Origin of the sequence: Polaribacter sp. 11A2H, from assembly GCF_011379025.1 — a bacterium.
GTDB lineage: Bacteria > Bacteroidota > Bacteroidia > Flavobacteriales > Flavobacteriaceae > Polaribacter.
Genome location: NZ_WTLD01000003.1, coordinates 294,371 through 352,041, shown reverse-complemented (window position 1 = coordinate 352,041; position 57,671 = coordinate 294,371). Strand labels below are relative to the sequence as shown.

The window sequence follows — 57,671 nt, the reverse complement described above, 5'->3', positions numbered from 1 at the left end:
TATAAAAATTGATTCTAAAACTATTGTTACGGAAAGTACAGAAAACGAAGTTGAAAAAAATGATCAACCTAAAACAGATACACTTATTCAAAATATAAAAATTAAAGAAGAGATACTCGTTGCTGATAAGAAACTAATAGAAAATGATAAAAAGAGAATAGAAAAACCTGGTTTTCAAAAGAAGTTAGTACGTAAAGAAATAGCTACTAAAAAGATTTTATTAGCTAATAATACAAACAACGAAATATTAGATTCTGTTAACGATAAAACGATAACTATAAATAAGGAAGTTTTTTCTGAAGAAAAAAACAAAATAGTAGAGATTGTAACTCAGGAAAAAGAATTGCCTAAAAATAAAGTTGATTTAGATAAATTTATAAAAGAAAAAGATAGTGTTTTTTCTATTAAAAATTTAAAAAATAAATGGTTTATTGCACCTGTTTTTGCAATTTTAAATTCAAATTCATTTTCAAATTCATCTCCTGTAAATAAAAACTTATCAAATTCTACAAAAGGAAAAAGCTCTTTTTCTTATGGTTTTCAAATAGGATACCAGATTAATAAAAAATGGAGCATTCAATCTGGTGTACATTTGCAAGAAATGAGTTTTGTGAACAATCAGGTAACAGCTGTTTCTTCAATTTCAAAAAGTTCATCTGCTATAGCATTTAATAGTGGTGCTTCTTTTTCTTTTAACAAAGCACCTACTCAAAGTTTAGATTATAGTAACAATACGGTTTTAGATAGAAGTAGTTTAACTGGAAATTTGGATCAAATATACGGTTATATAGAAATTCCTCTAGAAGTGAAATATAATTTTTTAAGTGTTAAAAACTTTAATACACAGGTGGTTGCAGGGTTTAGTTCTTTATTTTTAAATAAAAATGAAGTTAATTTTAGTTCTCAATTTATTTCAAATTCTGGTACTGCTAATAATTTAAATAAGCTTAACTTTAGTGGTAACCTAGGTTTCGATTTTAATTATTTTTTAAATAATAATTGGTCTTTAAATTTAAACCCTATGTTTAAGGCTCAGTTAGATACCTTTAGTGAAGATTCTAATGGTTTTTCCCCTTTTAATTTTGGTATCTATTCTGGTATCAAATATACATTTTAACGACATTTATTGTTGTTCCGTCGAAATGTAAGAAGTATTACTTCTTCATTATATTAAATTTGACTTTTTAAATGAAAGCAATATGACATTTTTAGCAAACACATATAGAACATTAAGTGGTACCAGAGAAATTATAGTATCATTAGAAGAAAAATCTACACAATGGGTTGTCTATAAGGATGAAAAACCTGCTTATTTTGTAGATTTTTATGATTTAGACAAAGAATCTAATGCTATGATGAATAGCTTAGTATTGTGCACTAAAAGAACAATTTACGAAGTTTTAGAGATTATTAATAATAAGAACAATATTAACTTATCCGTACCTATAAAATCTAGATTAGGTTTTAAAAAAATTATAAAATCTAGAAAAGTAGAATTAGACTTAGGGCCAATACCAGAAGAATGGTTGGCATACTCTTTGTAGTATAATTTTATATTAAAGTATTCTATTTTTATTTTTTGGGGATTAAATAAAAATAATTTATTTCTACAACGCTAATTGTTTAATAATAAACAATTAGCGTTGTTTTTGTTTAATATATGTAAGTCTAAAAATTATTCGTAAATTCGTTTTTAAGATATTAACAACAAAAACAGAACAGCAAAATGACAGACTTTGGAATTCAAGAAGCTTTACAAAAGCTAGGATTAAAAGCTATAAATAATGGAACTTCTACAGGATCTACTAATTTTTCTAATGGCGAATTGATAGAGAGTTATTCTCCTGTTGATGGAAAATTGATTGGAAAAGTAAAAGCAACTACAAAAGAAGATTACGAAAAAGTGATGGAAACAGCCGCTAAAGCTTTTTTATCTTTCAGAAATATGCCAGCTCCACAAAGAGGAGAAATTGTACGTCAGTTTGGTAACAAATTAAGAGATTTAAAAGAACCTTTAGGCAAGTTGGTTTCTTATGAAATGGGAAAATCTTTGCAAGAAGGTTATGGAGAAGTACAAGAAATGATAGATATCTGTGATTTTGCTGTAGGTTTATCTCGCCAATTAAACGGACAAACAATTCCGTCTGAAAGACCAGGACATGTAATGAGAGAGCAATGGCACCCAATTGGTGTTGTTGGTATTATCTCTGCCTTTAACTTTCCGGTTGCTGTTTGGGCTTGGAACACTGCTTTAGCATGGATTTGTGGTGATGTTTGTGTTTGGAAAGGATCTGAAAAAGCACCTTTATGTACCGTTGCTTGTCAGAATATTATAGCCGATGTTTTAAAGAAAAATAATTTACCAGAAGGAATCTCTTCTATTATTAATGGCGATTATAAAGTGGGAGAAATGATGACTACCGATACTCGTATTCCATTAATTTCTGCAACAGGTTCTACCAAAATGGGACGAATTGTTGGTGCAACTGTTGCACAACGTTTTGGTAAATCATTATTGGAATTAGGAGGTAATAATGCCATTATTATTACGCCTACTGCAGATTTAAAAGTAGTGGTGCCTGGTGCTGTTTTTGGTGCTGTTGGTACTTGCGGACAACGTTGTACATCTACAAGAAGATTAATTATTCACGAATCTGTGTATGATAAAGTAAGAGATGCTATTGTTGGCGCTTATGGTCAAATTAAAATAGGAAACCCTTTAGATGAAAACAATCATGTTGGTCCATTAATAGATCATGATGCTGTAAATACGTATTTAGCTGCAATAGAAAAAGCAAAAGCAGAAGGCGGAAAAGTTTTAGTAGAAGGTGGTGTTTTAGAAGGTAAAGGATACGAATCTGGATGCTATGTTAAACCAGCAATTATAGAAGCAGAAAATCATTTTGAAATTGTTCAGCATGAAACTTTTGCACCTATTTTATATTTGATAAAATATTCTGGAGAAGTAGAAAACGCAATTGACAAACAAAATGGAGTTGCCCAAGGTTTATCATCAGCAATTATGACCAATGAACTAAAAGAGGCAGAGAAATTCTTGTCTTATGCAGGTTCAGATTGTGGAATTGCAAACGTAAACATAGGAACTTCTGGTGCAGAAATTGGTGGTGCTTTTGGTGGTGAAAAAGAAACTGGTGGAGGTAGAGAGTCGGGTTCTGATGCTTGGAAAGTATATATGCGTAGACAAACAAATACCATTAATTATTCTGATGAATTACCTTTGGCACAAGGAATAAAGTTTGATCTTTAATTGTTTTTTAGAGTCTTAAATATATTTGAAGAGGCTGTATAAAAAGTGAGTTTTTTGTCAATTTGAATTTATTTCAGATTCTTTTGAAGGTTGATTTTTAGTAAGTAGAGATACTGAAACAAGTTCAGCATGACAAGATTTAATCCTTTTTAGACAGCCTCTTTAGTTCTTTTACAGAAGCTTTTAAAAACTTGACTTTCTAAAATAAAACAGCTAACTTCGTTTAACTTCTGATAAAATGAATTAAAACTCACCTTATCATTATAGTTAGCAGCAAGAAAAAAAAGAATGAAAGAGGAAAATATAGATAGACGATACTTACAATTAGGTGAACAGATAGAAAGCGGTTTATATGGATCTAAGGTGAAAAAAGAAGCATCTATTTATAAAAGCATATCTAATAGTCATATAGAACCGTTTCTGAAAAATATTAATGATTTCTATTCAAAGGAAATTAATCCTGTTTTCAGACCTTATCCAGTAGCTTTAATCGAAGTTATTTTATCTTTGTTCTTTAAAAACAACAGTAAAGATGTGAAATTATCAGACTGTTTTTGTTTAATTTTCCAAGAAAATATAGAAGGAACAAAAAAAACTTTCATAAAAGATAAATATATTAACATGTTAGATGCTGGTCATGCATCTAAGCAATCTTTAAATACTAACAATCCTTTAATTATTTGGGAATTATCTAAAAATAGTTTTCTCGCATATAATGAGTTTTTAAATGTTTTGGTTGGTGCTATTCTTATAAATTATCGTTACTCTATTGGAAAAGATTACAAATTTAATTCTCTTGACAATGCGTATGCCAATAAGGTCAACCAATTAATAGAATTAAAACCTGAAGGAAAATGTTATGAATATTTATTTGAATTGCTACGACCTGACATCAGAAATGCTATTGGGCATCAGAATATTTGGTTTGACAAATCTAATAGATTAGTCACATATTTAAATGACAAAACTGGTACAAATGAAACTATGTCCATCGAGGAATTTATTCTTTTGGATGCAAAGGCTTCATATTTAGCAGAAGCATATTTAGTTTCTATCAGTACCATTGCAGTTTTTTCAATTGGAACAACAAGCGACAAAATAGGATTACCAAAAGAACTAACGTCATTAATAATGAATATTATTTCAACGGAATAAAAATCCAGCTGCTAACACTGTGTATAATTAATTGCTTGGTTTTAGCCAATTTACGAAAGTCCTTGCGGACTTTCTATTCGTGTTTTATTTACTAATTTCAGTGCTTAAAACACGCAACTAATCTTACACAAAAACGTTAAACGTTTGTTTTTCTTCTAAAGAACTATATTCTGCTTCTGTAGGTAATTTTTCAATAATACTATTTAAGTCTATAATATTTTGGCCATTATTTCCCCGCGAACCTTGTCCTGATTGTCTTGGCTCAGTACTATATGGATACTTTACATAAACATTCTTTTTTTTCTTTCCCTTGATGTCGTAATAAACGGTAAGGCCTGTTCTAATTATTGACATAGAGGTCTTTGTGTCTGTAGTACTTATATTTAAGTAAACATAATTGTCATCTTGTGAAACTTTATATAAAATGTTCTCATTGGATACTTGTGTTGTATCCGTGGGAAAATTTGTTGTATTTGAAGCAAAAGAATAAAGGCTTGAAAGTAGTGTAAGTAAAATGGCTAAATGTTTCATTTTTTGTAATTATTAGAGTTTAGAATTCTGATTTAAATTATTCATACGGTATAAAGACTATTCTATTTTAAAAAAAATCAAATTCAATAATCTGATAAATGAAGAAAAGACTTCATCACATCTTCCAGTTCATAAAATCATAAAAAATACCGTCGATAAAAAAAGCCGTTCTGTATAGACAATTGCCTTAAAGATCTATTTCAGTTTTATAAGGAAGTATATAGTTTCATATTTGAAGTGTTAATTAAAAACACACAAAAATGAAATTATATCTCATCATAACAAGTTTTTTAATCGTGCAATTTTCATTTGCACAAGAAGTGTCTAACACTTCAGTAGCAAAAATATGGTCATTAGAAGAAAGTATTACCTACGCTTTAGAAAACAACATTACCGTTAAGGATGCTTCTTTAAATACCAATATTGCAGAAGTAAATTATGATAAAGCAAAATCTTCCAGACTGCCTAACTTATTTGGTAGTGCTTCTCAAAATTTTTCTAACGGAAATTCTATTGACCCAATAACAAGTGATTTTGTGTCAGACCAAATCTATAGCACCAATGTGGGCATCAATAGTTCAATGACCTTGTTTCAAGGCAATCAAATTAACAATGATATAAAACAACGTGAATTACTTTTAGAACAGAGTTCATTTATTGAAGAAGTAGCAAAGAATAACATTGTTGTTAGCATTTTAGAAACCTATTTGCAAAGTTTATATAGTAAAGAAAGTATTAGTATAGCAGAAAATAATCTTTCGGCTTCAGAAAAGGAAGTGTTACGTGCCAAAGCACGATTAGACGCAGGAGAAATTGCACTTAATGATTATACAGAAGCACAAAGTCAAACGGCAACAAATAAGTACCAAGTAATTGCTGCAAAAAACAATTACCAACAAAATATAATTGTTTTAAAGCAATTATTAGAATTGCCACCTACACAAGAGATGGAGGTTGAAACCATTGATAAAAATATAGATTTAATTAATTTGGAACTTAATAAAATGACGATTTATAACAATGCGTTAGGCCATCTACCAGAAATTAAAGCAAGTAGCTTAAATATCGCTGTTAACGAAAAGGAGTTGGACATTGCAAAAGGTGGCTATTTACCAACATTATCTTTAACAGGAAGTATGGGAACTGGTTACACAAGTATTAGAGACAATACATTTTTAGATCAATTTAATCTTAATTTTAATCAAAGAATAGGGCTTTCACTAAATATTCCAATCTTTAATAAAAACCAGACTAAAGCGGCTATAAGCACAGCAACTATAAACATTAAAAAAGCTCAAATACAAAAACAAAATTCTGAAAAAGAAATCTATAGAAAAGTTGAGACTGCCTACCAAAATGCACTCTCAACACAAGAGCAAGTTATTGCTGCAGAAGCTTCTAAAGCTGCAGCCGAACAATCGTTTAATCTGGCACAAAAGAAATATGAATTAGGAGCTTTGAGTACTACAGATTTAGTGATTAGTCAAAACACATATACAAATGCTCAACAAAATTATTTACAAGCCAAATACTTAAATATTTTATATCATCAATTATTACAATTTTACCAAGGAAACGATATTAAACTTTAATCAACAATACTATGAAAAATAAGAAATTAATAATAGGTAGCATTCTAGTAGTTATACTTGCTATCGTAGTTTACAGCTTTGTTAACAATGATGATGCTGTAATAATAGAAGCTAAAACGGTCATCGCAAAAAAAGCGAAAGTTACTACAATGGTTACGGCAACTGGCACCATCGAGCCTATAACCAAAGTAGAGGTTGGAACGCAAGTTTCTGGTGTAGTCGAAAAAATATTTGTTGATTATAACAGTGAAGTTAAAGAAGGACAATTAATTGCCGAATTAGACAAAACTAATCTGTTAACTACATTATCGCAGGCGCAAGCTGTTTATGATAATGCTGTAAATCAAAAGAACTACACCAAAACCATTTACGACCGTCAAAAATCCTTGTATGACAGTCAGGTTATAAGTAGATCTGATTTTGATGATGCGAACTTCAATTACGAAACAGCAAAAAGCACAGTTACTCAACGTTTGTCTGATTTACAAAAAGCGAGAACCAATTTAAGTTATGCCGATATTCATTCACCAATTGATGGTGTAGTATTGTCGAGAGCCATAGACGAAGGACAAACTGTTGCGGCAAGTTTAAGCACACCAACACTATTTACTATTGCAAAAGATTTAAAACAAATGCAAGTAGAGGCTAATGTTGATGAAGCAGATATAGGACAAGTGAAAGAAGGACAACGTGTTAGTTTTACTGTTGATGCTTATTTAGAAGATGAGTTTGATGGTGTTGTTACACAAGTACGTTTAAACCCAACGGTAACTTCCAACGTGGTTACTTATACGGTAGTAATTAAAGCAGATAACCCTGATTTAAAATTAAAACCAGGCTTAACAGCAACCATTTCAATTTACACCTTGGAATTAAATGATGTATTAACTGCCGAAGCCAAAGCCATTAACTTTAAACCAACACGTCCAGAGTTAACAGCTTATAATGAACAACAAAATCTTACAGTACAACAAACAAATGAAAGACCTACAGAAAGAAGTAATGGTAGCGTTGTTTGGGTTTACAGTAGCAATGGCGAAATAAAACCTCAAAAAGTCACTTTGGGAGCAAGCGATGGCGTAAACGTGCAAATTTTAAGTGGTATTACTGAAGGTGATAAATTAGTGTACAGTTTAGAAGGCGTTAGTAAAACAGCAGCAAGTGCAGCAGATAAAAGTAAAAGTCCATTTATGCCACAAACAACAAGAGGTGGAGGAAAAAGATAATACGATGAAAAAAGAAATCATAAAAATAGAAAACTTAAAGCGTGAGTTTACAATGGGCAATGAAACGGTTCACGCGTTAAAAGGTATTTCGTTTGATATAAAAGAAGGCGAGTTTGTAACCATTATGGGTTCATCTGGTTCTGGAAAAAGTACGATGTTAAATATTTTAGGTTGTTTAGACCAACCTACATCTGGGAACTATGAAATTGATGGTGTTAAGGTTAAAGACCTTACTAAAAATCAGTTAGCAACCATACGAAATGAAAAAATCGGATTTATTTTTCAATCCTATAATTTATTAGCCAGAACATCTGCTATTGAAAATGTAGAATTACCGCTTTTATATAACAGTAAAGTTTCCACAGAAGAACGTAGAAAACGTGCAATAGAAGCGTTGCAAAAAGTAGGTTTGGGCGATAGGTTAGACCATACGCCTTCGCAACTTTCAGGTGGTCAACAACAACGTGTTGCCATTGCAAGATCGTTAGTAAACAACCCTGTAATGATTCTTGCCGATGAAGCAACAGGAAACTTAGATACGCGAACTTCTTACGAAATTATGTCTTTGTTTCAAGACTTGAACAAACAAGGAATAACCATCACTTTTGTAACGCACGAAGAAGATATTGCAACATTTAGTAGTAGAACCATTGTTTTAAAAGATGGAAATATCATTCAAGATTACAAAAATGAAAATGTACAATCGGCAGCAGAAGAGTTAGCAAAATTGCCTAAAGAAAATCATTAATTATGAGACTATTAAATTTATTTAAAATCGCTTTTAAAGCCATTGTTCTTAATAAAATGAGGACCCTACTTACAATGTTGGGCATTATTATAGGTGTAGCATCGGTAATTGCAATGCTCGCTATAGGTGAAGGCTCTAAAGAAAGCATTCGCGAAAACATTTCAAGTATGGGCTCTAATATTATTACTATTAGACCTGCATCTGCTTCAAGTGGTGGTGTTCGTGCAAGTGCAGATGAGATGCAAACACTTACCCTTAAAGATTATGAAGCCGTTAAAGATCAAGCCACCTTTTTAAGTTATGCAACACCATTGGTTACTGGTAAAGGACAAGTTATAAATGGTGCTAACAACTGGCCATCGGGTATCTATGGTGTCAATCCAGATTATCTAAAAATTAAAGTAGTTGATTTGCAAAGCGGCAGTATGTTTACAGATGCCGAAGTAAAAATGGCTTCTAAAGTGGCACTTATTGGGCAAACGGTCGTGGACAATGTGTTTCCTGATGGGCAAGATCCTATTGGACAGATGATTCGTTTTAATAATATTCCGTTTAAAGTGATTGGTGTATTAGAAGTAAAAGGAGAAAACACCTTTGGTCAAGACCAAGATGATGTGGTTATTGCTCCATATACAACCGTACAAAAACGTATTTTGGCTATTGATTATATCAATCAAATTATGGCTTCGGCAATAAGTGAAGACGATGCGCCAAATGCTGTTACTGAAGTCTCAGAAATTATGAGAATTCAACATCAAATATCTAATCCAAATAAAGACGATTTTACTGTACAATCTATGGAAGAGCTTATTTCTACTTTTAGTTCTACAAGTGAGATGTTAACTTTATTATTAGTGGCAGTTGCTAGTATTTCGTTATTAATTGGAGGTATTGGAATTATGAATATCATGTATGTTTCTGTAAAAGAACGTACCAAAGAAATTGGTTTAAGAATGGCTGTTGGAGCAAAAGGAGCTGATATTTTAATGCAATTCTTAATTGAAGCCGTGTTAATCAGTATAACTGGCGGAATTTTAGGTGTACTTTTAGGACTCGCATCAACCATATTTATTGAAAAATTCTTAAATTGGCCAACAAGTGTAGCAATGTATTCTGTTGTAATTTCCTTTGCTGTTTGTGCTGTGACTGGTATCTTTTTTGGATGGTATCCTGCAAGAAAAGCATCAGCTTTAGACCCTATTACAGCATTGCGTTATGAATAAATTAATGATGAAAAAAAATAAAAAAGTAACCCTTTTTTCGCACCTTATTGTTTGGTTTACCTTATTTAGTATTCCTTATGTGCTATCTTATGGTCTAGAAGAAGAAATTAATAGAGTTATCTCTCGTTTTTGGATTCCCTTATTTTTTTATGCCATTCTTTTTTACACCAATTATTTTGTATTAATAGACAGGTTTCTTTTTAAGAATCAAACCATTAAATACATCCTAATAAATGGTGCTATTATTATGGTGTTTTTAACAATAAAATCGCAAATTGATGCACTTTTTTTTACTGATATAATTAGAAAATCATCAAGCAATACTAGTGTTGGACCACCATTTAAAATGATTATTTATGTGCAAATGCTATCTTATTTAGCTCCTGTACTTTTTTCAGCTGCCATTAAAACCACTAAGCGATTAATAAAAACAGAAGCACAACGTAAGGAAGCGACGAATTCTAAACTAGAATCAGAATTACAACATTTGCATTACCAGCTGCAACCGCATTTCTTTTTTAATTCGCTTAACAATATATATTCTATGGTGGATATTTCGCCAGAACAGGCAAAAAAATCCATTCATAGTTTAAGTAAATTAATGCGTTATATGCTGTATGAAACCAATATGGATGTATTACCACTTTCTAAAGAAATCGATTTTATGAAAAAGTATATCGATTTAATGAAGTTAAGAGTTTCGGATAAAACAGAAGTTAGTTATAATTTTCCTGAAGAAGAAACTGGTATTAAAATAGCACCATTGTTATTTATTTCATTAATTGAAAACGCATTTAAACATGGTGTGTCTGCAACTAAAGAAAGTTATATTAATATTTCTATGACATCAAATGAAAAAACAGTTCAATTTGCCATTGAAAACGATAATTTCCCTAAAAAAACAAACGATAAAAGTGGTTCTGGAATAGGGCTTCAAAATGTTGAGAAGCGGTTACAATTACTTTACCCTAATAAACATAGTTTTAATACGCGTATAGTGAATAATCGTTTTTTAATAGATTTAAAAATAGAAACAGCTTAAAATATGAGTAACTTAAAAATTACATGTGTTATTGTAGATGATGAGCCAATGGCGTTAAATCTAGTGGAAAGTTATGTCGAAAAAACGCCTTTTTTAGAGCTTAAACAAAAATGTAGTAGTGCTATTGAAGCTATGGAGTTTATTAAAACGGAACCTGTAGATTTATTGTTTTTAGACATACAAATGCCCGATTTAACTGGTATTGAGTTTTCTAAAATGCTACCAAAAGAAACACGTGTAATCTTTACTACGGCTTTCGATCAATATGCTTTAGAAGGTTTTAAGGTTGAAGCTTTAGATTATTTACTAAAACCTTTTGATTATGCTGAATTTCTTGCCGCAGCCAACAAAGCAAATACCTGGTTCGATTTGGTAAAAGGAAAAGGGGAGAAGCAACAAGTTTTATCGCCCGAAAAAGAGTTTCTTTTTGTAAAATCTGAATACAAGCAATTACGGATAAAATTGGCTGATGTCTTGTATTTTGAAGGCTTAAAAGATTATATAAAAATATGGTTGAAAGATAATCCGAAAGCCATTTTAACATTAATGAGCTTAAAATCTTTAGAAGCCGAACTGCCTGAAACACAATTTATGCGTGTACATCGATCTTTTATAGTTTCCTTAAAGAATATAGAAGTTATAGAACGTAGTCAGATTATTATAAACAAACAACGTATTACAGTTTCAGAACAATACAAGCCTAAATTCTTAGCATTTGTAAATGGTAATTCATTACAAAACTAGGGTTGTTTCATTTCATCTATCAAACAACCTAATTGGGCGATAAATAGATATAGTTTGTCTATTTACTTTTACCAAACAATCATATAAAAGTACTTTTGTGCCCACATAAAATCTTAACCTATAATTATGAAAAAAATCTTATTATCATTAGCATTAACTGCTACTATGTTTAGCTGTAGTAGTCTTAACAACGCAAATACATCAAGTATTACACAAGCAGCAACATTATTAGGTTCTTTAAGCTCTAATTCTACTGTACAACAAATTACTACTCTTTTTAGTTTATTAGACACTAATAATGATGAAGCTATTAGCTCTACAGAAGCAATTGGTACTGTGTCAGAAAACTTTAATGTTTTAGATACAGATAATAATTCAAGCTTAAACTTAACAGAATTAACGGGTTTATTAGGTTTGTTAAAATAAGTTTCTAGATAAATTTATAACTAAAAAGGGTGTGCTTTTAAATAGTATATCCTTTTTTTTTATGGTTTTTTATGTGGTTTAGTATTAACCTTCAGATATCTATGTCGATATAAGTTTCTTATTCGTAGATACAATTACAGCAAACCTCTATTGTCTTTTTATTTCAGAAACAATTCAAATACCTTTAAACTATCAATAGTAAATAACGTTTAGTATTGAGAAAAAAAGTTTAATCATTAAAATCTTGTTATTATGAAAACAGTTATAAAAACAATCATTTTGCCAGCAATGTTTATTGTGGCAATGACAACACAGGTTTCTGCACAAACAAAACGTAGTAATGCGAAAGCTAAAACCGTTACAACAACGACAACCAAAAGAACAAATGCAGTTGCAAAAAAAACATCAAATAAAAGGATTTCAAGTACTAAGGTTACTTATAAAAAACCCACTAAAAAAGTAACTTCGGTAAGGTCACTTCCTAAGAAAACGGTTGTAAAATACAAAGATCAGAATTACTATTATACAAATAACAGATATTACACGCAATCTCGAGGACGTTACATTGTTATTGCACCAAAAGTTGGGTTTAGAATAAACGTATTACCTACTAACTATAGAAGTGTACGTTTTAATAATCGAAGCTATTACAATGCAAATGGCATCTTTTATATTCAAATCAACAACCAATACGAGGTTGTTGACCCAGAAGTTGGCACCATAGTTTACAAACTACCAGATGATTACGAAAAAGTGACCATAGACGGGCAAACCTATTACGAATACGCAAACATCTTATATGAAAAAGTACAAATAGATGGTATTCGCGCTTATGAAGTGGTTGGCATTATAGATATGGAATAAAAAATTGATTTGATTGATAGTGATTGAAAAGTGGGTGGTTATTTTATAATTACTCACTTTTCTATTTAATAAATTTGAATCTGGTTTTATTATCGCTACTATAATTATTAATGGAAAATTAAATTCGCACATAGAAATATTACAAACTATTAATGAAATTTCAAATGGATTTAAACACTCATTTATAAACTCACAAATTCATTCATATAAAGGTTCAGAATACCCTGTAGTTTTTGCATACACGCTGAATTATAACGATTTAAAAAATCAACCAAAATTTCACACTCTGGATTTAAAAATTGTTTTAAAAGATTATGATTTGTTTTTAAGAGACATAAAAGATTTTATACAACAAAATTCATAGTATTATGGAATTAAGCACTACTGGCAACAAAGTATATAATTTATTGCTAGTTTTAGCTCACTTACGAAATTCCTTCGGAATTTAGCCGTTCGTGATTTATTTAATAACTTGGTTGCTTAACCACGCAACAAACCATATTCCTAAGTCACCTCCATTTTATATTTTTCTTTTAAGCTATCTTTAAATGATAAGATTTAAACCATTTTTAATTTATAGAGTCTAAGGTTTATGAAATTAGCACACATACAACATTTATATAACAGAGTTGGTTTTGGTATTACACCAAAAGAATTGGCTCGTTTATCTAAGAAAAGTAAAAAAAACGTTGTGAACGAGTTATTTGCTTCTTCTAAGAAAATAACTATTTTATCTGTAGATACTTCTTTTTTAAAAGGTATTTCTTTTAAAGATGCCAAGGATAAAAACAAACGTAAAGAACTTCAAAAAATTAGTAGGAAAAAAGTACAAGAACTTTCTACAGCTTGGTTTGAACGTTTAAATAATCCATCAGAAATTTTACGTGAAAAAATGACCTTGTTTTGGGCGAATCATTTTGTGTGTGAAAATAGAAACATATTATTTGTACAGAGTTACAATAATATGTTGCGTGAAAATGCTTTGGGAGATTTTAGAAATTTCACAAAATCGGTTTCTAAAGAAGCCGCTATGCTTTCTTATTTAAACAACAAACAGAACAAGAAAAAAAGTCCGAATGAGAATTTTGCACGCGAATTAATGGAACTTTTTACGTTGGGACAAGACAATTATACAGAACAAGATATAAAAGAGTCTGCAAGATCATTTACAGGATATAACCATAATTTTAAAGGACAATTCAATTTTAAACAAGGACAACATGATGCCGAAGAAAAAACATTCTTTAGTAAATCGGGCTATTTTAAGGGTGATGATATTATAGATATCATTCTAGAAGAGAAACAATGTGCACGTTTTATATCAGAAAAAATTTACAGCTATTTTGTTAACGAAAACATTAGTATTAACCATGTAGATGAAATGGTAGAGGTGTTTTATAAAGATTATAATATAGAAAATCTAATGCGTTTTGTATTGCTTTCTAATTGGTTTTATAACGATGAAAATATTGGAACGAAAATAAAATCGCCTATTGAATTTTTAGTGGGTATAAACACTATTGTACCTTATAAAATAGAAAAACCAAAACAAGTTTTATTATTGCAACGTTTATTAGGGCAAATTTTATTGAGTCCGCCAAATGTTGCTGGCTGGCAAACGGGTAGAAATTGGATTGACAGCAATACCATTGTTACCCGTTTGCGTCTACCTTCTGTTTTGTTAAACAATGCAGAAATTGCGTATTCAGAAATTGGTGATGAAGAAACCATGATTACCAATTTTAAGAAAAGAAAATTGCGTAAAAAAGCTTTCATAAAAGTTTCTGCAGATTGGAGTTCTTTTGAAGAAAATTATAAAAAGGAATCTAATAAGGAATTGGTACATCAAATTATAACATCAAAAATTAATAGTGGAACCGAAGAAATGTTAGAAAGAAATCAGCAACTTTCTAAGCACGATTTTGTTGTGCAATTAATGAGTTTACCAGAATATCAACTTTGCTAACCTCTCGACTGCGCTCGAGATGACAATATCAAAATTATGAACCATTCATAATTAAATTTTTGGCTATTTAATTAAATGTTTATATGATGCAACATGTGATCATTGAAAAAAAATAAATACATGAAACGTAGAAACTTTTTAAAACAGACAGCTTTTGCTTCAGGAATGTTTTTTGTTCCTCAATTTTTAAAAGCTTTTGAACAGCTTCCAAATAAAACATTTAGCAATAAAAAAGTAGTAATTATTCAGTTAAAAGGAGGTAATGATGGCTTAAATACGGTGGTTCCTTTTAACAACGATATTTATTATCAACAAAGAAATAACATCGCTATAAAACAAAACGATGTATTTAAAATTTCTGATGAGCTTGGTTTACACAAAAGCCTGCAACCATTGCAAGATTTATACAACAAAGGCTTTGTAAGTATTATAAATAATGTGGGGTATCCAAACCCTAATTTATCGCATTTTAGAGCTACAGATATTTGGCAAACGGCTAGTGATAGTAATGAGTACTTACAAAATGGTTGGGTAGGGCGTTATTTAGATTATACCAAAGGAAATCCATATGCTGCTATTGAGGTAGATGAAAGTTTGTCTTTAATGATGAAAGGAAATACACAAAACGGATTGGCAATTACAGATCCAAAAATGTTTTATAATTCTATGCGTCAACCTTTTTTTAACAACGTAGTTAACAACTATAATGATACACATTTAAGTGAACATAACTTAGGTTATTTGTACAACACAATGATTGATGCAAAATCATCTGCAAAACACATTTACGAAAAAAGCAACACAAAAAGTACGTCTGCAGAATACCCGAAAAATATCTTTGGTAAACAATTAAAAACCATTTCTCAGTTTATAAATTCTGGATTAGAAACACAGGTGTATTATGCAGGTTTAAGTGGGTTTGATACACACGCAAACCAACCAGGAACACAAGAAAGATTGTTGAAGGTGTATGCAGAAAGTATGGAAGTTTTTATCAACGATCTACAAAAAAATAACACGTTTGATGATGTTTTAATTCTTACTTTTTCAGAATTTGGAAGACGTGTAAAACAAAACGAATCTAAAGGAACAGACCACGGAACAGCCAACAATGTTTTTGTGATGGGAAAAAACTTAAAGAAACAAGGTTTGTATAATAACTTACCTAATTTAGGCGATTTAGATAAAAATGGAAACCTTAAATATGAAATAGATTTTAGAGAAATTTACGCAACAATTTTAGACAAATGGCTGCAAGTAGATGATGTTGCTATTTTGAATAAATCATTTTCTAAATTGAATTTTGTTTAACATTTCTCATATCCAGAATACGTTTTAATTAAACGATGCATGTAAATTTGGAAAGTCGAAATCTTAAAGTTATCTTTGGTAATTAATCAATATTTTATTTTAATACTGCAATGAAATCAATAAAAAGAAAATATCTACAAGGCTTTTATGAGACGCTCGTCCATGGCTTTGTTTGTGCTTCTTTTTCTTTTGCAATGTATAGAAAACGTAAAATTATCTTTGTGTATTAATTAGGCATTTCGAGTGTGCCTACACAACTCTATTTCATTATTTCTTATAGAAGATATTCAAAATAACAAATTGAATAGCTTTACTCGCATATGTAATAATGTTTCCATTTAGAGTTTACGATACTGTTTTTTATATACATAAATTTAAAATAATAATATCATGGCTGTATTGAGAAAAAAGCTCACAAAAGCAGAATTAAACGAGAAAAAACAAGAGAAAATTTTAAAGAAATTAGAAGATAAAAAAATGAAGAAACGGAAATCTAGAAAGTAGCCTATAAATTTTAATACCCCTTTGCAAGAAGAGGTTGTCTTAAAAGTCTTAAACGTTGTTTTACTGACAAAAAAATACTTTTTTAGACGACCTCTTTTTATTTAATGATACTGCACTTTTCTAATTACACGCATAGCTTCCTTATACTTTATATACGTTGTTTTATCTTTTAAATCTTTTAGGTAGGTTTTTACCTTCTTTAACTGTTTAGAGACGTCTACATAACCGTGTAAATAACAGATTAAATAATTGGTAGGTAAACGTAACACATCCACATCTTCAATTACAGAAAGAGGGATGTTGTTTTCAATTTTTTTTACAATAGCATTGCAATCATTGTAAATGTGATGTATAATATTTACATCAAATTTTGGAGGAACAAACAAGAATTCTTTTACAATATCATGCTGTCCGTTTTCTTTAAAATGGATAATTGTTTTCTCTAAAGGATACAATTCTTCCTGCTTTTCTAATCCTAAATAGATGTATTCGGTGATAATAAAAGAGTGCTGATTATAACTAATTTGTACATCATCTAAAGCAGAAAAAAACAACTTTACTTGCTCGTTAATTAATTCGATATCTACTCTAGAAAAGTAAATTTCATCGTTTATAAGCTTTTTTTCTCCTGCCCAACATAGCACAAATTGCTCATTAAAAACTTTGTACTGTGGGTTGTAGGCAGGTTTATGATTGTTGATGAAATCGAAAACACCATCTAAGGTTAATTCTATATTATTGCGCGCATTTTTTTCGATAGCTTCCACAATATCTTTATTAGTGTTTCGCAATTCAAAATTTCCGGAAGAAGGTATAGAGTTACTTCCTCTTCTGTAAAAAGTAGTTCCTTTGCTATATTTCCAAGTATTCTTTAAAAGTGATGTAATTTTATTATTCGGATGAATGGTAACCAAACCAATAACTTTATGACGCTGTAAGCTAGGAAAAGGAACATTTTCGTATTCAATTTTTGGTGGATTTTTTAAATACGCATTCACCAAATTCTGAATCTTGCTATCATCATAAAAATCGACACCAATAATTTTGTTTTCTTCATCTTCTACACCAATAACGATGTAAGAATTATTTTCTGGATTTGAGTTTGAAAGCGCACAAATATGTTTTAAAAACTTTGCTTTTCCATCTTTTGCACTTAATGATAATTTTTGCTTTTTATCATAAAAACTATTCTCATCGTTGTGAGAAAGTAGGTTTTTGATTAAAAGTCTTTTGTTTATCATTTTATGGCATTTCTTCTCCTTGGCTAGCTTCTAAAAGTAGAAACCAATCTTGTAGCTCTAAATTAATTTCTAAAGCTTTATTTGCGTTTAAAATTCGTTCTTTATTTGTGGTTCCAATCACAGGAGATATTTTTGAAGGATGTTTTAAAATCCAAGCTAATAATAACACATCTTCAGAAACCATGTATTTTGCTACTAATGTTTTTAAAACTGCTTTTACTCTTTCTGTTTGTGCTGTTTTTTCTCTAAAAACACTTCCTAAAGGACTCCAACACATTGGTTGCATACTTTTTTGTAGCATTTGATCTAAACTGCCATTTTGCATTGCATTATGATGTGTTAAAGAAAATTCTATCTGATTTACAGAAACAGGAATTTTATCAGCAATTAAATCAACTTGAGAAGGCGTAAAGTTTGAAACTCCAAAATTGATTATTTTTCCACTTTCTTGCAATTCTGTAATAGCTTCTGCAATTTCGTCAGGTTGCATAAGCGGACTTGGTCTGTGCAGTAAAAAAGTATCAAGATAAGCTGTTTTTAAGTTTTTTAAAGTAGATTCTACACTCCAAATAATATATTCTTTCGAATAATTATAATGTTTTAATTTATTATCTCTTGCTTGTCCAACAAGTTGGATACCACATTTAGAGATTAACTGAATTTCTTTACGCAGAATGCCACTTTTTGCAAATGCTTTACCAAATTCTGCCTCTGTAGAATAATCCCCATAAATATCTGCATGATCAAAAGTTGCATTACCGTTTTCTACACAGAATTGAATCATATCAATTTGTTCTTTAGTAGAAAATTGTTTTCCCCATTTTCCCCAAGACATGCACCCAATTATGAGTTCTGATTTTGGCATTTTTATAACTTGTTTAAAATTGTTGGTGATGCTTGCGCTGTTGGATACACTACTAAATCTTCTATATTAACATGATAAGGTCTCGAAATTACAAAATAAATAATATCTGCAATATCTTCTGCTTGTAAAGCTTTATAACCTGCATACACAGATTTTGCTTTTTCTGTATCGCCTTTAAAACGAACATCTGAAAACTCAGTTTGTACTGCTCCAGGATGAATTGCAGAAACACGAATGTTATGTTTGTTTAAATCTATTCTCATAGCCTTATTTAAAGCATCTACAGCGTGTTTAGAAGCACAATACACATTTCCGTTAGGATATACTTCTTTTGCCGCTATAGAGCCAATATTTACAATAAAACCATTGTTTCTTTCTGTCATTTGTGGTATGATAGCTTTAGAAACGTACAATAAGCCTTTTACGTTAATATCTAACATAGCGTCCCAATCATCTATATCGCCGTCTTGTATGCTAGACAATCCATGTGCATTCCCTGCATTATTGATTAAAATATCAACTTGTTTAAAGTTTTCGGGTAATGAATTTATAGCTGTTGCTACTTCTTCTCTTTTAGAAACATCAAACCGTAAAGTAGTTACTTCTGTAAGTTTACTTAAAGTTTCTTTAAGTTCAGATAATCTTTCTGCTCTTCTTCCACAAAGAATTAAACGGATGTTATTTTTTGCAAAAATTTCTGCGGTTGCTTTTCCAATTCCAGAAGTAGCTCCGGTTATAAATGCTGTTTGTTTCATTTGTCTTATTTCTAGTATTCCTGCGATAGCAGTAATTTAATTTTAGTCTGCTAAATTGTCCTATAAAATTAAGAAAACATATGTTGTTAGTTTAAAATTTAAGTGTAAAATTTTATTAAATTATGAACAAAGAAAAAACCGTCCTCCACAGGACGGTTTATCTTTCAATTGGTAACTACTCCAATCAAAAATCAACTAACCAAACTTTATTTTAAATTTCTTCTTTCTTTTGTTTCTCTTATTACCTTAGTACGTTTTCTTCCATTATTCCTTACAATATCTTTTGCGCTTGTTTTAGAATTTTTGCTTTTCTTTAATTCTATAAAACCTATTCCAGAAAATTCGTAGGTGGTGTTAGAATTAGAATTATAAAGTGCTATCGTTCCATCATCAATAACGCTCAATTCAAACACCTCTGTATCGCCATTATCATAAAATAATGTTAAATCCTTTATGTCTTCAAATCCATTGATATCAAAGATTTCATATGCACCAACGTAATCCCAAATACTATAATCAACTTTTGTGCCAACTTCTTCTTGAGAACTATAAAATGTTGTTATATTTTCTGGTGAAAAGGCTAAATAATTTTCAGCATCAAAGGCATTTGGTACGCCACCATTTGTACTTATTTTTTCCCATCCAATATATTCTTGTAAAAAGTATTCTATGTTTTCGTAAAATAATTTGTCATAGTCAAATGTATCTACCTGATATCCTATTAAATAATAACTTACGTTTTGTCTGTAGTTGTATAATTTAATTTCATTGTTAGAAAGTACGGTAACTTCAAAGTCGTTTGCACCGTCTATTTCATGATCTGTTTCCAATTCCCCATTATACGTATTGTATGTTCCAACATCAATTCCAAAACCATTTCCGGTTCTTCCAATATCTACAATATTATTGTTTGCGTATAAAATTCCATTTACAAATGATAAAGTAAATGCTCTTGAAACATAAGGGATATCTCCATTTCCTGTCGTTCTGTTATAATCTACATACCATAAGTCATAATCTGTGATTACTTGTTCTAAAGGTATTTGATAATTATCATCAAATGTAGAACAAGAAGTCAATAGCGTTCCGGTAATGATTATTGTTATAAGTAGTTTTATTGATTTCATAAGCTTGAATTTTACTGTTATGCTTATGTAATTTCAAAATACGTGCCAAAAATAAAAGCCACTCAATTATTAGTGGTTTTTTGATGCTTATTGTATTTGTTGATAAGATTTGTCATCCATTTCTTTAATCTCTTTTATTTTATAATATTTTGTTTCTCCATTTACTTGATAGGTGAGAATTGCTTCATTATCTTCTAATTTAAAAGGAATCTTTTCTTGTACGGGAATTTTATTTTTAAATTCCTTTTTAGGCTCTAAGTGAAGTATAATGTCTGAATTTGTATTTTTTGAACTACTATAATTTGCTATAATAAGAGAGGCTTCTTTAAATTCTACTTTTGTGGCCTTGTTCCTAAAGTATAATGAATCAAATGTAATGTTGGGTTTTTCTTTTAATTGTATTTGAACAGTAACACCATGAATTCCCGGTTGTCCACCAGTCCAAGTTATATAGTTTGCCGAATCAATTATAAAAGGTGTATTGTTTTCAAATTTTGTGTTTCCACATTGTGAAAAACTTAATATAATTAGCAAAATGGATAAAGTTTTCATAGTTCTTATTTTTATAATTGAAATCAAACGATATGCCAAGTTATAAAAAAAGCGAACCTAAATGGTTCGCTTTTATATTATTGTAAAAAAAAATACTTTTAAATATTCTTCTAATTATTTATTGATTTTGCATCTTTAAGTAATTTGACTTCGCAAAAGCTTCGTCTAATTTTTTAATGCTTCTGCACCACCAACAATTTCTAAAATTTCGTTAGTAATTGCAGCCTGACGTGCTTTGTTATAAGTTAACAATAAATCGTCTCTTAAATCTGTTGCGTTGTCTGTTGCTTTATGCATTGCAGTCATACGAGCACCGTGTTCTGATGCAAAACTATCTCTAATAGCTTTGTATAATTGCGTTTTTAATGACTTAGGTATTAATGCCTCAACAATTTCTAATTTAGATGGTTCATAAATATATTCAGAACTAACTGCATCTACATCTACACCTTCTATTGGTTTAATTGGTAAAAATTGCTCTACTTGAGGAATTTGTGTTGCAGCATTTTTAAATTGATTATAAATAAGCTCAATTTTATCGTATGTACCCTCTGCATATAACTCCATTAACCTTTCTGCAACTAAAGCTACATTGTCAAAAGTTAAATCATCAAAAATATCGTTTCTAGAGGTTACAATATTAAACTGTTTAGATAACACATCACCACCTTTTTTACCGATAGCAAATAAATCTACTTCAACAGTACTGTATTTCTCTTTAATAGTTTTAATAACTGTTTTTGTAATTGATGAGTTAAAACCACCACACAAACCTCTATTAGAAGTTACTACTACTATTAAAACCTTAGAAACCTCTCTTTGAGTAGAGTAAACCCCACCTGCATCACTATCTAAAGTTGCACTTAAATTTTGCAATAATTCAGTTAGTTTTGACGAATAAGGGCGCATTGCCGTAATTGCATCTTGTGCTTTTTTTAACTTTGCAGCAGATACCATTTTCATGGCAGATGTAATCTGCATTGTAGATTTTATAGAGGTAATTCTATTACGTATTTCTTTTAAGTTTGCCATTTCTCAAGTTATGAGTTATGAGTGTTAAGTTATGAGTTTTTGATAATTGCTACCAAAATTCGTATTAACTCTTCACACTTATTATTCAATTCAGCGGGTACTTTTCTACCTGTTGATTCTAAAATTTCTAACCAATATTTGGTTTCATCAGCTTCTTTTAAAGCAATACCAAATTTGTATTTAAAATCTTTTTTACTAACTCCTCTTTGTGCTTCTCTTGTATTGGCTCCAATACTTGTTCCGCTTCTTATTAATTGAGATGCTAATTCAAAATCTTTATTTTCTTTAAGAGTATCACAATATTTAACTATTTCGCAAGCAAACTGAAAGCTTTTAATTCTTATAGGGCTTTCAGTTAACTTACTCATAATTCATCGCTCTAAACTCTTAACTAGTCTTTATGCAAAATGTTTAGAAATTTCAGAAGCTGCTGCTTCTAAAACTGCAATTGTTTCTGGTGTTAATTTACCAGACTTTAATGTATCTAAAGTATCTCTATGTTTTGCGTTTAAGAAATCGATGTAATCTCTCTCAAATTTCTTAACTTGATTTACAGGTACATCTCTTAATAAGTTTTTAGAACCTGCATAGATAATTGCAACTTGATCTTCTACTGAGAAAGGATCATTTTGAGCTTGCTTTAAAATTTCAACGTTACGTTGTCCTTTAGAAATTACACTCATTGTAGCTGCATCTAAATCAGAACCAAACTTTGCAAACGCTTCTAATTCACGGTATTGAGCTTGATCTAATTTTAATGTACCAGATACTTTTTTCATTGCTTTAATCTGAGCGTTACCACCAACACGAGATACAGAAATACCTACGTTAATTGCTGGACGAACACCAGAGTTAAATAAATCTCCATCTAAGAAAATTTGTCCATCTGTAATCGAAATTACGTTTGTTGGAATATATGCTGAAACGTCTCCTGCTTGTGTTTCAATAATTGGTAATGCAGTTAAAGAACCTCCACCTTTTACAATTCCTTTTAAAGAATCTGGTAAATCGTTCATTTCACTAGCAATTTTATCATCATTGATTAATTTTGCAGCACGTTCTAATAATCTAGAGTGTAAGTAAAATACATCACCAGGATATGCCTCACGTCCTGGAGGTCTTCTTAATAATAAAGAAATCTCACGGTATGCAACTGCTTGTTTAGATAAATCATCAAAAACAATTAAAGCTGGTCTACCAGTATCTCTAAAAAATTCTCCAATTGCAGCTCCAGCAAATGGTGCATATACTTGCATTGCTGCAGGATCTGATGCATTTGCTGCTACGATTGTAGTATAAGACATTGCGCCTTTTTCTTCTAACATGTTTGCAATTGCTGCAACAGTAGAAGCTTTTTGACCAATAGCTACATATATACAATATACTGGTTCACCAGCATCGTAAAATTCTTTTTGATTTAAAATAGTATCAATAGCAACGGTAGATTTACCAGTTTGTCTATCTCCAATGATTAACTCACGTTGTCCACGTCCAACAGGAATCATTGCATCAATAGATTTAATACCAGTTTGTAATGGCTCTGTTACTGGCTCTCTATAAATAACTCCAGGAGCTCTACGCTCTAAAGGCATTTGATACGTTTTACCTGTAATTGGTCCTTTACCATCAATAGGGTTACCTAAAGTATCTACAACACGTCCAACAACGCCTTCACCTGCTTGTAAAGAGGCAATACGTTCTGTACGTTTAACGTTAGATCCTTCTCTAATAGAAGTTGATGCACCTAATAAAACAACACCTACATTGTCTTCTTCTAAGTTTAATACAATACCTTCTAATCCATTATCGAATTCTACTAATTCACCATATTGAACGTTAGAAAGACCGTAAACACGAGCAATTCCATCTCCTACTTGTAAAACAGTACCTACTTCGTTTAAAGTAGCTTTTGCTTCAAAATTTGTTAACTGTTGCTTTAAAATTGCTGATACTTCAGCTGGTTTGATACTTGCCATCTTTTATAATTTGATGTATAATTAAATTTTTGGAATAAAATGACTGTTGTCAAATTCCTTTTTCAATTCGTATAAATAATTAGAGATACTTGCATCATATTGCACATCTCCCACACGTAAAATAAATCCTCCTAAAATATCTGGATTAACTACGTTCTCTATATTAGCTTCGTCTCCTGTTAAAGATACTATCTTAGCTAAAATTTTCTTTTCTATCTCTTCAGTTAAAGGAACTGCTGTAGTTACCTTTGCTACTTTTATATTCTTATCAAAATCATAAATAATAGCATATTGCTTTGCAATACTAAGAAGCATTGATATTCTTTTATTATCTTGTAATAAATGAAACAAGCCAAGTGTAATATTGTTTACTTTACCTTCAAACAAAGCTTTTAAAACTTTTGTTTTTTCTGATGGTTTAACAATAGGACTTTTTAGCATTACTTCAAAAGTTTCATTTTCAGAAATTGTACTAGCTATCAATAACATATCGTCATTTACGGCAGTTTCTTCTTTTGAATCTTTAGCAAGATTTAAAATTGCTTTTGCATAACGTATTGCTGCTCTTGCGTTTTTCATGCTTAAATTAGTTTAAAGTAACATCTTTTAAAAGTCCTTCAACTAATTCTAGTTGATCTTTTTTATTAGATAATTCTTTTTTAATTACTGATTCTGCGATACCAATAGATAATTCGGCAACGTTTTTCTTAATATCGGCTATAGCAGCTTGCTTTTCTTGCTGAATTGATGCTTGTGCTTTTTCTATTAATTTAGAAGTAACTTCTTTTGCATCTTCTTTTGCTTCTGCTAGCATATTATCTCTAATATCTCTAGCATCTTTCATCATTGCTTCTCTTTCTGCTCTAGCTTCTTTTAATAATTTCTCATTATCTGCTTGTAGATTTTGCATTTCTTTACGTGCATTTTCTGCAGCTTCTAATGCATCTTCTATACCTGTTTCTCTTTCTTCTAAAGAGTTTAGAATTGGCTTCCAAGCAAATTTTTTCATCAAAATTAATAAGATAATTAAGATTACTACTTGCATTGCAAATAAGCCTGGTGAAAAGTCGTTTAATAAAGTTTCCATTCTATTTACTAATTATATTGTTCTTTGTTTAATTTAAAAACACTTTCTGTAACCAACCGTTACAGAAATGTGTTTTCGTTTTTTTTTTGAGAAAATTATTTCCCTAAGATTAATGCACCAAATGCTAATCCTTCTAATAAGGCACCAATGATGATCATTGCGGTTTGAATTTTACCAGCTGCTTCAGGTTGACGTGCAATACTTTCCATTGCTTTTCCACCGATTTGACCTAATCCAAGTCCTCCTCCGATTACGATTAATCCTGCTCCAATTAAATTGTACATACTAATTGATTTTTAAATATATTAATTAAACAAATTCTAATACTCTTTTTTGATACTTGGTTTGCACCAAGGTTTTAGTGGTGGTCATGTTCTTCAACAGCCATTCCAATAAATAATGATGATAACATTGTAAAAATGTATGCTTGTAAAAAGGCTACTAAGATTTCTATAACCATTATAAACAAAGCCAATGCTAAAGACATTCCTGTAGATGCTACTGGTCCGAATGCTTCTTTCATTGTTACCATTAATGCAATTAAACTCATTACAATAAAGTGACCCGCAGTAATGTTTGCGAATAAACGTACAAGTAATGAAAACGGTTTAATTAAAATAAAACCTGCTAATTCTATAACTGCTAATATAGGTCTTAAAATATAAGGTACACCTGGCATCCATAATGTGTGCATCCAAAAATCTTTTGTACCATTTACTAAATAGATTACCATTGTAAATAATGCCAATGCTAATGTAACAGCAATTTGACCCGTAACGTTAAATCCAAATGGAGTTAAACCTAATAAGTTTAAAATCCAGATAAAGAAAAACACGGTTAATAAAAAGCCCGTAAATTTTTTGTATTTTTTCTCACCAATGTTTGGTCTTGCAATTTCGTCTCTAACGTATAAAACCAATGGTTCTAAAACACGACTAAAACCTATTGGTATTTTTCTAAATTTATATTGTTTTGCCAATCTAGAGAATCCTAAGAACATTAAAAAACCTGCAAATAAAATACCTACAACAGATTTAGTGATAGAAAAATCTAAAACTTTACTAGCGTTTGTAGCATGATGAGCATCGTCAAAAGAAACTGTTGCAGCTCCGTTTTCTAACTCGTAAATTTTACTGTGTATTTTTGCGAATTTTAATCCGTTTTTTTCTACAATTACATGTCCATCATCATTATGATGGAATGCAGATGACATAAAAGTAACTAAACCTTCTGTAGTCCAAACAATAACAGGAAGCGGAAAACCTACATGTTTTCTTTCATTGGCATCATTTGTGTAAGAGTAAAATGCGAAATCATGAGAATCTTTAAGGTGATGCTCTATATAAGCTTTTACCTCTTCTTTGGTGTTTACTTGTCCGCCGTCGTTTTGGTCGTCGATTTTTTTACCTGATTCAAATGCGAAACTTGTAGTTGTAATAAGAGCTATTACAGCTATTGTAAGAAATTTGATTGTTTTTTGTGCAATACCCATTTTTAAAATACGCTTTCTAAATTTGCCGCAAAGGTATGTAATTAATCAAATACTTACACCCTTTTTTTTGGCTATTTTTCTTTATTGTTTTTTGTTCAGTAATTTAGCTACAAAAAAAGCATCTGTTGATAAAAAAATAACTGTTGGAATTAACAAAGATAGTTTTTCTGTTACAGATAGTGTTTCCTTTACAAATAGGGTGTCGTAGAAAGCTAATTTAAACAATATTAATTTAATAAAAATGGCACCAAGATATATGTAACTTAATTTTTGTTTGAACTTATCAACAAATGAAAATGCCACAAAATTAGTACAAACCAATATAGAGAAACCAACATTAAATTCGTAGATTTCTACTAGTTTAAAGTGCAATATTAGTCCTTGTTTTTCTATTAAATAACTATGGCTAAAGAAACATATAATAAAAAGTAAGGCTAAGGTAATGCAATACGTAATAACAATTTTAATCATTAATTTTATTGGCTTGTTTTATTAACGAATAGGTAGCTACAAAGATGGCAAATAATGTTATTGTTTCTGTTAAGAAAGAAGTTTTAAATTTTATGTCTAACCATTTTCCTAACAAGAAGCCTAAATAAATAGTTATCCCCATTTGCAAACCCGCACCAGAGAGTCTTATTGCTTTATTAAGCGGTTTTTTCTGATCGGTTTTTTTTGTCATTACTAGAATTTAATTCTTTTACAGCTCCTTTCATAGTACAGGTTGCATTAAATGTAGCACCTGGTTCTACAGATAGTTTGCCTATTATTACCTCTCCAGTAATGTTTGCATTCGTTTTTACGGTTAGCGTGTTTGATACTAAAAGATTTCCAGAAAACTTACCTTCTATATCTGCGTTGGTACATTCTATTTTTCCTTTTATATAGCCTTCTGTACCAATAATAACTCTTCCATTTGTAACTAAGGTTCCTTCTAATGAGCCATCAATTCTAAAATCGCCATCAGATTTAATGTCGCCAACAATTTTTGTGTTTTTAGCTAAAACATTTCTTTCCATAACTTTTTTATTTAGTGGTTGTTTACTTTTACTATTAAACATCTTATTTATTTAATTGTTTGATTATCTCTTTTGCTTTTTTCCCTTCTTCTGTATTTCCGTAATTAACAGCTACAAAATCTAGAGCTGTTTTATAAGTCTCTATATCTTGGTGTTTCCCTATAGCATAGGCTTTTAAGAGCTCGAATTTCGGTAATAGTTTCGAGTCTTGTAGCGTTGGTAGTAATGCATCTATTTTAAGAACTGTTTCTTTAAACTTACTTTCATTATATAGATAATACATTTCTTTATAAGATTCTTCAATTTCATTTTTAGAAACGGCATCATCAAGCGGTTTGTTTGGGTGTTTAATTACTTGTGCAAACTTTGTAGTAGGGTAGTCTGTAAGAATTATATTTTTATGTTCATTTGTTTTTATAGCATTGCCTAGGTCATTATAAATTTGATATAAATGCCAATTAATTGGTAACACTAATTCTTTACTTGGGTTTAAGTTATTAACTCTTTCTAAGCGCTCAAGTGCTAGCCTTATATCTTTAAATTGTTCTTTATAAATAACACCTAATTCGTATAAAGCTTTATTTCTGTTAATATTTAAAGTATCTATTTTTTCTTTTTCTGAAGGGATTGTTTCTAAATAACTTGCCAAGTCGTAGCGTAAATTTTTGGTGTTTACAACTATAGAATCTTGTTCTGTTGTGTTTGTGCCAATAGTACCAGACCATCTCCAATTATCTTCTAAAACTCTATTTCCCCATATTTTTTCAAATTCTGATTTACCAAAACTTATAGATTGAGAATTGTAGAAATACCATTTTCCTTTGTTGTTCGATTTTAATTGATTTCCGCCAAATGTATCACCAAAGGCTTGTTGGTTTAGTTTTAACTGAGCAGCTTCTTCGTCTTTCTTTTTTAAGTTGTCTATATATTTTTGAAAAAAAGCTTCTTGTGCTGGTTTAGAAAGTGCTACAATTTTTAAAATACTATCATTTTCAGAAACCGTTTTTTCAAAATTAATTAAAGAAGCTAAATTTTTATGCTTTCTTTTAATACGTCTAAACCTTAAATTTAAAGTGTCAGCAGCAATGTTTATAATACTGTCATAATAAGAACTTGCTACGATGTATTCTGAATTTTTATAATTGATGTTCCCTAATTTTTCGTAAGTAAATGTTTTCTGTTTTACATTATCAGATTCAGCTCTAAGAGATTTATTGTAATAATCTACCGCTAAATTTATGCTATCGTTTTGCTCGTGTAAAAAACCAACCTGATAATACAATTCATCTAAATAAGGTCTGTTTTCTCTTTCTTTAATTAAGTCTTGCATTTTCTCTAAAATGAAAGCGGAAGTAGAATCGCTCGTAGAATTTTTTGCCAATTCTATATGAGCATGCATTTTGTATTTGTAAGGTGCTTTCTTAAAGTTGATAATTTTATTGAATGCTAAGGATGCGGAATCTTTTTTATTTTCTGAACTATAAATCTGACCTAAAACAAAGAGGTTTCTAGCACCTTGGTTTCTATTCTTTAGGGTTTCTGTAGATTTAATTAAGTATTTTTTTGCATTGTCTATGCTGTCAGATTTTATATAGGCCATCGCCAAAGCGGTGTACCCTTGTTCTCTAATTACTTCTGGTAAATCTACTTCTAAGGTGTCTTTTACTTTAAGAAGTAAGTTCATAGATTCAATAGCAAACTCTTCATTATCATTTCTAATATTTGCTTTTGCTCTCCATATTTTAGTTTCTGCAATTAAATCTGCATCCGGATACGTAGCAATAACATAATTAAATGCTTCTATGGCAGGTATAAAACGTTGTTCATAATAACGTGCTTTTCCTAATAATAGATACGCATCATCAATTTGTCTGTTGCGCTCTACATCTTTAATATTCATTCCGTGTTTTTGGATTGCTTTTACAGCTTTTTCTTCTGCAATACCAAAAGGAGTGGTGGCTTTATCTTCTTCGTTTCCGTTGTCATCATTAAAACCAGCACCCATACCAGTATTTAGATTTGGTATGGTAACTTTGTCTTCTTCAAATTTAATAGGTTCTATAGGTATTTGTGTAAACCAATCATCTTTATAGCCTTCGTTAATGTCTTCAATTCCTTTATTAAAAGCTTCTTTACCATTAAACAACACATTGTACTTTGTGTTTAAGGCATGCCAGTTTCTACTAATTACAGTATCTTTTCTTGTGCTACAAGAGTTTATAACTGAAAATACAGCAATTGCTAAAACTATTTTTTTGGTGTAATTCACACAGATATATCTTGATTAAACAACTAATTTTTAAAGTAAGAAACTCTTATTTAAACTAAAATCTATCGAAAATAGTATAAATTGATGTGTAAAAATAGTAATAAATTAAGAATACTAAGCTTCTACAGAAAAATAGCTTTCTAATTCCTCTAAAGTTTCTGTAGATGTTTCTATATCTTTTACCACATTCCCCTTGTCTAAAACTACAATTCGCTCACAAACTTCGGTTACGTGGGTTAAATCGTGACTAGAAATTAAAACGGTAATATCTCTGTTTTCGGTTAACTTTTTAATAATCGTTTTTAATCTTATTTGTGTGGTTGGATCTAAATTAGCAAAAGGTTCGTCTAGAATTACAACTTTAGGATTTCCCATTAACGCAGCAACAATTCCGGCTTTTTTCTGATTTCCTTTACTTAAATCTCTCAAGTATTTTTTCTTTCCGGTAATTTCTCCATTAAAAAAGTCATCAAACTGAGTTAGAAAAGATGTTACATCTGCTTTGTTCATGCCGCGTAAATCTCCAATAAAATCGAAATATTCTTCTGCAGTTAAATAACCAATTAAAAAAGATTCATCTATAAAAGAACCTGTAAAGTTTTTCCAATCTTCACTTTGGTTTACAACAATTTTATGGTTTGTAATACTCCCTGTTGTAGGTCTAATTAAATCTAAAAGTATATTAAACAAAGTTGTTTTTCCTGCTCCGTTATTACCTACTAAACCAAAGCTTTGTCCGGTAGGTATTTCTACTGATGTTACATTTAAAACTTCTGTTTTTCCGTATTTTTTAGTAATTGTATCTATTGTAATCATTTGTATATTTTAAAGTTAAATTATGCTTCTTTACCAAAAGCGTTAATCATAACATATTTGTCTTTTATATATTTTTTTTCGATAAAATTCATCACATAATTTTTTAAAGTAAACCCTAAAACACCTACTAATGCAATGGCAATAATACCTGCGTTAAAGTTAATTAGTGTGCTAAAAGCCCAAAATAATAACATTGGGATGCCCATTATTGGTATAACAACTAAAAATTGAGTGGCGCTTGTACCTTGTGTGTTTCCAAAACCTCCTTTTGTTAAATCTATTCTTTTTCTATTAAAAGAACCGGCATATAATAAAAACAGTGAGTTAAAACCAATATTAAAAATAGCACCGGCTGTAATCATTAAAAAAATATCCAGTCCGTAGTATAAATACGGAAAACTTAAAACATATAAAATGGTAGTCATTGTAACCATTAAAACCCATTTAGATTCTAAAAACTTACGGTATCTAAAACTTTGACTCATTAACATTTTATAATGCGAGCTGTCCCAAGCTGGAATAAATTGGCCGTAATTTAAAGTAAAACCTCCCGTAATAAAAAGGGATGCAAAAATTAACATTGCTGGCATATCTGCGTACGTTTTTCCTGAAAAGAATATCATTCCGTAAAAAAGGAATAAAAACGACATTAAAAATACCGTTTTCGTTCTTTTGTTTCTCCAAATTAAACGAATATCATTTTTTATAAACGGAGCAACATCACCTAATCTATCAGTAAAAGATAAATCTGCAGATTTTGCTTCTTCTACTTTAGTAGCAACTGCTTCATCTAAATACACTTGGTTGCGTAATTGTTTGTAATTTAATTGATATAAAAATGCCAAAATTGCAACGCCAACCAATGCGTAAATTGGGTTTTGATAAATTGAGTTGAAGATTGCGCCTCCATAACCAACTACATTAAAAATTTCGAACTTCTGTAAACCAATTAAACTTACCAATATTGCACCAATAATTAGTAATGCTTTGTTGTTTTTGTTGATTAAAAAATTTAAAAAATTAGAAGATTGAATAATTAAAATCATGGTTGCTAGCCAACCTAAAACACCTGCTGTATTATAACCTTCTTTTATTAATATAATTGAGAACGGAATGTAAAAGAAAAGACTTAATATATTAAAAACTGAAAAGATAGACTTCCCTAAAACGTAATGTACTAACTTACTTTTTGGAATTGGTAAAATAAGTAGCGGTTTAATATTCATGATAGGTAATTTCTGCATTAAATACCGAACAATTAAATCTGCAAGAATTGCAAAAAGTAAATAAGAATTTACCAATTCTAAAGGATCTGATGCTGGGAATTCTTTCTTTAAAAGATAATAGCCTCCAATTCCTACTGTTAAAAAAGCGACTAAAAAATACAAGACAAAGAAGCCCATAATTATTTTTAGTGCAATTCCTTTTTGCCAATGAGAAGAACGGAAATATTGTTTCCATTCTAGCTTTAAAAAATGTAAAATCATAAGTTTGGGTAATTAGTTTGATTGATAATAAGTAGTTTATAAATGGATTTTGTTACAGATTATTAAATAATTTCTCGCTAAGGCTCAAAGACGCAAAGTTTTGTGTTTCTTTTTCCATCTAGTTTGTCATATCTACTTTTAGTAGAAATCTCATATTATTGCTCCATTTTGTTTGTCCTTTTTTATGAAACTTCTCTTGCTGTGGAGGTGATATTTGTATTCTATAATTTATTTAATCGCTTTTTAATAATTTATATTCCGGGTAGTTTTCTGCTAACAATTCTTCCGCCTTTTTAGGAATGACAATTAAAGTGATATAGCCGAAAATCACTATAAATGTGATAAAAAATGCCGAAAAATATTTTCTAAAATCTGCCATCACTAAAAATTATTTTGCATTATTAGGGAAAAAATATTGAAAAGAATAAATCGATATAAAAGCAGTTTGTATCAATCCCTGAACATTAATAATGTTTTTGAATAACCATTTTTTCTGTGTTAAATTAAATTCTTTTTTTAAGGTTCTAGCATTGATGATTGTTAAAATTACTTGTGCTATAAAAACAAACCCAAAAACAGTAACATATACTGTGTAGGCGTTTGAAGTATTTTGTAATTGATAAAAACCTGTAAAAAGTAATATTGTAAGTATAATTTTAGGAAGTTGAAACCACTCTTTAACAAACTTAAAAATGATTTTAAAGTACTTTTTTGTCATTTGAGATTGCTTTTTTTCTACAACATTCATAAAACCAAAAACACCAAATTTTTTGAAAGATGTATCTCTAGCTTGCTCAAAAGTTAACCTCGGGTTTTCTGTACAAATACTTTCTATATCATTTGCCAAATGATCTACCAATTCCGTTTGAACATCATAATATTCTACGTAATGTTTTTTAGTGAATTTGTAGAGTTTTTCTATGTGAGTGTTGGTTAGTTTCATTAAACTATAGAATTTTATATTTTTTGATAGCTTCTTTGTGTTTTTTGTAGAAATGGAAATAGCTATATGTAGAGAAAACAAAAGCTACTAAAAGGGCTAACTGTGAAGCCTGAAAATCCCCATTTTTATTCATATAATCTAAATCGAATAAAATAATAAAGCCAAAAATAAAATTCCAACTCTGAGTTTTTAAAATAAAACTATAAGTAGTTTTTGTTTTCTCTTTAAATTTTAAAATAAACAGCAAACCGAATACAATAAAAGTTAACACTGTTATTGTTTGTAAAAATAAGTTTAATTCATTTTTTATGCTTTCAGTAAAGTGTAGATCGATTATTGTTAAAATGAACAAGGGAATTATAAATGACAAAACACTAATGAAATAATATTTTTTAAAAGATCTCTTCGCTTTTTCTAATGCAATTTTAGGTAGAGAATATGCAACTCCAAAAATCCAGCTAGACTCTTGTTTTAAATGAATATTCCATTTATCAGTTACATTATAAAAAACAGTTTTGAAATCTAGTTTTTTATCCTCCATTTTTGTTTCAATATCAGAAACAATATGATCAAAAACTTCTGTTCTTATATCTATATACGTAATTTCTTTTACATTTAAATAATGTTCTACTCGTTGTAATTGTTGTGCTGTTAATTCCATAGCGTTATTTTAACAAGTGTTTGTGTTTTTCTAAGATGATTTTTTTGTGTTTTAATACAATTATTAAAGCTGCAAGACTGTAAATTATGATAAATGAGGACACAAGAGAGTACAACCAACTATATTGTAGAATTGAATGACTCAATTCTGTAATTCCTAATAATTGAATCATTGTAAAAGGCAACCAAATCTCTGTACCTAGAAACTTAACTTCATCTAAGTTTTTTAATTCTTTCTTCTTTATCATTCCTTTAAAAGCAGAATATCCAAAAATAATGGTAGGCAAAATTATAGTAACCAAATAAACTATTTTATCATCCAAATTTTCATTTAAAAAATAAAAAAACAACAACGAACTTATAGAAACCAACAATAATTTTGGTTCTGTAAAAAACTTAAAAAATTGATTCCATGTTTCTTTTTTGTAAGTCTTTTTCATTTGACTTGTACCTTTAGAAACAAATTTTGAAATAAACACTAAATGGTTAGATAAATACTGGGATAAATTTCCGTTTTCTGTCGTTTTCTCAAAGTCATAAACCAAATGATCTACCAATTCTATTCTAGTTTCATTAGAAATACCTTGGTGTTTTTTTAACAAATAATCATTTAAAAAAGTCAACTGTTTTTCGGTTATTTCATAGCGCTTTTCCATATTACTCCAAACTTAATTTAGGGTTCACCAATTGTTGCATCGTTCTTAAAAACTCTTGCATTTCATCCAATTTGTTGGCGGTTTCTTTAGTGCCACTTTCGGTAAGTTTGTAATATTTTCGAAGTCTGTTACCAACTTTAGCAACCTCTACATCTAACAAACCATCGGCTTCTAATTTGTGCAATGCCGGATACAAAGCACCTTCGGTAATTTTTAATTCACCTTTGGTGAGTTCTTTTACTTTCTGCGTAATTTCATATCCATACATTTTATCATTCGTTTCTAACAACTTTAAAATGATGGTTTGTAAAGAGCCTTTATATAATTTCTGATTTCCCATTTTTTGATGTGTAATCGTGTAAGTGTTTATTTGTGTAACTGTCATTGCGAGGTACGAAGCAATCTTATAGTTTAAAGCAACAGATTGCTTCGTAAACTCGCAATGACAGTCAAATATACATAATTATCTTATACATTAGATTCTTATGTATAAGATTTTAAATAAAAAAAATCTCGAAAACTTAATTTCGAGATTTTAATTCTATTTAAAAGATTGCTTCATTCTTCGCAATGACAAATTTATTTCGTCACTTTTAAAACATCTGCAATAATGCGTTCTAGTTCTGCTTTTGGTAAAGCGCCATTTGCCATTTGTGGTTCTCCTTCTGCAGGACAAAATAACATAGATGGAATGCTTCTAATTCCGAATGCTGCAGATAATTCTTGTTCAGCTTCGGTGTCTATTTTGTAAATATCAATTTTACCTTCGTATTCTTCAGATAAAACCTCTAAAACAGGTGCTATAGCTTTACATGGTCCACACCAATCTGCATAAAAATCGATCAATGCTGGTTTGTCTCCTTTAAATTTCCATTCTTGTCTTTCTTCAAAATTAAAAACCTTTTCTAAGAAAGTTTCTTTTGTTAAGTTTTCTGTCATAATTTTTTAATTTGCTTCCGATAAAATCGGAAATACGTAATCTATTTTCACAAAAGTAGTCGTTTTTATACTTGATAAATTACAAAATGGGAGTAATGTGATATCTCAAAAGTTAAAAATGCTTAAATAACTATAAATATATTAAATATTCTTAATTTTGATATCAACCAAACTTTAGAGCTCATGAAAAATAAATTAATCATTCCAATTTTATTTGCAAGTGCAATTTTTGTTTCTTGTAACGAAGAAATTAAACAAAAAAATATCGATTTGAAATACCCAGAAACAACTAAAAAACCAGTAATAGATTCACTTTTTGGAACCGCTGTTGTAGACAATTACCGTTGGTTAGAAGACGATAGTAGTAAAGAAACCGAAGCTTGGGTAAAGGCAGAAAACGAGGTTACTTTCGATTACTTAAATAAGATTCCGTACAGAGAACAATTAAAGGAACGTTTGTCTGAATTATGGAATTACGAAAAAGTAGGAACACCTTTTATAGAAGGCGATTACACGTATTTTTCTAAAAATAACGGATTGCAAAATCAGAGTGTTATTTACAGAACCAAAGGAGATTCTGAACCAGAAGTATTCTTAGACCCAAATAATTTTTCTGATGACGGAACTACTTCTTTAGGCTCGTTAAGTTTTACTAAAGATGGGGCAATTGCTGCCTATGCAATTTCTGAAGGAGGTTCTGATTGGCGTAAAATTATCATTATGGATGCAGTTTCTAAAACCATAAAGGAAGATACGTTGGTAGATGTGAAATTCTCAGGAATCTCGTGGTACAAAAACGAAGGTTTTTACTATTCTAGTTACGATAAACCTGAGGGAAGTGAGTTGTCTGCAAAAACAGATCAGCACAAATTGTATTATCATCAATTAGGAACATCACAAAAAGAAGATGTTGTAGTTTTTGGTGAAAAAGCATCAGAAAAACACCGTTATGTTGGTGGAAATGTTTCTGAAGATAATCAATACCTTTTTATCTCTGCAAGCGTTTCAACATCTGGAAACAAGTTGTTTTTAAAAGACCTTTCTAAACCAAATAGTCCGTTGGTAACTATTTTAGATCATACAGATAGTGATACCTATCCGATAGAAAATATTGGAAGTAAAGTGTATTTGGTAACTAATTTAAATGCGCCAAATAAAAAGGTAGTAACTGTTGATGTTGCAAATCCAACATCAGAAAACTGGAAAGATTTTATTCCGGAAACAGAAAATGTATTGAGTTTAAGTTCTGGCGCAGGTTATTTCTTTGCAACGTATATGGTAGATGCTGTTTCTAAAGTTTTGCAATACGATTTTGATGGAAAATTAATTAGAGAAGTAAAATTACCAGGAGTTGGAACTGCCGGTGGTTTTGGAGGAAAAACAGCAGCGAAAGAATTGTATTTTTCTTTTACCAATTACAGTACGCCAGGTTCGTCATACAAATTCAACCCAGAAGATGGAACGTATGATGTGTATTGGAAACCTTCCATAGCTTTTAATGCGGATGCATATACAAGTAAACAAGTTTTTTACACATCAAAAGACGGAACAAAAGTCCCGATGATTATTACTCATAAAAAAGGAGTAGAGTTAAACGGGAAAAACCCAACTATTTTATATGGTTACGGTGGGTTTAATGTGAGTTTAACGCCTTCATTTAGTATCGCAAACGCAGTTTGGATGGAACAAGGTGGTGTGTACGCAGTGCCTAATTTACGAGGTGGAGGAGAATATGGTAAAAAATGGCACGATGCAGGAACGCAATTAAAAAAACAAAATGTGTTTGACGATTTTATAGCAGCTGCAGAATACTTAATTTCAGAAAAATATACATCTTCAGAGTTTTTAGCAATTCGTGGTGGCTCTAATGGTGGACTTTTAGTTGGAGCAACCATGACACAAAGACCCGAATTAATGAAAGTTGCTTTGCCTGCAGTTGGCGTTTTAGATATGTTGCGTTATCATACATTTACTGCCGGAGCAGGATGGGCGTATGATTACGGAACCGCAGATGATAACAAAGAAATGTTCGAGTATTTAAAAGGATATTCGCCAGTGCATAATGTAAAAGAAGGTGTGCAATATCCGGCAACTTTGGTAACTACCGGAGATCATGATGATAGAGTTGTGCCGGCACATAGTTTTAAATTTGCAGCAGAATTACAAGCAAAACAGTCAGGGAATAATCCTACATTAATAAGAATAGAAACCAATGCTGGTCACGGAGCCGGAACACCTGTTGCAAAAACCATTGAGCAATATGCAGATATTTTTGGTTTTACGTTATTTAATATGGGGTTTGAGCAGTTACCAAATCCGATATCGGCTAAAATTAAATCTTAGTTTATAAAACTAGATTGATAAAAGAGGTCGTCTAAAAAGTAAGTTTTTGTCAACCTGAATTTATTTCAGGTTCTTATATAAGTTGAATTTCAATAAGTTGAGATACTGAAACAAGTTTGGTATGACAAGATTTAATCCTTTTTAGACTACTTCTTTTGTTTTTTAGCAATATAATTACATAAGTATTTTGCGTCCTTTTTTACACCGCCTAAAGTAGCAGAACCTCTTGTGTAGAGCCATGGCAAACCAATAAAATACAAACCTTCCAGGTCGCTAACACCTCTGTAGTTTTTAGGATACTGGTTTTCGTCTAATTCGATGTTTTCAATCCAATTAAAGTTTGGTTTAAAACCGGTTGCCCAAACAATATTTTTAATATCGGTAACTTTTTGTTTTTCAAAAATGATGGTGTCGTTATTTGCATCTAACGTTCTGCCAACACAGGTGATATTTTCTTTTTTAAACAAAGTTTTTACGTCAGTGCCAATTACGGGTTGACCGCTATGACTTAATTTTTTTCCGATAAAAGAATATTTATTCGCTGTTAAAAAACCGACTTTACTAAACCACCACCAAAGTGTTTTTCCTAAAAGTTCTTGAGGAAGCGAAACAATATCTGTTTTACCAGAAAAGTAAACTTTTTTCTTAGCTTTAGAAACTTCATTTAAAATTTGTACGCCAGAATCTCCAGCACCAACAACTAAAGTTGCGCCTTCTTTTAATTGATCCGGACTTTTATAATGTTCACTATGAATTTGTAAAACATCTTTTGATATTTTTTTATGACAACTCGGGGTAAATGGTTTATGAAACGGACCAGTTGCAATAATTACATTCTTTGCTTCAAAAGTTTTGGTTTTGCTTTTTAAGATGAAAATGTCGTTCTCTTTTTTTAAAGAAGTTATACGTTGGTTAAATTCAATGGGAATATTAAACTTAAAAACATATGCTTTTAAATAATCGGCAACTTCATATTTGTTGGCATAATGTCCTTTTTTATAAGGAAATTCCATTCCTGGTAAACTATTAAATTCCGAAGGCGTAAATAATTTTAGAGAATCCCATCGTTTTAACCAAGGTTCGCCGGTTTCTTTATTTGCATCAACAATTAAAAAATTAGCATTTTGTTTGGCTAAATGATACGCAATTGCAAGTCCAGATTGTCCTGCTCCTATAATTATATAATCCTTCATAAATAGTTTTATCTCTACAAAACTACTATAATTAAAAATGCTACAAGAAGAATATCGATTTAGTTAAACAGATTTTTTGATGTAAGAATAGTGAAATTTATGCGTTTTTAAATTTTATTATTTTTAATAAAATATGAAATCAATAAAAAATAAACTTAAAAATATGTAACAAAATGCTATTTTTGTTACTAATAAAATAATTAAACTCAACAAAAATCTGATAATAATGAAGATAATTAAAAATGTTTTTTTTGTTTCGGCTATTGCCTCTTTAGGTTTAGTAGCTTGTAAACAAGACAGCCCAAAAGTAGAAAAAGCACCTGGTATTGCTTTAGAAAACATGGATACAACTGTAAAACCTACAGATGATTTCTTTAGACACGTAAACGGAACTTGGTTAGATAAAACAGAAATTCCAGACGATCAAACCTCTTGGGGTGGATTTAACCAGCTTCGTAAAAAGACAGATGCAGATGTTTTAACTATTTTAAACAAAGCAATTGAAGAAAGTAATTTCCCTAAAATAAAAGATGCTAAAGGAAATGAAATTGATTCAGATCAAGAAAAAGCAGTAAACTATTACCAAACAATAATGGATACTGTTGCTAGAAATGCACAAGGGAAAGCACCTGTAATGCCTTATTTAGCAAAAGTAGATGAAATTAAAACAAAGAAAGATGTAGAAACGTATTTAATAAACATGGCACCTTATGGTGGCGGAGGTTTTTATGGTTTTGGCGTTTATAACGATTTAAAAAACAGCAGTCAATACGCAGGTTATATGGGCGGTGGTTCTTTAGGTTTATCTAGAGATTACTATGTTGATGCTAAAGTGAAAGACAAATTAGAAAAGTACGAAGTTTTTGTAGCAAAAATGTTACAAGAATTTGGTGATGATGAAGCTACAGCTAAAAAGAATGCAGCAGCAATTGTTGCTTTAGAAACTAGTTTGGCAACACCAATGATGTCTAAAGAAGAAAGTAGAGATATTCGTAAAATCTACAATCCAATGACGATTGCTGAATTACAAAAATTGTCTCCTTCAATAGATTGGCAAGCACATTTAGACGGAATTGGAGTAACAGATTTAGAAACTGTAATTGTTACAGATCCTGGTTATTTTAAAGCTTTTAGTGATGTTTTTACAAAAACCTCGGTAGATGATCTTAAATTATTATTACGTTGGAACACGATTAATAACTCTTTAGGTTCTTTATCTACAGATTTAGAAACTGCAAATTGGGAGTTTTATTCTAAAGAAATGCGTGGTGCTAAAAAACAACGAGCAAGAGATGAGCGTGCTTTAGGTAGCTTAAATGGTGCAATTGGTGAAGCTTTAGGTAAATTGTATGTAGAAAAAATGTTTCCACCAGAAGCAAAGGTAAAAGCAAAGGAAATGATTGATAATGTAATGCTTGGTTTCGAAGCTAGAATTGCACAATTACCTTGGATGAGTGAAGCTACTAAAGAAAAAGCTTTAGAAAAACTACATAAATTAACGGTTAAAATAGCGTATCCAGATGTTTGGAAAGACTATACAGAATTACAAGTTAAAGGATTAGAAGAAGGTGGTTCTTATTTCGAGAATGCTATTAATGTAACCAAATGGAACTACAACAAAGAAATGGCAAAATTAGGTAGCGAAGTAGACAGAACAGAATGGGGAATGTCTCCGCAAACTGTAAATGCATATTTTAATCCTGTAAATAATGAAATCGTTTTTCCAGCAGCAATTTTACAACCTCCTTTTTATGATTATAAAGCTGATGAAGCTGTAAATTATGGTGGAATTGGAGCGGTTATCGGTCATGAAATTTCTCATAGTTTCGATGATTCTGGTGCTCGTTTTGATGGTGACGGAAATCTGAACAACTGGTGGACAGAAGATGATTCTGTAAAGTTTAAAGAAATTGGCGGACAATTAATCAAACAATATTCAGATATTATCGCCATAGATTCTATGCATTTAAACGGTGAATATACCTTAGGAGAAAATATTGGAGATTTAGGTGGTGTACAAGCTGCTTATGAAGGGTTACAAGTTTTCTTACAAAAGAATGGAAGACCAGCAGATATTGATGGTTATACGCCAGAACAACGTTTTTTCCTTTCTTGGGGAACAATTTGGAGAACAAAAATGCGTGACGAAGCTTTAAAAAACTTAATCATGACAAATACTCACTCTCCTGGAATGTACAGAGCATATATGCCTCTTAAAAACGTAGATGCTTTTTACAAAGCGTTCGATGTTAAAGAAGGTGATAAAATGTATTTAAAACCAGAAGAAAGAGTAAGAATCTGGTAAGGTCGCAGACCTTTTTGGTATGATTCTCTTTATGAAAACCATATATTAAAACTTAAAACCGATGCGAAAGTGTCGGTTTTTTCTTTGGGCGTTACCACAAGGGTCGCGCTTTCACTACTCGCTTTTTTTTCGCAGCTCAAAAAAGAGCTCAAACAAACCGTTCAATCGCTAACGCGTGGTTTGTTAGTGTCATTTAATTTTAAACATGTTACTCCAAAGCGTTGAAAAGCTTCTCAATAGTTTAAAAAAAAATTAAACACAATATCCAGATCGCTTTGCGTCTTTGCGCCTTTGCGAGATCCCCCTTCAATCCAGGAACCACATCGAAACCCAACTTTCTAACAAGGTTTCAAAAACCTTATCACTATTTATTTATAATTCTTATTTTTGTAAGATGCTAAAAGTAGATAACGTTTCATTTTCTTACTATAAAAAAAAATCAATATTAAACGATTTTAATTTCACCTTGCAACAAGGGGAGCACCTTTGTGTAATGGGAGAAAGTGGTTGTGGAAAATCGACACTTTTAAAAGCTATTTACGGATTAGTAGACCTAAATAAAGGGGAAATATTTTGGAAAGACGAACAAATTTTTGGCCCAAAAAAACATCTTGTTCCCGGTTTCGAAAACTTTAAATATGTAGCACAAGATTTCGATTTAATGCCTTACATTTCTGTATCGGAAAATATTAAAAAATTCTTGTCGAGGTTTTATCCAGAAGAAAGTGAGTTACGTACCCAAGAATTATTAGAAGTCATTCAAATGAAGGCTTTTGAGAACACAATGGTTAAAAACCTAAGTGGCGGACAAAAACAGCGTGTTGCTATTGCAAGAGCTTTGGCAAAAGAACCAGAGTTATTGTTGTTAGACGAACCATTCGGACAAATAGATAACTTTAAAAAGAACTCTTTACGTAGAAATTTATTCAGTTATTTAAAAGAGAAAAATATTGCTTGTATTATTGCAACACACGATAAAAATGATGCACTTTCTTTTGCAGATAAGCTCATCATTATCAAAGACAATAAAATTATAGCAGACAATTCTCCTAAAGAGATTTATAACAATCCAACAGAAAAATACGTTGCCGCCTTGTTTGATGATGTAAATGAAGTTATTATCAACAATAAAATAGTTTTAGTATATCCACATCAAATAAAAGTAGTAGAAAATTCTGAATTAAAAGCAACCGTTTTAAACTCTTATTTTAAAGGTTCTTATTGGTTATTAGAAGCTGAATTTAATGGTCAAAATGTGTTTTTTAATCATGATTCTATTTTGGTTCAAGGTGCTAGAATTGATCTAAAATTTTTGTAGTTATGCCACTTTTGTAAATGTAAAAATTACAAGCTATAACTGGTTTAAACTGAGTGTTAAATTATATTTTATCGTTGTTGCCGGCACTCGTTAAAAACGAGCGCTAGCGATTGTTTTAACTATTAGTAGGCTAGTGCTCGTTTGTAACGAGTACCCACAAGGCAATTGTCTTAAATTTTTATTTTAAAGGTTCTTATTGGTTAATTGAAGCTGAATTTAATGGGCAAAATGTGTTTTTTAATCATGTTTCTATTTTGGTTAAAGGTGCTAAAATTTATCTAAATTTTTTATAGTTCTACCACTTTTTTTAAATGTAAGAATTATAAGCTATAACTGGTTTAAACTGAGTGTTAAATTATATTTTATCATTGTTGCCGGCACTCGTTAAAAATGAGCGCTAGCGATTATTTTAACTATTAGTAGGCTAGTGCTCGTTTGTAACGAGTACTCACAAGGATTTTCTATTTTCAGTCACATTATTTCTTTAACCTAAAAAACCGGTTTCATCTATTTCTAAAATGGTATGATCATCTTGAAAATTTCTTGCACTAGAATATTTCCAATCGATTGAGTTTGTTACAAAACCAAGCTCAATAGGATTGTTATGAATATAATCTATTTTTTGCTTGATTACTTTTTCGCTCCACAATTCTATTGGTTTATTGTGATGTTGCCAAAATTGATATTTAGTTACATTCGCTTTCTCTTTCCCTGCTTTTTCAAATAACCATAGTAATAACTCTTTTCTACTTTCCTGTGGATTGTTCTTTATCGCTTCAATTATTTTTTTTGCAGTATGTTTTTTGAAATCACTTAGCAACTCCATAGGTTGCTCATTAGAAGATCTAAATAATAAATGGACATGACTTGGCATAAAACAATACGCATACAGTTCCATACCTTTTTTCGCTCTACAAAAATCGATGCTTTTTGCTAATACATCAAAATATACTTGCCTTGTAAAGACTTCTATCCAATATACAGTAGCAAAACTTACAAAATATAAAGCAGATTTGTTGTGGAACTTGTATTTTCGACTCATAGCTTTTCAAAAATACAAAAAAATAATTTTGAATGTTCTTGTTGTCGGCACTCGTTAAAAACGAGCGCTAGCGATTAAGAAATCTAAAATGATAGCTTGTACAAGTTAGTGCTCGTTTGTAACGAGTACATGTTAGATATACTCTTTATAAGAAACAAAAATATAGATACCATTCTTTGCTAGTGCTCGTTTGCAACGAGTACCGGTTTTGTATTCTTATTATTTCTAGCACCCGTTTTTAACGAATCTTATCGGGCAAAACTTACAAAATATAATGCGGATTTATTGTGGAACTTATATTTTCGACTCATAGCTTTTCAAAAATACAAAAAAATAATTTTGAATGTTCTTGTTGTTGTCGGCACTCGTTAAAAACGAGCGCTAGCGACTAATAAATCTATAATAATTTGCTCACAAGTTAGTGCTCGTTTGTAACGAGTATACGTAATAACTGTTTAAAAACGTAAGTAAATTACTCTACCTCAAAACTTGTTTTTTCCTCACCAATTTTAACGGTATATTTTCCTTTAGGTAAATAATATACATCGTTATTTCCTTTTTCAATTTCAGATTTTTTATTAGCTCTCTTAAAATCTTTCAATCCTTTTTTAGAAAAAGAAGCATCATAAACAGTTTCATTGTAACCTTTGTCTGCATCTACAGAGATTGAATTTACTTTTACATCATTTGCATAAATATCAAGCGTTATTTTTTTATCAGCATTTACATAAAAAGGAATTTTAACTTCGGGAGTGCTGGATTTTCTCCATTGACTTCTGGAACTTCCCCATCTTTTACTTTTTTTAATATTGTCTATATTAAAAAGCGCGATAGGTTTTGCTAAAACACTGTCATTCATTTTTTGAATTGCAGCAATATTGGTTTTATATAAACTACGTCCGTGTGTTGCAACAATTAAATCTTTTGCTGTTTGTTGAATCACTAAATCATGCACTGCTACATTAGGTAAATCTTTACTAAAAGTTTCCCAAGAAGTTCCGTTGTTAAAAGAAACATACAATCCGTTGTCTGTACCTAAATACACTATGTTTTCATTTTCAGAATCTTCTTTTATAACATTTACGGCAGCAGTTGGAATGGTATTTCCAATGTTTTTCCAGGTTTGTCCGTAATCATCAGACATGTACACATACGGAGTGAAATCATCAAAACGATATCCGTTTAAAGTTGCATACACACGTTCTTTTTTAAATTTAGAAGCAATCACTCTAGAAACCCATAAATCTTTTGGAAGGTTGTCAGAAATATTAGTCCAACTTCCTCCGCCGTTTTTAGAAGCATAGATCAAACCATCGTCTGAACCTGTGTAAATTAATCCAAATTGAAACGGACTTTCAGAAATAGAGGTTAAGGTTCCGTAAGCAACATTTCCTTCTTTTCCTCCGTTTGTTAAATCGTCAGAAATTGTTTCCCATGTATCTCCTTGGTTTAAAGATCTGTGTAATTTATTTCCTCCTAAATATAAAATATCTTGGTTGTGTTTAGATAAATGAATTGGAGTTTGCCAGTTAAATCGGTAAGGTTTTGCGCCTTTTTCTGGTTTTGGTTGGATGTAAATTTCTTCTTTATTTTCTCTATCAATTCTATAATAATTACCAAATTGATAGCCTGTATACACAATATTATGGTTTCTGTTGTCTATCTGAACATGCATTCCGTCTCCACCCATAATTGACTTAAAGGGGTTTTGCCCAGATTGATGCCATGCTTTATCCATTTTTGCATTATGTGGCCCAAACCAAACACCATTGTCTTGCAAACCACCGTACACATTGTAGTTTTTTTCATTATCTACATTTACAGAATAAAATTGACCAACGGCAGCATTGTTTAATTTTATCCAGCTTTCTCCATCATCATAAGAAATATTTAAACCACCATCATTTCCTTCAATTAGATGCCCCTCTTTTTTAGGATTTACCCATAATGCTTGATGATCTGAATGTACATTTTCTCTACTAATAGAAGTAAATGTTTTACCACCATCCTTAGATTTTATAATGCCAACTCCTAAAATGTAAATTCCATTTTCATCTTGGTTGTCCACTCTAATTTCTCCAAAATAATATCCGTAAGAACTATAAATTCCGTCTAAATAATTGGTATGTGTTTTTTTCCAAGAAGTTCCTCCATTAGTTGTTTTAAAAACTTCGGCACCAATTACTGGCTCTTCAAAAGCAATCGCCATTTCATCATCTAAAAAAGCCATCAATTCTTTTGGTTTTAAACCTCCTGGTCTTAACAATTGTTTTGCATTTTCCGCTCTAAACTTCTCTCTAAAACCATACTCTTTTAAATAGGTATCTAAAGTTTTATTTCTAAGCGCTAAAACGTCTGCGGAAGATAAATTTTCAAATTGCTGTTTTGTTAAGTTATAAGCTGTTTTATTTTTCTTAGATTCTCTTCTATATTGACTGTCATGTAAAGCATACACGGTATTTTCATTAAAAACAGCCAATCCAATTCTACCAACTCCATTTCCTGTAGGAAAACCACTTTTATCAGCAATTTTTGTCCAAGAAGTACCAGCATCTGTACTTTTATAAATGGCAGAATTTTCTCCGTTTCCAACAAAATTCCACGCTTTACGTTCACGTTCCCAAGAAGCCGCATACATTACATTAAAATTTTCTGGAGCAACTGCAACGTCTATAATTCCGGTATTTTCATCAATAAATAATGTTTTAGACCACGTTTTTCCTCCATCTGTAGTTTTAAAAATTCCTCTTTCTGCATTCGGAGAATATAAATGTCCAATTGCTCCAATAATAACTTCATCAGCATTATTTGGGTTGATTAAAATTCTACCAATATGATGTGTATCTGGCAAACCAACATTCTGCCAAGTTTGGCCTTTATCTGTAGATTTTAAAATTCCGATTCCGGCATAAGAAGAACGAGAAGAATTGTTTTCTCCCGTACCTACCCAAATAGTTCCGGTTTGCCAATCTACAGCAATATCACCAATATTTTGAGTTAGAGCATTGTCTAAAACAGGGGTAAGCGTTGTTCCGTTATTATTTGTATACCAAAGTCCGCCAGAAGCATAACCAACATAAAACTCTGTTGAATTTTCTGGATTTACATCTATATCTACCACACGACCACTCATTACAGTTGGTCCAATATTGGTAAATTGAACATTTTTTACCAAAGAAGAATTTATCATTTGAGACTTCTGGTCTAAAGATTGTTGAATAATATCTGAATCCGTAGCGGTCTGGGCAATTAATATTGTTGAAAAACAGAGTGCGAAAAAGGTGAAAATATACTTCATAAAAAGTTAGTTTGGTTTAAAGTGATGAAATTACCACTTGTATTTTCAATACCAAAAAAATTAACATAAAAATGAATTTTAAGAAAAATACACTTCAATTTAAAACAACGTATCTTTGCAGGCTGAAACAACTACATAAAGTTGCATTCAAAAAAGTATTTTTATGACATTTAAAGATTTAGGTTTATCTGCTGCACTAGTAAAAGCAGTTGAAGAAAAAGGATATACCAAACCATCACCAATACAAGAAAAAGCAATTCCACATATTTTAGAAGGTAAAGACATTTTAGCTTCTGCACAAACAGGTACAGGAAAAACAGCAGGTTTTACATTGCCAGTTTTACAATATTTAGCAGAAACAAAGCATGCAAAATACAGACCTTTACGTGCGCTAGTATTAACGCCAACAAGAGAATTGGCTGCTCAAGTACATGACAATGTAAGAGAGTATAGTAAATATGTAAACATTAAATCTGCCGTAATTTTTGGTGGAGTGAATGCAAAACCACAGATTGCAACGTTAAGAAGTGGTGTAGATATTTTAGTAGCAACACCAGGTAGATTATTAGATTTACACAGTCAGAAAGCAGTTTCTTTTAACAGAATTGATGTTTTAATTCTTGATGAAGCAGACAGAATGTTAGATATGGGTTTTGCAAGAGACTTAAATAAACTAATTAGTTTTATGCCTGCAAAGCGTCAGAACTTGATGTTTTCTGCAACTTTTTCTACTGATATTAAAAAATTAGCTTCAGGTATTTTGAATAATCCAGTTTCTGTAGAAGCAGAACCTCAAAACTCAACAGCTAAGAAAGTAACGCATAATGTTTATAAAGTTGATAAAGGCCAAAAAACAGAGTTTACAATTAAGTTGATAAAAGACGGAAATTGGAACCAAGTTTTAATCTTTACAAGAACAAAACATGGTGCAAACAAGTTAACCGAGAAATTGATTAAAGCAGGTATTTCTGCTGCAGCAATTCACGGAAATAAGAGTCAGGGTGCTAGAACAAAGGCATTAAAAAACTTTAAAGATAATACCATTAAAGCGTTAGTTGCAACAGATATTGCAGCACGTGGTTTAGATATTCCTTTATTACCGCATGTTATTAACTTCGAATTACCAAATGTACCTGAAGATTATGTACATAGAATTGGTAGAACGGGTAGAGCAGGAGCAGCTGGAGAGGCAATTTCTTTAGTTTGTAGTGAAGAAACTGAATACCAAAATGAAATTGAAAAATTACTAAAAGAAAAATTAAACACTTCTATTGTAGAAGGTTTTGAACCTACAGATACGGCAGCTCCTAAAAGAGCAGCAACGCAAAGTAAAGGATCTTTTGGAAAGAAAACTAGATCTTCAAATGGTGGTTCTTCTCAGGGAGATAAACCAAAAAAGAAGCCCCATTTTAAAGGAAATAAACCAGAAAGTACTTCTGGAAGAGGAAGAACTGGAGCGCCTAAAAAGAAGCGTTTTTAGATACTAATTTATTTAATTTACACAAATTTTATTATCCTACAAGGTTGTTAACTTTGTAGGATTTTTATTTTTAAATAACTTTTAATACAACTCAGTAACCATAAAGTTTGTCATTTCTAAATGAGCTTTTTAGCGATTGAGAAATCACCTAAAGTTTAGTAGGGGTTGTGTTAAGACTGTTATGGGATTCCTCAATACTTCGGAATGACAAGTATTGTGACTCAGTCTTGTGTGATCACTGCTATGAGATTTCTCCTATAGTATAAATGATAGCTATTGTGATTTTATTTTTGCGTTAGGGATTGTAATGACATCCTTTTTGCTTTTTCGGCAAAAAGATATAATGGAAAGCCCGCTCGAACGCCCAAAAGAAGTATAATTATTAGATGTTATTTTTAGTTTTTACATACAGTATTAAATGGATAATGAGACTTATGAAAAGAGATTTTTATATTTTGTGAGTGTTCAATTTGTAGCCACCGAAATATTGCTACCTTTGTATTTCAACATAAATTCATCAGTATGAAATACGATAAAATAGACTCACAATTATTTATTAAAAATCGAAAAAACTTTGCTGCTGCTATGCAACCAAATAGTTTGGCTGTTTTTAATTCTAATGACATTTATCCGATTAGTGCAGATAGTACATTGCCTTTTGAGCAACACAGAGATATCTTGTTTTTAAGTGGTGTAGATCAAGAAGAAAGTGTATTGTTTTTGTTTCCTGACTGCCCAAATGAAGCTTACAGAGAAATATTATTTGTTAGAGAAACCAACGATCATATTGCGGTTTGGGAAGGAGCAAAATTAACAAAAGAAGCAGCTTTTGAAACAAGTGGAATTAAAACAGTTTTCTGGTTACAAGATTTAGAGAAGGTTTTGTTTGAATTGTCTACTTATGCAGATACTTTTTACATTAATACCAATGAACATTATAGAGCAAATGTAGAAACGGAAACTCGAGAAGACCGTTTTACAAAGTGGTTATTGGCAAAATACCCTGCACATTCTGTTGCTAAAAGTAGCCCTATTATGCATCGTTTACGTGCTGTTAAAGACCAAATTGAATTGGATTTAATGCAAAAGGCGTGTAATATTACTGAAAAAGGTTTCCGTAGAATTTTAGATTTTGTAAAACCTGGTGTTTGGGAATATGAGATTGAAGCAGAATTGTTGCATGAGTTTGTAAGAAATAGATCTAAAGGGTTTGCGTATTCGCCAATTATAGCTTCTGGTAATAGTGCAAATGTTTTGCATTATATGGAGAATAATAAGGAATGTAAAAGTGGTGATTTAATTTTAATGGATATTGCTGCGGAGTATGCAAATTATAAAAGTGATTTAACTAGAACAATACCTGTTTCTGGAAAATTCTCTGACAGACAAAAAGCTGTTTATAATGCTGTAAACCACGTTAAAAAAGAAGCTACAAAATTATTGGTTCCTGGAACTTTGTGGAAAGAATATCATGTGGAGGTTGGTGATATTATGACTTCTGAATTACTGAAATTAGGTTTATTAGACAAGGCAGATGTACAGAATGCACCTAAAGATTGGCCAGCATATAAAAAATATTTTATGCATGGAACAAGCCATCATATTGGTTTAGATACGCATGATTATGGTTTGTTACATGAAAAAATGCAAGCAAATATGGTGTTTACTGTAGAACCAGGAATTTATATTCCGGAAGAAGGTTTTGGAATTCGTTTAGAAGATGATGTGGTGATTCAAGAAAAAGGAGAACCGTTTAATTTAATGGCAAATATACCTATTGAAGCAGATGAAATTGAAGCTATAATGCAAGGTTAATTCTTGTAATAGATACCTAAAAAGCGAGTTGTATGACTCGCTTTTTTTTGTGTTAAATTTTTATTAATGGTGATGCTATATCGTTTTTTAAGCACCTCTTTAAGGTACTTTAGTTTTAAAATTTTGAAGTAACTTTGCTACATTTAAATCCTTGATTTGAATTAATTTTAAAATTAAATTCATTTATAATAAGAATAAACCTATAGTACCAAAGAACGTAAATATGAAATTAAAGATTGATAAATTTGTTCTCTCTATTGTTGGAACTATTTTAATCGCTTATTTTTTTCCACAATGGGGAGCACCAGAAAGTAAAATTCCTATTGATACAATTAGTGTAGTTGGAATTTCATTAATCTTCTTTTTCTACGGATTAAAATTAAACCCAACACAGTTAAAAGCAGGACTTAAAAACTGGAGATTACACCTTTTAGTGCAAAGTGCTACATTTTTAATGTTTCCGTTGTTGGTTTTATTGTTTAGACCATTAATCATGAATGAAGAACAAGAAACCATTTGGTTGGCTTTCTTTTTCTTGGCAGCATTACCCTCTACAGTTTCATCATCGGTTGTTATGGTATCTATGGCAAAAGGAAATATACCTGCAGCTATTTTTAATGCAAGTATTTCTGGAATTATAGGAATTGCCATTACACCTCTTTGGATGGGTTTGTTTGTAAATGATGCCCAAACAGATTTCGATTTTACAGGCATCTACCTAAAACTGATTGGTCAAATTATTTTACCTGTAGTTTTAGGCCTTTTGTTACAACGTTTTTTAGGAGAGTTTGTTCACAAACACAGTAGTAAATTAACGTTGTTTGATAAGTCTATTATCTTATTGATAATTTATAAAAGTTTTGCAGAATCTTTTAATGGTCATATTTTTAGTGCTGTTTCACTTTTAGATTTAGGTGCTATTTTTGTTGGAGTAATATTCTTATTTATTATGGCTTTTTTTATAACAGGTTTTATTTCTAAAAAGTTAAAAATGAATACCGAAGACCAAATTACAGCACAGTTTTGTGGTACTAAAAAATCATTAGTACACGGTACCGTTTTTTCTAAAATATTGTTTGGTAACATGGCATCGGTTGGTATTATTCTTTTGCCTTTAATGTTGTTTCATGGCACACAGATTTTAATAATTACCATTGTGGCTTCTAAATTGGCAAAACGAAAGGAAGTTCATTTATAAGAAACTTTAAATAATCATAAAAAAAGAGACTCTTTTTTTATGAGGTAGTTCTACTTTTTCTAATCGTCAATATTTACAAAATCAGTATCACTTAAGGTGTTTAGAAATATAATAAGGTTGTTTTTTTCATCCTCTGTAAGTGGAATTCTATTTTTATTATCTTTAAGAATGGGATCTAGATTATCGGCATCTAAAACGCCATTGTCTAAATAATCTAACACTTCTTTTAAAGTAGTAAACTGACCGAAACTACCATAAGGAGCAGTATAGGTAATGTTTCTTAGTGAAGGAACACGAAAACGCATTAAATCGTTAGAACTGAGCGTTACTCTTGTGCGACCTGTTTCTTCGCTATCTGGGTTTATTGGGAACCCTATATTTCTAAAACTTTGGTCTGTAAACAATTCTGTACTGTGACAACTAGAGCATTTATCTTTAAAAGTTTGATACCCTTGTGTTTCCTCTTCTGTAAAAACTTCGCCTTCATTTCTTTTTACTTTATCGTATTTACTGTTTGCAGAAATTAGCGTGTATTCATATTGGGCAATACTGTTTAGAATCCTATCTCCGGTTATATTTTTATCACCAAAGGTTTTAGTGAATAATTCAATATACGATGCATCATTTTGTAGTTTTCCAATCACTTCTAAAATAGAAGAGTCCATTTCTTCTGGTGTAATTATAGGAACGAGTGGCTGATCTTCTAATTGAGATGTACTTCCGTCCCAATTATATTGTTGCATAAATGCCATGTTTTGCACAGGTGGTGCATTTCTTAGTCCAATTCGTCCTTCAATACCGATACCTTTTGCATTATGATCTGCAAAAGCATTTGCTTGAATATGACAACTAGAACATGAAATAGTGTTGTCTGCACTCAATTTCTTGTCAAAAAATAATTTTTCACCTAATTCAACGCCGTATTTTGTGGGTTTATTGGTATAAAATGAATTATTTAATTCTGGGAAATCTCCAGGAATATTGATTTCTATTTCTGGGTTATCCAAAATAAAAGGTTCGTAAACATCTTCTTTAGTACAAGATGAAATGAGCAGTAAGATAAAAATATTCAGTATTATTTTTTTCATTTTAAATACATTTTCATCTTTCCGCAATAGCGGGAAGAAGGCGTAAATGAAGCCGTTAACAAAATCTCAATGTTTTTTTAATAAAGAGAGGTTGTCTAAAAAGGTATTATTGTCAATCTGAATTTATTTCAGATTCTCAAATAACGTCAGTAAGTAGAAGTGTTGAAACTAATTCTACATGACAAAATTTACTGCTTTTTAGACAACCAGCTCTAAAGTTTAGTTTTCTACACTTGTAATAGAAAACATTCCTTTGGTATTCGTTTCTCCATTTCCACCAATATTATCTACAAACTGTACCATTACGTCTGGGCTCGAATGATAACTTGGCGCAGTTCCTGAAGTAAAACCTTCGTTTGCAGCATCTAAAGTAATAGATTTTGTTCCGCTTAATAAGTTTTTAAAATCTGCTTTAATTTTAATAGTAGGAGCATTTTCGCCAACCATTGCATTTGTAGTAAGCTCTAATGTAATATCTCTGTAAGCATTACGAGCATGTGTTTCTGCGCTAGACCATGTGCTTTCATCGGTTTTAGTTCCTCCTAAAACACTACCCGTATGGATAGATAATGGAGTATTATTTGTTCCGTAAAAACCTTCAATTTTTGTAAAACGGTACCCTGTTGCCCAGTACCAGTGTAATGATGTGTCGTTTGCGCCAGCTGCAGCATAAAAAGTAGGGAAGCTTTCTTCACTTAAAGTGTTTAACGCTGCCTTTACACCTAGTCCAAATTTTATTTGTGTGTAATCGGCTGTAGGAATATTACTTAAAACATACTTTAATGTTGCTTCTTTAGATTGGTCAATAATAGTAGCTCCATTGTCTAAGTTTTGTGTATTGTAAGGAAATTCATTTCCTTCTGCGTTTACAAGACGTATATTACTTATTATATATTTCAATTCAGAAAAATGGTGAGTTTGTCCTTCTGCAGAAGTGTTTGCTGTTGCTTCTGTAGATGTTTCATTTCCTAAAACAATAGTAGTTTCTGCAAATGTGTTGTTAAATTCTAACGTTACATTATTAGCAACAGGAATACTGTCTTCACTACAAGAAGTGATTGATAATGAGATAAGTGATGCTAAAAGGTATTTTTTTAAATTTTTCATTTGTATTAATTTTAATTGATGTTATTATTCTTTGTTTAAAAATTGATCTTTAAAGACGTAAAAATGTTACGTCCCATTCTGGGGATGTTTCCCCAATCTGCGTAGGTGCTGTAATATTCATTAAATAGGTTTTCTGCACCTACCTGAAAAACTGTTTTGTAATTATTAATGTAAAAAGTATAATCTGCAGAAATATTAAAGTTTTTGTAAGATGGCGTTTCGTCTTCTCCGTATTCTGGACTGTAATTATTTTGTTTGAAATCACCATTTAGTGCTGTTCCAAAACCGAAATTTTTATGAGAAAAATGTAGCGAAGTTTGATAACTCAACGGACGAATAAATGGTAAATTCTTTTTATTATCATCTAAACCTCTTGCATAGGTTAACGTTCCTTTCCAATGTAAGTTTTCCAAAATATTGTACTTGGTATTTAGTGAGAAATTGAACAATGTTGCATAATCTAAAGAGGTATATCCTTTAACACCCACAGATTGATAATTCATTGGACTCCCCAAACTTAAAATTCTTCCTATAATATAATTTTGAATATAGAAATAGTTCACTTTGGCATTGATACTTCCTTTTTCGTTTTCGAAGCCAGTACTCGCATTTACTTCATAAGAAATTTCATTTTTCAAATCTGGGTTTCCGATGTAATCATACCGATCGAAACTGTTATAAATATAATATCCATATCCTTCGGAAACAGAAGGCGCTCTATGACCGTAACCACCACCAACAGAAAAATTAAAATCACCTACATTTAAATGATAACTTGTATTTAAACTTGGTAAAAATCTTGTTTTTTCTTGTGGTGTTCCCGGGTGAAAAATCCAATTGAATTCTACATATTTAGAATAATTGTAATTGACACCTAGAGAGCCTCCAAAACTTAGTTGACTTGTATCAGAAATATCCCATAAATTACTTATTGAAAGTCCTGCGTAGGTTGTAGTAACCCAAGGCCAACTATATGCAAACATGGTTCGCTCACTTCTGTCTTGTGGATACATACGCATTTCTGCAATAGATAAATTATTGTAGGCATTCAATTGCACTTCAGATGATAAATTACCTTTCTGAAGATTTACTTTAGAAACCAAACCATACGTTGTACTCCAACCAGGCATGTCCATGTGAACCAAGTTTTCCGGACGTGTGGTATCATCCATATAATGTTCTATAGCATTAAAATACACTTTGGTGTCCCACACTTTTACAATTCCTTTTTCAAAAAATTGTTTGTAGGTAACCGATGTAATTAACGCTCTAGACAAAGACAAATCCATTGGTAATGCTGGGAAACCAACATTTTTAGCTCTATCAAAAATGGCATCTACTCTTACAGAGGATAAATCACTTGTTTTGTAAGCGACTCCTAAAGAAGCGTTCAATTTTTCAAACTGAGAATGTTGTACTTCGTCATTATTTCCGTCTGAGTAATTTGATGCTTTTCTGTTAGAGATACTTCCATCTACTACTAATTTTTCACTAGAATAAGAGGAGTTTGCAAGGTTAAAAAACTGTTTGTTATTAAACTCGAATCCTGTTTGGTAAGCACCTTTGTAATTCTCCCCAATTGTAAATGCGGTACTTTTCCTTTTCAAATCGATGCTACCAGCAACTGTTGCTCCATGCAAACTGCCCTCTTGTCCTGATTTTATATCAATATCAGATAAATTATTACTTTCTACATAAGACGTTACCGGGTCCATTTTATCGGTACAAGCGCCAAAAACATGCATACCATCTATGGTCACTAAAGAACGTTCTGTACTCATGTTATTCAACAACGGCTCCCAAGCATAAGCACCACGTTTAATAAAACTGATGTTGTCTGACGAGGCTAAAAATTCATCCACAGAAACTGCCATTTTCATGTCTGTTTCTATTTTATTTTTTTTAGCCGCTATAATTATTACTTCTTCTAAGACGCCACCTAAACTATCTTTTTTCTTCTCAACAGTTTGTGCATTTGCGAGAGTTGCTAATAATAGGATTGCTATCGTTATTATTTTCATATTCTTAAAATAAGATATCAATATGAAGTTCTCCTCTTTCTCCTTCTACTCCTGGAGTAAATTCGGTAGAAACTTCGTTTCCTTTTATTATTTGTTGATTTTCATCTTTTAAAATGAAATTCAACGTCCAATTCCCTGTCATAGTGTAATTCACAACTCCATGATACAAACCATCACTTTCTTGGGATAAATCTTCATTATAAGGTGATGAATGATTTCCCATAGAAGGTTCAGGCATTCTTGGATCTATTAATAATGTGTGATTTTCTACTGCTGAATACGAAAATTGCGTAACATCAGTAAATTCTCCTGAGGCATTAGTTGGCTTGTTGTATTTGTAAATACCAGCAACCAAATCGTTTTGTGCCACACGCGGACTTTGAGGTGCAACTAAAGCAATAAAATACTGCTCGTTATCATTGCCTGTAAAAGCCGTCATGTTTAGGTTCATATTTGTTTGCTCTTCTACAGTGATAACTTTATCGATAGATTGAGTTTTAGTATTATCAGTAAAACCGATATACAACTGCCAATCTACTGTAGAACTACTCTCATTTGTAAACACAACATATCCTACGTAATACCCTTCGGTTGCATTATATGTTAGATTATATTCATGCGGACAAGAAGATTTATTACCATTCGCATCGGTCATAATTGGTAAAAAGGTAATTTTAGAATTATCGATGTTCTCACCTGTTTCTAATTTGGTGATGTTTAGATGAACCTCATTATAACCTTTATACAAAGTACCATTTAAAGCTTCTATGCTAATGCTATAATTTTCATTATTTGCGATAGTTACTTCTTCGAACTCAATATATTCTGTAGTTTCTATATTTAATTCGGCTTCGTAATTCGTTTTATCTAGCGTACAAGAAGTTATTACAATAGAAATTGCAATTACAATTATCTGTAAATGTTTCATTATTTTAGGACTGTTTTATTAAAAAACTGTTGAAAAACTAGTAGCAACAAATAGGAGAACAATTACTCGTTTTTAAGAAAGTATATTGCACATTATCAGCTAAACACAATTGCTATAATTGCATTTTTACTACTAAAAAGAAATCGTTAAGAAACACGCTTACCAAACACTGCGTAAAAAGCTTTTGTTTTAAAAAAAACTTAACGGTGTGTTGTTCTTTACTATTAATTATTTCTAATTGATAGCACAGAACTAGATGCCTAATTAAAATTAATTAAGCACCAATTATTTGGTGTATTGCGTTTCTTAGTATGAAGAAATTAAGCGAGTGGTGGGTGAAAAACAACATCCGTATAATGAAATTTATAGGTGTTATTATATGAAGTACTTATTTTTAAATTTTCGTCTTTAGACAAAAGGAAAGATTCTTTGTGAGTTGTTTCTTGAAAATAAACGATAGAAATTTCTACTTTAAAAGATTGGTTTTTTTCATTACCACTTTCAGAATCTCCTGCCTTCACAATTTGTTTTGCTAAATGACATTTACCGTTACACTGTAACTCTGGAGCATCTTTGTTTTCACAAAGTTCGTTTTTAATATAATCGTAAAAAGCAGCATACTCCAATAATGGAAGCAAGGGTTTGGTAAGCAAGAATACCGATAAAAATATGGCAGCTATTTTCACGATGCAAATATCTTGTTTTTTTATAAAATTTCCTAAGATTACTAATCTTATAAAAAATAGATAGTATTTTATCGCTGTAACCTTCCAGTAGTATTTCCTTCTAGAATACTCATTACTTCTTTTTCGTTTGCATAATTAATATCACCTAAATAGGTGTGTTTAATGGCACAAGCAGCGCTACCAAATTGCATTGCTTTATAGTCATCAAATTTTTGTAAACCATGTATTATTCCGGCTGCAAAAGCATCACCAGTCCCAATTCTGTCTACAATATGCGTAATGTCTAAATCTTGAGTTTCTTTAAATTCTTTACCGTTCCACATTCTCGCTCTA

The 57,671-nt window shown here is 30.9% G+C and carries 53 protein-coding genes (2 of these 53 running past the window's edge); 20 read left to right on the top strand and 33 right to left on the bottom strand.

Going from position 1 to position 57,671, the window contains the following annotated elements:
- The 4 genes from GQS58_RS05900 to GQS58_RS05885 all read left to right on the top strand — a co-directional run.
- A protein-coding gene (locus GQS58_RS05900) for a hypothetical protein (RefSeq protein WP_166383831.1) crosses the window boundary here: on the top strand, nt 1–1,117 show its 3' portion. Its footprint begins 209 nt before the window's first position; only the last 1,117 of its 1,326 coding nucleotides appear in the window; its start codon lies beyond the left edge, outside the window; its stop codon occupies nt 1,115–1,117.
- Between the two features lie 82 nt (nt 1,118–1,199).
- Nucleotides 1,200–1,544 (top strand): hypothetical protein, encoded by a 345-nt coding sequence (locus tag GQS58_RS05895; RefSeq protein ID WP_166383829.1) that lies wholly within the window; start codon nt 1,200–1,202, stop codon nt 1,542–1,544.
- Nucleotides 1,545–1,726: 182 nt separating this feature from the next.
- Nucleotides 1,727–3,268 (top strand): aldehyde dehydrogenase family protein, encoded by a 1,542-nt coding sequence (locus tag GQS58_RS05890; protein ID WP_166383827.1) that lies wholly within the window; start codon nt 1,727–1,729, stop codon nt 3,266–3,268.
- A 288-nt stretch (nt 3,269–3,556) separates the two neighbouring features.
- Entirely contained in the window at nt 3,557–4,423 is an 867-nt protein-coding gene (locus tag GQS58_RS05885; protein WP_166383825.1) for a hypothetical protein, read from the top strand.
- A 123-nt stretch (nt 4,424–4,546) separates the two neighbouring features.
- Here GQS58_RS05885 and GQS58_RS17040 read toward each other — a convergent pair whose 3' ends face one another.
- Nucleotides 4,547–4,954 carry a hypothetical protein gene (locus tag GQS58_RS17040; RefSeq protein WP_205860394.1) on the bottom strand — a complete coding sequence of 136 codons (408 nt, stop codon included), beginning with the start codon at nt 4,952–4,954 and terminating at the stop codon, nt 4,547–4,549.
- Between the two features lie 260 nt (nt 4,955–5,214).
- On the opposite strand from GQS58_RS17040, the gene GQS58_RS05875 reads away from it, so the two are divergent.
- The 10 genes from GQS58_RS05875 to GQS58_RS05830 all read left to right on the top strand — a co-directional run bounded on the left by GQS58_RS05875 (nt 5,215) and on the right by GQS58_RS05830 (nt 16,096).
- Complete coding sequence (locus tag GQS58_RS05875) at nt 5,215–6,546, top strand: TolC family protein (protein ID WP_166383821.1); 1,332 nt, start codon at nt 5,215–5,217, stop codon at nt 6,544–6,546.
- 11 nt (nt 6,547–6,557) lie between these two features.
- On the top strand, nt 6,558–7,772 hold the full coding sequence (locus tag GQS58_RS05870) for an efflux RND transporter periplasmic adaptor subunit (RefSeq protein WP_166383819.1): 1,215 nt from the start codon (nt 6,558–6,560) through the stop codon (nt 7,770–7,772).
- A gap of 4 nt (nt 7,773–7,776) precedes the next feature.
- Entirely contained in the window at nt 7,777–8,520 is a 744-nt protein-coding gene (locus GQS58_RS05865; RefSeq protein ID WP_166383817.1) for an ABC transporter ATP-binding protein, read from the top strand.
- 2 nt (nt 8,521–8,522) lie between these two features.
- Nucleotides 8,523–9,743 (top strand): ABC transporter permease, encoded by a 1,221-nt coding sequence (locus GQS58_RS05860; RefSeq protein WP_166383815.1) that lies wholly within the window; start codon nt 8,523–8,525, stop codon nt 9,741–9,743.
- Between the two features lie 7 nt (nt 9,744–9,750).
- The gene (locus GQS58_RS05855; RefSeq protein WP_166383813.1) at nt 9,751–10,785 is read left to right on the top strand and encodes a sensor histidine kinase; all 1,035 of its coding nucleotides are present in this window, start codon (nt 9,751–9,753) and stop codon (nt 10,783–10,785) included.
- 3 nt (nt 10,786–10,788) lie between these two features.
- A complete protein-coding gene (locus tag GQS58_RS05850; RefSeq protein WP_166383811.1) occupies nt 10,789–11,529 on the top strand; it encodes a LytR/AlgR family response regulator transcription factor in 741 nt (246 codons plus the stop codon).
- A gap of 126 nt (nt 11,530–11,655) precedes the next feature.
- Nucleotides 11,656–11,955 (top strand): hypothetical protein, encoded by a 300-nt coding sequence (locus tag GQS58_RS05845; RefSeq protein WP_166383809.1) that lies wholly within the window; start codon nt 11,656–11,658, stop codon nt 11,953–11,955.
- A gap of 252 nt (nt 11,956–12,207) precedes the next feature.
- Nucleotides 12,208–12,819, top strand: a complete 612-nt coding sequence (locus GQS58_RS05840; protein WP_166383807.1) for a DUF6515 family protein — start codon at nt 12,208–12,210, stop codon at nt 12,817–12,819.
- Between the two features lie 592 nt (nt 12,820–13,411).
- On the top strand, nt 13,412–14,785 hold the full coding sequence (locus GQS58_RS05835; RefSeq protein ID WP_166383804.1) for a DUF1800 family protein: 1,374 nt from the start codon (nt 13,412–13,414) through the stop codon (nt 14,783–14,785).
- A 120-nt stretch (nt 14,786–14,905) separates the two neighbouring features.
- Complete coding sequence (locus tag GQS58_RS05830; protein ID WP_166383802.1) at nt 14,906–16,096, top strand: DUF1501 domain-containing protein; 1,191 nt, start codon at nt 14,906–14,908, stop codon at nt 16,094–16,096.
- A 605-nt stretch (nt 16,097–16,701) separates the two neighbouring features.
- Here the strand turns inward: GQS58_RS05830 and GQS58_RS05825 are convergent.
- The 23 genes from GQS58_RS05825 to trxA all read right to left on the bottom strand — a co-directional run bounded on the left by GQS58_RS05825 (nt 16,702) and on the right by trxA (nt 35,516).
- Complete coding sequence (locus GQS58_RS05825; protein WP_166383800.1) at nt 16,702–17,841, bottom strand: ATP-binding protein; 1,140 nt, start codon at nt 17,839–17,841, stop codon at nt 16,702–16,704.
- Nucleotide 17,842: 1 nt separating this feature from the next.
- Nucleotides 17,843–18,706 (bottom strand): aldo/keto reductase family oxidoreductase, encoded by an 864-nt coding sequence (locus GQS58_RS05820; RefSeq protein WP_166383798.1) that lies wholly within the window; start codon nt 18,704–18,706, stop codon nt 17,843–17,845.
- A gap of 2 nt (nt 18,707–18,708) precedes the next feature.
- Complete coding sequence (locus GQS58_RS05815; RefSeq protein ID WP_166383796.1) at nt 18,709–19,461, bottom strand: SDR family NAD(P)-dependent oxidoreductase; 753 nt, start codon at nt 19,459–19,461, stop codon at nt 18,709–18,711.
- 206 nt (nt 19,462–19,667) lie between these two features.
- Entirely contained in the window at nt 19,668–20,588 is a 921-nt protein-coding gene (locus tag GQS58_RS05810) for a hypothetical protein (protein WP_166383794.1), read from the bottom strand.
- Nucleotides 20,589–20,675: 87 nt separating this feature from the next.
- On the bottom strand, nt 20,676–21,140 hold the full coding sequence (locus GQS58_RS05805) for a hypothetical protein (protein ID WP_166383792.1): 465 nt from the start codon (nt 21,138–21,140) through the stop codon (nt 20,676–20,678).
- A 165-nt stretch (nt 21,141–21,305) separates the two neighbouring features.
- Nucleotides 21,306–22,172 (bottom strand): ATP synthase F1 subunit gamma, encoded by an 867-nt coding sequence (gene atpG, locus GQS58_RS05800; RefSeq protein WP_166383790.1) that lies wholly within the window; start codon nt 22,170–22,172, stop codon nt 21,306–21,308.
- Nucleotides 22,173–22,201: 29 nt separating this feature from the next.
- The gene (locus GQS58_RS05795; RefSeq protein WP_166383788.1) at nt 22,202–22,540 is read right to left on the bottom strand and encodes a four helix bundle protein; all 339 of its coding nucleotides are present in this window, start codon (nt 22,538–22,540) and stop codon (nt 22,202–22,204) included.
- 30 nt (nt 22,541–22,570) lie between these two features.
- The gene (atpA, locus tag GQS58_RS05790) at nt 22,571–24,148 is read right to left on the bottom strand and encodes a F0F1 ATP synthase subunit alpha (protein WP_166383786.1); all 1,578 of its coding nucleotides are present in this window, start codon (nt 24,146–24,148) and stop codon (nt 22,571–22,573) included.
- Between the two features lie 21 nt (nt 24,149–24,169).
- Complete coding sequence (gene atpH / locus GQS58_RS05785) at nt 24,170–24,727, bottom strand: ATP synthase F1 subunit delta (RefSeq protein WP_166383784.1); 558 nt, start codon at nt 24,725–24,727, stop codon at nt 24,170–24,172.
- 7 nt (nt 24,728–24,734) lie between these two features.
- Entirely contained in the window at nt 24,735–25,235 is a 501-nt protein-coding gene (locus GQS58_RS05780) for a F0F1 ATP synthase subunit B (RefSeq protein WP_165731533.1), read from the bottom strand.
- A 95-nt stretch (nt 25,236–25,330) separates the two neighbouring features.
- Nucleotides 25,331–25,519 (bottom strand): ATP synthase F0 subunit C, encoded by a 189-nt coding sequence (atpE, locus tag GQS58_RS05775; protein WP_068447578.1) that lies wholly within the window; start codon nt 25,517–25,519, stop codon nt 25,331–25,333.
- A gap of 74 nt (nt 25,520–25,593) precedes the next feature.
- Nucleotides 25,594–26,727: a F0F1 ATP synthase subunit A gene (gene atpB, locus GQS58_RS05770; protein WP_166383782.1), complete on the bottom strand. Its 1,134-nt coding sequence runs from the start codon at nt 26,725–26,727 to the stop codon at nt 25,594–25,596.
- Nucleotides 26,728–26,808: 81 nt separating this feature from the next.
- Nucleotides 26,809–27,198 (bottom strand): DUF6168 family protein, encoded by a 390-nt coding sequence (locus tag GQS58_RS17380; RefSeq protein ID WP_218597959.1) that lies wholly within the window; start codon nt 27,196–27,198, stop codon nt 26,809–26,811.
- Nucleotides 27,191–27,409 (bottom strand): AtpZ/AtpI family protein, encoded by a 219-nt coding sequence (locus GQS58_RS05765; RefSeq protein ID WP_166383780.1) that lies wholly within the window; start codon nt 27,407–27,409, stop codon nt 27,191–27,193. The genes GQS58_RS17380 and GQS58_RS05765 overlap by 8 nt, the downstream gene beginning before the upstream one ends.
- Nucleotides 27,375–27,746, bottom strand: coding sequence for a bactofilin family protein (locus tag GQS58_RS05760; protein WP_410524701.1), 372 nt, complete (start codon nt 27,744–27,746; stop codon nt 27,375–27,377). The genes GQS58_RS05765 and GQS58_RS05760 overlap by 35 nt, the downstream gene beginning before the upstream one ends.
- Before the next feature lie 43 nt (nt 27,747–27,789).
- On the bottom strand, nt 27,790–30,015 hold the full coding sequence (locus GQS58_RS05755; RefSeq protein ID WP_166383776.1) for a tetratricopeptide repeat protein: 2,226 nt from the start codon (nt 30,013–30,015) through the stop codon (nt 27,790–27,792).
- Between the two features lie 114 nt (nt 30,016–30,129).
- Nucleotides 30,130–30,831, bottom strand: a complete 702-nt coding sequence (locus GQS58_RS05750) for an ABC transporter ATP-binding protein (RefSeq protein WP_166383774.1) — start codon at nt 30,829–30,831, stop codon at nt 30,130–30,132.
- Between the two features lie 20 nt (nt 30,832–30,851).
- Complete coding sequence (locus tag GQS58_RS05745) at nt 30,852–32,318, bottom strand: DUF5687 family protein (protein ID WP_166383772.1); 1,467 nt, start codon at nt 32,316–32,318, stop codon at nt 30,852–30,854.
- 388 nt (nt 32,319–32,706) lie between these two features.
- Nucleotides 32,707–33,261 (bottom strand): hypothetical protein, encoded by a 555-nt coding sequence (locus GQS58_RS05740; protein ID WP_166383770.1) that lies wholly within the window; start codon nt 33,259–33,261, stop codon nt 32,707–32,709.
- 4 nt (nt 33,262–33,265) lie between these two features.
- Nucleotides 33,266–33,922: a hypothetical protein gene (locus GQS58_RS05735; protein WP_166383768.1), complete on the bottom strand. Its 657-nt coding sequence runs from the start codon at nt 33,920–33,922 to the stop codon at nt 33,266–33,268.
- A gap of 4 nt (nt 33,923–33,926) precedes the next feature.
- Nucleotides 33,927–34,577: a hypothetical protein gene (locus tag GQS58_RS05730; RefSeq protein WP_166383766.1), complete on the bottom strand. Its 651-nt coding sequence runs from the start codon at nt 34,575–34,577 to the stop codon at nt 33,927–33,929.
- 1 nt (nt 34,578) lies between these two features.
- A complete protein-coding gene (locus tag GQS58_RS05725; RefSeq protein WP_165731545.1) occupies nt 34,579–34,917 on the bottom strand; it encodes a PadR family transcriptional regulator in 339 nt (112 codons plus the stop codon).
- Between the two features lie 239 nt (nt 34,918–35,156).
- Nucleotides 35,157–35,516 (bottom strand): thioredoxin, encoded by a 360-nt coding sequence (trxA, locus tag GQS58_RS05720; protein WP_166383764.1) that lies wholly within the window; start codon nt 35,514–35,516, stop codon nt 35,157–35,159.
- A 183-nt stretch (nt 35,517–35,699) separates the two neighbouring features.
- On the opposite strand from trxA, the gene GQS58_RS05715 reads away from it, so the two are divergent.
- Entirely contained in the window at nt 35,700–37,859 is a 2,160-nt protein-coding gene (locus GQS58_RS05715; RefSeq protein WP_205860393.1) for a prolyl oligopeptidase family serine peptidase, read from the top strand.
- Between the two features lie 146 nt (nt 37,860–38,005).
- Here GQS58_RS05715 and GQS58_RS05710 read toward each other — a convergent pair whose 3' ends face one another.
- Nucleotides 38,006–39,052 carry a flavin-containing monooxygenase gene (locus GQS58_RS05710; protein WP_166383762.1) on the bottom strand — a complete coding sequence of 349 codons (1,047 nt, stop codon included), beginning with the start codon at nt 39,050–39,052 and terminating at the stop codon, nt 38,006–38,008.
- A gap of 226 nt (nt 39,053–39,278) precedes the next feature.
- On the opposite strand from GQS58_RS05710, the gene GQS58_RS05705 reads away from it, so the two are divergent.
- Together GQS58_RS05705 and GQS58_RS05700 are read left to right on the top strand one after the other, a co-directional pair.
- A complete protein-coding gene (locus GQS58_RS05705) occupies nt 39,279–41,357 on the top strand; it encodes a M13 family metallopeptidase (RefSeq protein WP_166383760.1) in 2,079 nt (692 codons plus the stop codon).
- 394 nt (nt 41,358–41,751) lie between these two features.
- Entirely contained in the window at nt 41,752–42,675 is a 924-nt protein-coding gene (locus tag GQS58_RS05700; RefSeq protein WP_166383758.1) for an ABC transporter ATP-binding protein, read from the top strand.
- Between the two features lie 484 nt (nt 42,676–43,159).
- Here the strand turns inward: GQS58_RS05700 and GQS58_RS05695 are convergent, their stop codons facing one another.
- Nucleotides 43,160–43,717, bottom strand: a complete 558-nt coding sequence (locus GQS58_RS05695; protein WP_166383756.1) for an REP-associated tyrosine transposase — start codon at nt 43,715–43,717, stop codon at nt 43,160–43,162.
- A 472-nt stretch (nt 43,718–44,189) separates the two neighbouring features.
- On the bottom strand, nt 44,190–47,015 hold the full coding sequence (locus GQS58_RS05690; RefSeq protein WP_166383754.1) for a VPS10 domain-containing protein: 2,826 nt from the start codon (nt 47,013–47,015) through the stop codon (nt 44,190–44,192).
- A 163-nt stretch (nt 47,016–47,178) separates the two neighbouring features.
- Between GQS58_RS05690 and GQS58_RS05685 the strand changes: the two genes are divergently transcribed.
- The 3 genes from GQS58_RS05685 (at nt 47,179) to GQS58_RS05675 (ending at nt 51,508) form a co-directional block, all read left to right on the top strand.
- Entirely contained in the window at nt 47,179–48,495 is a 1,317-nt protein-coding gene (locus tag GQS58_RS05685) for a DEAD/DEAH box helicase (RefSeq protein WP_166383752.1), read from the top strand.
- 522 nt (nt 48,496–49,017) lie between these two features.
- A complete protein-coding gene (locus GQS58_RS05680) occupies nt 49,018–50,310 on the top strand; it encodes an aminopeptidase P family protein (RefSeq protein WP_166383750.1) in 1,293 nt (430 codons plus the stop codon).
- A gap of 223 nt (nt 50,311–50,533) precedes the next feature.
- Nucleotides 50,534–51,508, top strand: coding sequence for a bile acid:sodium symporter family protein (locus GQS58_RS05675; RefSeq protein ID WP_166383748.1), 975 nt, complete (start codon nt 50,534–50,536; stop codon nt 51,506–51,508).
- A 59-nt stretch (nt 51,509–51,567) separates the two neighbouring features.
- Here the strand turns inward: GQS58_RS05675 and GQS58_RS05670 are convergent, their stop codons facing one another.
- The 6 genes from GQS58_RS05670 to GQS58_RS05645 form a co-directional block, all read right to left on the bottom strand.
- On the bottom strand, nt 51,568–52,596 hold the full coding sequence (locus tag GQS58_RS05670) for a cytochrome-c peroxidase (protein WP_166383746.1): 1,029 nt from the start codon (nt 52,594–52,596) through the stop codon (nt 51,568–51,570).
- A 219-nt stretch (nt 52,597–52,815) separates the two neighbouring features.
- On the bottom strand, nt 52,816–53,703 hold the full coding sequence (locus GQS58_RS05665) for an MbnP family protein (RefSeq protein WP_166383744.1): 888 nt from the start codon (nt 53,701–53,703) through the stop codon (nt 52,816–52,818).
- Nucleotides 53,704–53,738: 35 nt separating this feature from the next.
- Entirely contained in the window at nt 53,739–55,724 is a 1,986-nt protein-coding gene (locus GQS58_RS05660; protein WP_166383742.1) for a TonB-dependent receptor plug domain-containing protein, read from the bottom strand.
- 4 nt (nt 55,725–55,728) lie between these two features.
- Nucleotides 55,729–56,652, bottom strand: coding sequence for a hypothetical protein (locus GQS58_RS05655; protein ID WP_166383740.1), 924 nt, complete (start codon nt 56,650–56,652; stop codon nt 55,729–55,731).
- 320 nt (nt 56,653–56,972) lie between these two features.
- Nucleotides 56,973–57,338 (bottom strand): hypothetical protein, encoded by a 366-nt coding sequence (locus GQS58_RS05650; RefSeq protein ID WP_166383738.1) that lies wholly within the window; start codon nt 57,336–57,338, stop codon nt 56,973–56,975.
- Nucleotides 57,339–57,406: 68 nt separating this feature from the next.
- Nucleotides 57,407–57,671 carry the final stretch of a sugar kinase gene (locus tag GQS58_RS05645; protein ID WP_166383736.1) on the bottom strand. 740 nt of this gene lie beyond the right edge of the window, so 265 of the gene's 1,005 nt are visible here — the last part of the coding sequence; its start codon lies off the right edge, out of view; it ends in the stop codon at nt 57,407–57,409.

Excerpts from the sequence above, each read along its gene's own strand:
- GQS58_RS17040 (WP_205860394.1), bottom strand. The coding sequence starts at position 4,954 with ATGAAACATTTAGCCATTTTACTTACACTACTTTCAAGCCTTTATTCT.
- GQS58_RS05705 (WP_166383760.1), top strand. The coding sequence starts at position 39,279 with ATGAAGATAATTAAAAATGTTTTTTTTGTTTCGGCTATTGCCTCTTTA.
- GQS58_RS05850 (WP_166383811.1), top strand. The coding sequence starts at position 10,789 with ATGAGTAACTTAAAAATTACATGTGTTATTGTAGATGATGAGCCAATG.
- atpE (WP_068447578.1), bottom strand. The coding sequence starts at position 25,519 with ATGTACAATTTAATTGGAGCAGGATTAATCGTAATCGGAGGAGGACTT.
- GQS58_RS05710 (WP_166383762.1), bottom strand. The coding sequence starts at position 39,052 with ATGAAGGATTATATAATTATAGGAGCAGGACAATCTGGACTTGCAATT.
- atpB (WP_166383782.1), bottom strand. The coding sequence starts at position 26,727 with ATGGGTATTGCACAAAAAACAATCAAATTTCTTACAATAGCTGTAATA.
- GQS58_RS05745 (WP_166383772.1), bottom strand. The coding sequence starts at position 32,318 with ATGATTTTACATTTTTTAAAGCTAGAATGGAAACAATATTTCCGTTCT.
- GQS58_RS05715 (WP_205860393.1), top strand. The coding sequence starts at position 35,700 with ATGAAAAATAAATTAATCATTCCAATTTTATTTGCAAGTGCAATTTTT.
- GQS58_RS05870 (WP_166383819.1), top strand. The coding sequence starts at position 6,558 with ATGAAAAATAAGAAATTAATAATAGGTAGCATTCTAGTAGTTATACTT.
- GQS58_RS05815 (WP_166383796.1), bottom strand. The coding sequence starts at position 19,461 with ATGAAACAAACAGCATTTATAACCGGAGCTACTTCTGGAATTGGAAAA.
- GQS58_RS05890 (WP_166383827.1), top strand. The coding sequence starts at position 1,727 with ATGACAGACTTTGGAATTCAAGAAGCTTTACAAAAGCTAGGATTAAAA.
- GQS58_RS05660 (WP_166383742.1), bottom strand. The coding sequence starts at position 55,724 with ATGAAAATAATAACGATAGCAATCCTATTATTAGCAACTCTCGCAAAT.
- GQS58_RS05700 (WP_166383758.1), top strand. The coding sequence starts at position 41,752 with ATGCTAAAAGTAGATAACGTTTCATTTTCTTACTATAAAAAAAAATCA.
- GQS58_RS05895 (WP_166383829.1), top strand. The coding sequence starts at position 1,200 with ATGACATTTTTAGCAAACACATATAGAACATTAAGTGGTACCAGAGAA.
- GQS58_RS17380 (WP_218597959.1), bottom strand. The coding sequence starts at position 27,198 with ATGATTAAAATTGTTATTACGTATTGCATTACCTTAGCCTTACTTTTT.
- GQS58_RS05765 (WP_166383780.1), bottom strand. The coding sequence starts at position 27,409 with ATGACAAAAAAAACCGATCAGAAAAAACCGCTTAATAAAGCAATAAGA.
- GQS58_RS05690 (WP_166383754.1), bottom strand. The coding sequence starts at position 47,015 with ATGAAGTATATTTTCACCTTTTTCGCACTCTGTTTTTCAACAATATTA.
- atpG (WP_166383790.1), bottom strand. The coding sequence starts at position 22,172 with ATGGCAAACTTAAAAGAAATACGTAATAGAATTACCTCTATAAAATCT.
- GQS58_RS05795 (WP_166383788.1), bottom strand. The coding sequence starts at position 22,540 with ATGAGTAAGTTAACTGAAAGCCCTATAAGAATTAAAAGCTTTCAGTTT.
- GQS58_RS05845 (WP_166383809.1), top strand. The coding sequence starts at position 11,656 with ATGAAAAAAATCTTATTATCATTAGCATTAACTGCTACTATGTTTAGC.
- GQS58_RS05735 (WP_166383768.1), bottom strand. The coding sequence starts at position 33,922 with ATGGAATTAACAGCACAACAATTACAACGAGTAGAACATTATTTAAAT.
- GQS58_RS05805 (WP_166383792.1), bottom strand. The coding sequence starts at position 21,140 with ATGAAAACTTTATCCATTTTGCTAATTATATTAAGTTTTTCACAATGT.
- GQS58_RS05740 (WP_166383770.1), bottom strand. The coding sequence starts at position 33,261 with ATGAAACTAACCAACACTCACATAGAAAAACTCTACAAATTCACTAAA.
- GQS58_RS05820 (WP_166383798.1), bottom strand. The coding sequence starts at position 18,706 with ATGCCAAAATCAGAACTCATAATTGGGTGCATGTCTTGGGGAAAATGG.
- GQS58_RS05780 (WP_165731533.1), bottom strand. The coding sequence starts at position 25,235 with ATGGAAACTTTATTAAACGACTTTTCACCAGGCTTATTTGCAATGCAA.
- atpH (WP_166383784.1), bottom strand. The coding sequence starts at position 24,727 with ATGAAAAACGCAAGAGCAGCAATACGTTATGCAAAAGCAATTTTAAAT.
- GQS58_RS05675 (WP_166383748.1), top strand. The coding sequence starts at position 50,534 with ATGAAATTAAAGATTGATAAATTTGTTCTCTCTATTGTTGGAACTATT.
- GQS58_RS05750 (WP_166383774.1), bottom strand. The coding sequence starts at position 30,831 with ATGATTACAATAGATACAATTACTAAAAAATACGGAAAAACAGAAGTT.
- GQS58_RS05825 (WP_166383800.1), bottom strand. The coding sequence starts at position 17,841 with ATGATAAACAAAAGACTTTTAATCAAAAACCTACTTTCTCACAACGAT.
- GQS58_RS05760 (WP_410524701.1), bottom strand. The coding sequence starts at position 27,746 with ATGGAAAGAAATGTTTTAGCTAAAAACACAAAAATTGTTGGCGACATT.
- GQS58_RS05840 (WP_166383807.1), top strand. The coding sequence starts at position 12,208 with ATGAAAACAGTTATAAAAACAATCATTTTGCCAGCAATGTTTATTGTG.
- GQS58_RS05835 (WP_166383804.1), top strand. The coding sequence starts at position 13,412 with ATGAAATTAGCACACATACAACATTTATATAACAGAGTTGGTTTTGGT.
- GQS58_RS05695 (WP_166383756.1), bottom strand. The coding sequence starts at position 43,717 with ATGAGTCGAAAATACAAGTTCCACAACAAATCTGCTTTATATTTTGTA.
- GQS58_RS05810 (WP_166383794.1), bottom strand. The coding sequence starts at position 20,588 with ATGAAATCAATAAAACTACTTATAACAATAATCATTACCGGAACGCTA.
- GQS58_RS05730 (WP_166383766.1), bottom strand. The coding sequence starts at position 34,577 with ATGGAAAAGCGCTATGAAATAACCGAAAAACAGTTGACTTTTTTAAAT.
- trxA (WP_166383764.1), bottom strand. The coding sequence starts at position 35,516 with ATGACAGAAAACTTAACAAAAGAAACTTTCTTAGAAAAGGTTTTTAAT.
- GQS58_RS05865 (WP_166383817.1), top strand. The coding sequence starts at position 7,777 with ATGAAAAAAGAAATCATAAAAATAGAAAACTTAAAGCGTGAGTTTACA.
- GQS58_RS05860 (WP_166383815.1), top strand. The coding sequence starts at position 8,523 with ATGAGACTATTAAATTTATTTAAAATCGCTTTTAAAGCCATTGTTCTT.
- GQS58_RS05655 (WP_166383740.1), bottom strand. The coding sequence starts at position 56,652 with ATGAAACATTTACAGATAATTGTAATTGCAATTTCTATTGTAATAACT.
- GQS58_RS05885 (WP_166383825.1), top strand. The coding sequence starts at position 3,557 with ATGAAAGAGGAAAATATAGATAGACGATACTTACAATTAGGTGAACAG.
- GQS58_RS05665 (WP_166383744.1), bottom strand. The coding sequence starts at position 53,703 with ATGAAAAATTTAAAAAAATACCTTTTAGCATCACTTATCTCATTATCA.
- GQS58_RS05685 (WP_166383752.1), top strand. The coding sequence starts at position 47,179 with ATGACATTTAAAGATTTAGGTTTATCTGCTGCACTAGTAAAAGCAGTT.
- GQS58_RS05855 (WP_166383813.1), top strand. The coding sequence starts at position 9,751 with ATGAAAAAAAATAAAAAAGTAACCCTTTTTTCGCACCTTATTGTTTGG.
- GQS58_RS05670 (WP_166383746.1), bottom strand. The coding sequence starts at position 52,596 with ATGAAAAAAATAATACTGAATATTTTTATCTTACTGCTCATTTCATCT.
- GQS58_RS05725 (WP_165731545.1), bottom strand. The coding sequence starts at position 34,917 with ATGGGAAATCAGAAATTATATAAAGGCTCTTTACAAACCATCATTTTA.
- atpA (WP_166383786.1), bottom strand. The coding sequence starts at position 24,148 with ATGGCAAGTATCAAACCAGCTGAAGTATCAGCAATTTTAAAGCAACAG.
- GQS58_RS05680 (WP_166383750.1), top strand. The coding sequence starts at position 49,018 with ATGAAATACGATAAAATAGACTCACAATTATTTATTAAAAATCGAAAA.
- GQS58_RS05875 (WP_166383821.1), top strand. The coding sequence starts at position 5,215 with ATGAAATTATATCTCATCATAACAAGTTTTTTAATCGTGCAATTTTCA.
- GQS58_RS05830 (WP_166383802.1), top strand. The coding sequence starts at position 14,906 with ATGAAACGTAGAAACTTTTTAAAACAGACAGCTTTTGCTTCAGGAATG.